Origin of the sequence: Salinisphaera sp. S4-8, from assembly GCF_040361235.1 — a bacterium.
In the GTDB taxonomy this organism is placed as follows: Bacteria; Pseudomonadota; Gammaproteobacteria; order Nevskiales; family Salinisphaeraceae; genus Salinisphaera.
In genome coordinates this window covers 1-57,494 of the sequence record NZ_APNF01000012.1, presented here as the reverse complement: position 1 = coordinate 57,494, position 57,494 = coordinate 1, and the positions used below count along the sequence as shown (strand labels likewise).

Genomic DNA, 57,494 nt, shown 5'->3' with positions numbered 1-57,494 from the left:
TTGAGGATCTCGGCGGCGGTCTGAACACCGCCCATCTTGCTGCGCTTGAGATTCTGCCCGTCGAGCAGCCCGGACAGCACTTCCGTGAGTTCCTGCAGCGCAGCGGGCTGTACGCCGGAAAACGTCGAAACGCGCAGCACCACGTCGTTGCGCAGATGTTCGTCGAAGTGCATGAGCACTTCCGCGGCCTGGCCGCGTTCCAGATGCACCATGATGGTGGCGATGATCTGCGGGTGTTCGTCGCGGATCATTTCCGCGACCACGGTCGGCTCCATCATGTTCAGCGCGTCGATACCCGTGCCTTCCTGGGCGTCGAAGATGTCCTCGAGCAGACTCGCTGCGCGCTCGGCGCCCATGGCCTTGGTCAGAACCGAACGGATGTGTTCGCTGGAGTTCATGCTCACCGCGCTGACCTGCTCGAATTCCTCGTGGAATTCGTTGAGCACTTCGGTGATCTGCTCGTTCGAGATGTTGCGCAGACCGGCCATGCGCGCGCCCAGTTCCTGGGCGTCGCGCGTGGACAGGTGCTTGAACACATCAGCGGCAGTGTCTTCGTCGAGCGTCATCATGAGGATGGCGCCGCGCTCGCTACCGGCTTCGTTGAACATCTGTCTAGGCATTGCTATGCATCCAGCTCTTGATGATGGCGGCGACCAGCTTGGGGTCGTTCTTGGCGGCTTCGCGCGTCGTGTTGAGCAAGGCGTCCTGTTGCCGGCGCTTGCCGCGGCCGGCTTCGATGGCCGCACGCAACTCGCCGGTGTCGTCGTCTTCGTCCGTATCGCGGGCCATTTCACCGGCCTCGGCATCGGCCAGACGTACCGGCGGACGCGGCACCTGGTCAAGTAGCGGTTTGACCAGTCGGCGCCACACGATCCAGGCCACGATCGCCAGCAGTAGATACTTGACCGCGCTTTCGACCATGGAAATGAGCTGGCGATCCTGCCACCAGGGCATGCTGGGTTCGACGACGGTGTCGGGCTGGTCGGTGAACGGCATGTTGATCACTTCCAGCGAGTCGCCCCGTTCGGCCGAAAAGCCCATCGCTTCGCGCACCAGACTCTTGATCTGGGCCATCTGCTCCGCGCTCAGGGGCATGGGCTGCATTTCGCCTTCGGCATTGGCCTGCATCGGATAGTTGACCACCACGGCGGCCGACAGGCGCTGGACCTGACCGCTTTGTTCGCGCGTGTGGCGAATGGTGCGGTTGACCTCATAGTTGATGGTGGCGTTGCTCACCGTCGAGCCTTTGGCGCCGTCCTTGCCGCCGGTCTGGGCGGTCGTGGTCTTGTTCTGGTTGTTGATCGGCGAATCGATTTCCGGGCTGGGCTGGTTGCTCAGCGCACCGGGCACACCGCCGGTCGCCGGCCCGCCGTTGGTGCGCGTGGAACTGCGCTGTTCGCTACGAATTGCGGCCTGGGACGGATCGCCGTTGGGGGTATAGAGTTCCTGGGTCTGCTCGTTGGACGAGAAATCCACGTCGGCGACCACGCGCGCACGAATATTGTCGCGGCCGACGATCGGCGCGAGGATCGATTCGATACGATCGCGATAGCTGTGCTCGATACGATCGACATATTCCAGCTGAGCGCCGTCGACCGCATTGTCGGCACTCGCGGCATTGTTCGACAACAGCTTGCCGGCACCGTCGACCACGGTCACGCCGTCGACCGGCATATTGGTCACACTGCTGGCTACCAGATTGACGATGGCGGTGACCTGACCGTCGCTGATTGCGCGGCCACGATAGAGATCCAGCACGATCGAGGCCGTCGGTTTCTCGCGTTCGCGCACGAATACCGAGGATTCCGGAATGGCCAGATGTACGCGCGCCTTGGCGACGGCGTCCATGCTCTCGATGGAGCGCGCCAGCTCGCCTTCGAGCGCGCGCTTGTAGTTGACGTGTTCGGCGAACTGGCTGATGCCGAAGGACTGATTGTCCATCAACTCGAAGCCGACGCCGCCGCCGTTGGGCAGGCCTTCGCCGGCGAGCTGCAGGCGCGTACGGTCGATCATGTCGGTCGGGACCATGATCGTATTGCCGTTGCCCGCGAACTTGTAGGGCACCTGCCTCTGCTCGAGTTCAGCGATGATTTCGCCGCCGTCGCGATCGCTCAAGTTCGAGAACAGCACGCCGTAACTAGGACCCATGGTCCACAACGCCATGGCCACCAATAGGGTCACGGCAATCGCGACACCCACGATTAACGGCAGACGCGGATTCGCGCGTAGCTGCTCCAGCACGCCGGGCTTGGCCTCGGCTGCTGCGACTGCCGTATCCGCTGTCGCCATGCTCTTTCCTCGTTGCTTGATGTGCGATTGCCGCGGCTTGTCGTAGTCGAGCCCGGCCCCTGCCACCTGCCGATGATGCCGCACACGTGCGCCGCAGCCCCAGCAGGACGAAGGCCATTATTCAGCACTGAGAAAAAATCAAAGGAGGAATAAGCCCACTTTTTGGGCGGCAATTGAGCGGATTAGATCGCTTGCGTCTGCGCTACTCTGCAATTCGTCAAATGGGGTGCCGTGCCAATTCGGCCGACGTGCCCCGGTCGCATTTCACGAGGGTAGGGCTTAATGAGTATCTCCGCAGTCAATCTCAACAGCGTGTTGCAACAGCTTCAGTCCACTGCGAATCAGGCCGGCCCGGGCGGCGTGCAGCCGGGCGTGCAGGCCGGTCCCCAGGCGGTGGCGAAGAGCGGCGAAAAGGCCGAAGCCGTGGACTTTTCCAACGCGCTGGTCGCTGCAATCGACCGTATCGACGGCATGAAACAGGCCGCACACGCGCAAGGGCATGCCTTCGAGCGTGGCGTGCCGGGGGTGGGCATCAACGATGTGATGGTCGATATGCAGAAGGCCAGTCTCGGATTCGAAATGGGCGTGCAAGTGCGAAACCGTGTCGTAAGCGCGTATCGCGAGATCATGAACATGCAGGTGTAGCGTTGCCGTGCGTTCATCGCGGATGAGAAAAGGGCGCCTTCGGGCGCTCTTTTTATTGGCATCGCTCGAAGCAACTGCCTGACCCGTACATAAAAGGTCGCGGCGCTCGAATGCGGGACACGCGCTTTGTGCAGGTTGGGCCTTTCCGTTTTCGCGCTGTATCGGGTAGAACCATACAAGCAAAAGGTAGATCGCTTCGTTAAATGAATCTAACCCTTTCTCCTAAGCCAGAAGCCTTTTCGGTGCATCCATGTCCTCGTGCAGCACACGAACAACTAGCACTTCCGGTTCGAGCACTTGATAGAAAACCGCGTGATGCTCGACCTGTAATCTGCAATACCCGGGCAGCACGTGGGTGTAGTTCGCGCCGAGCAAGGGGTAGCTAATCGGCTGTTTCATGCCAGTCTCGAGCTGATCCAGGTAGATATCCGCCTGATCGGCACCCCATTCATCGCAGGTGTAAACCCATATCCCGACGAGGTCTGATTCCGCCTTCGGCGTGATGCTCAGCTTGAGCACTACTTACCCGCGTCCAGCCGCCTTGATAGCCGACATATCGAGGCGCTTAGGCGTCCCGCTTGACTCACCCTCGGCGAGGGCCTGCCTTAGCGTCGCAAGACGTTCTTGGGCTCGCTGATCTTCCCGGATTAGATGGCGGATATACTCGCTATCACTACCGAAATGACCGCTTTCAATCTGGCTTTTCACCCAGCCGTCTTGTTGTTCAGTCAGGGTGATGGTTTTCCGGTGCATGCTCATAGCAGGCGCTCGTAAAGCAGTTGCAGTATGACAAAATCATACCATCCGCTTCTGCCAAATCGATAGCCACGCCCTGGTGCCCAACGCCTGCGCTGGTCGCCGTCGAACTGTTCGACATGGCGGTGGCGTAGTCGGCATCGGTGATGCGCGAACGGGCCGGGAAGATATTGTTGATCGCCGAGTCCAGACGGTTCTGGACCGCACCGAGATCGCTGCGCAGATCGGCGATTTTCTGAGTGGGTTTGGCCCCGTTAGATACTTTGGATAGGCTCGCACGATGCGAACACTGATGCGCATATTTCATGCGCGTAAGACATGTAGGTGCCTGCTCAGTAGAAAAGTGGGGAACCGCCCATGACTGAATCGATAAAGCACGCGAGAAGACCGACGAACTTATCTTTGGATAGCGCCTTGCTTGAAGAGGCTAGGGCGCTGGGGGTAAATATGTCGCGATCTGCTGAGGCCGGTATTGCTGAAGCGGTGAGACGGTCGAAACAGCAACGGTGGCTTCAGGCCAATCAAGCAGCATTGGATAGCTCCAACGAATATGTTGCATTGAATGGGCTGCCGCTCTACCGACATCGCCAGTTCTAAGGGGCTGCTGAAAAACCCGCCGGATTTACGCGACACTATCGTGACTCGAAGCCACAAGGAAGCCGCCTGATGCGTAGCCCGGATGCCGAACAGCCGTGCCTGTTTTCGTATTCCCAGACTGCCGATTTCGTGCCTGCGGATCACCCGTTACGCCGGATCCGATCACTCGTCGATGCGGCCCTGGATTCGATGCAAGGCACGCTCACGGTCGGTTACTCGCATACAGGCCGCCCCGGGATTGCGCCCGAGCGCCTGATCCGGGCGTTGTTGCTGCAGGTGTTGTACTCGATCCGCTCCGAGCGCCAGCTCGTTGAGCAGATGCGCTACAACATGCGCTATCGCTGGTTCGTCGGTTTGTCGCTGGACGACGCGATCTGGGATGCCACCACGTTTACCAAGAACCGTCAGCGCTTCATCGATAGCGACATGACCGCTCGTTTGCTCGAAGCCGTGGTCGATCAGGCACGCCAGCGTCGACTGCTATCCGATCAGCATTTCTGCGTGGATGGCACCTTGATCGATGCCTGGGCTTCGATGGGCAGCTATCGACGCAAGGACGATGACGACGAACCGCCCACAGGGCCGCCGAACTTCAAGGGCGACAAGCGCCGCTCGCACACGCACGCATGCAAGACCGACCCCGATGCCCGGCTCTACAAGAAAGCCCCGGGCCAGGCGAGTCGTCTGTGCTATATCGGCCATGTGCTCACCGACAATCGGCATGCGCGGGTGGTCGATAGCCAAACCACGGTGGCCAGTGGCACCGCCGAAGTCGATGCCGCATTGACGATGCTTGATAAAAGGCCGGGTACACGCCGCCTGAGCGTAGCGGCCGACAAGAGCTACGATCAAAAGCGCTTTGTGGCGGGCGCGCGAGCGGCCAACGTCACGCCGCACGTGGCCCAACATACCCGCGGGCGACGCTCGGCGATCGATGCCCGGACCACGCGTCACGCGGGTTACGCCCAATCACGTAACGCACGCCACCGCGTGGAAACGCCATTCGGTTGGGGCAAATTCAATCGCCCGCTCAAACAAACGATGCTGCGCGGGCTGGCCAGGGTCGGCGCCCAGGCCACGCTGGTGTTCACCAGTTATAACCTCGTGCGCATCGCCGCATTGGAGGCTGCATGAGCTCTTGCTGTGGCACTGCTGTGTCTGAAAACCGCGATTCGAGCGGTTTAACCCACCAAACTGAACAAAAAATGACCAATCAAGAGCGGTCGATCTCTTCAGTCGCGACGACGCGAATAGATTTTGCGGCTATTTCAGCAGCCCCCTAATGGCACGGTTCGATGTGTGCCGAAACCAGGGTGGAAGCGGTTATCTGCTGGACGTTTAATCGGATCTTCTCAGCGGCCTGAATACGCGTATGGTTGTGCCCTTGTTGCCGAAAGCCGCGGCGCCGCGTCCTGCCGAAAGGTTGAATCCCGAGTTCGAAGTCAAACGAACCCAAGTGGTCATGGCCACGCAGTACATCGCAGCCGTGCCCGAGTCCGAGCTAGGCCCAACGGTATGCAGCCTTGCCGAACAACAGCATGCCATTTCAGTTGCGCTGGATATGTTGTTCCTGGGTTTCTGACGCAATGAATCCAGCGCCGAAACAGTTGGCGTTATGAGCTGTTTGCAACGACTTTTTTGACCGGTTCCGCTGCACGAATCGGTTCGCCGACGCGCGCTGTCAACCCGGATAAATCGTCTATGCACGCCAGGGTAATAAACAGGCCAATAAAAAGGGCGCCCGAAGGCGCCCTTTGTGTTTCGCGTGAGCGAATCGGTATAGCCGAGGCTTACCGGAGCAGGGAAAGTACGCCCTGCGTGGTCTGATTGGCCTGGGCCAGCACGGAGGTGCCGGCCTGCTGCAGGATCTGGGCCTTGGACATGTTGGACACTTCCGTGGCGTAGTCTGCATCGGTGATACGCGAACGGGCTGAGGAGATGTTGAGCGACGTTGTATCGATATTGTTGATAGCCGAATCCAGGCGGTTTTGCGCGGCGCCCAGCCCACTACGCTGTTCATCTACAGACTTCAGCGCGGCGTCAAGCGTGCTCAGGGCGTTGCTATCGCCCGGTACCGTGATGGTAGCGCCGTCAGCCACAGCGGCGGAACCATCCGTCGCAATATCGTTGGCCAGCGCAGTGTTGCCGGCCGAGAGCTCTGCACCCAGCGTTGCGTTTCCATCTACATCAAAGGTTACGGCATAGGCATCCCCATTGCCGGTCGATTCACGCAGCGCATAGGCGGTCTTGCCGGACGTATCCGTATATTCGACAACCTCGGCAGAGGTTAGCTGAAGGCCGTTGGCGCCTTCATTGCCCGCCGTGATCGCACTAAGGCCTGCGGCAGTGGCCGATCCTGCCGCTGCCGACAACACGTCGAAACCTTCGGCGTCAACCGAGCGTGCTTCGCCGTTGACCAAACCAAGTGAGCCAGCGCCGGTGGTGCCATTCGCGGCCAAGTTCCAACCGGCCGAGTCGTTCATCGTGATGCTGATGGTTTGATCGTCCTGCGCCCCGACCTGGATGCTGAAGCTCTTGCCACTGCCTTCAAGTACAGAGATACCGTTGAATTCAGTCTGCTCGGTCACGCGCGTGATTTCGGCCAGACGCTCGTTGACTTCCTGCTGAATGGAGTCGATGTCGCTAGCAGAATTAGTACCGTTCTGGGCCTGTACGGTCAGTTCGCGAACGCGCTGCAGATTGTCGTTAATCTGATTGAGCGCGCCTTCTGCGGTCTGAGCCAGCGAGATGCCATCGTTAGCATTCGACGAGGCCTGCTGCAGACCGTTGATCTGCGAGGTCATCCGATTAGAGATGGCCTGGCCGGCTGCATCGTCCTTGGCAGAGTTGATCTTGCTGCCCGAAGACAGGCGCTCAATGGCGCTGTTGAGGGTCTTCTGGGACTGGTTGAGGTTCTGCTGGGCGGTCAGAGAAAGGGTGTTCGTGTTGATGACGAATGACATGGCGATGTTTCCTGTGTTTGTAGTCTTGTTGACTGCCGGATAGGTCCGGTGGCTGATGCGACGTCGAATATCGCGCCGCTGGTGTCATATCGCCCCACTGGTTTTTTTCTTTAGCGCGGTCCTGAAAAATTATTTTTAATTCTCGCGTACGGCGTTTGAACTGGCCCCCATAATTCGGACAGAGCGCTAAGTGATGATCTGCTCCCTAATGGCCGCACCCGGCCAAGGAGCAACTATGCGACGCAAACGCCGTAATCATTCACCGGCCTTCAAGGCGAAGGTGGCACTCGCCGCCGTGCAAGGCGATCGAACGCTCGCCGAACTGGCTCAGCAGTTCGACGTGCATGCGAACCAGATCATGCAATGGAAACGCCAGCTGGTCGAAGGCGCGACCGAGACGTTCGACAAGGGACCATCGACGTCGGATAACCAAGCCCAGATCGACTCGCTGCATGCCAAGATCGGTGAGCCATGATCGATCCCGGCCACACATTGCCGATCACACGCCAATGCCGTGTCCTCGATGTCGCCCGATCGACGGTCTACTATCGGCACAAGCCGGTATCGGATGCCGATCACAGGCTTATGCAGCGTATCGACGTGCTGCACCTCGAGCGGCCGTTTCTCGGCAGCCGACGCATTGCCGATGCACTGGCTGATGAAGACGGCCTGGTGATCAATCGCAAGCGCATACAGCGTTTGATGCGTATCATGGGGATCACCGCCTTGTATCCGAAGCCGCGCTTGTCACGACCGGCAGCGGGCATCGGATCTATCCGTATCGCCTGCGGGGTCTGAAGATCGATCGACCCAACCAGGTCTGGGCCAGCGATATCACGTACTTGCCCATGGCGCGCGGTTTTTTATACCTGGTCGCCGTCATGGACTGGTGGTCGCGCAAGGTCCTGGCCTGGCAGATTTCGAACACGCTCGACGACGCGTTCTGCGTCGATGCCCTGCAGCGCGCGGTCGCACGCTACGGAGCGCCCGACATCTTCAACACGGATCAGGGCAGCCAATTCACGGGTAACGCCTTCACCGGTCGGGCGCTGGATGGATAACGTCTTCATCGAACGGCTCTGGCGCAGCGTGAAGTATGAGGAGGTGTATTTGAAAGCCTATGACAGTGGGCGCGACGCCAAAGCGGGCTTGGCTGATTACTTCGCCTTCTACAACGCCAAGCGCCATCATCAGGGCCTTGATCGAGCCACGCCCGATCAGGTCTACTTCAACGCCCAGCCGCTACCGCAGGCGGCTTAACCTAGCCGGTCATCACTTAAAAATCGCTGCGGACTGTCCAATGGATGGGGGCCAGCTCAGAATGAAGAAGCGTTGCTTGCCGCTAATTTAGTTAGGGTGGCCCGGTATGCAAGTGCTATTCGTCGAGAAGGGGCCGAAACCTGCGCTTAATTCGCCAATCGCCGGCTATTGCCAGCGCCTAAGATTGCCTGCATCGGAAAACCAACCGCGTTGGACGTGCCATGCGTAGCCAGCGGTTGACCATTCAGGCGCATCACCTATGTATACGGCTCAAGGCAAGATCGATCGGTCCCAGGCAGTGGAACAGTATCTGCCGTTGGTCAGACGGCATGCGCTGTCGCTGCAGGTGCGCCTGCCGGCCAGTGTCGAGCTGGATGACCTGATCCAGGCGGGCATGGTGGGGCTGCTGGATGCCTTCAACCGCTTCGATGCTTCCCAGGGGGCCTCATTCGCGACCTATGCGTCCCAGCGTGTGAAAGGCACGATGATCGACGAGTTGCGAAGCCGCGACTGGTTGCCACGTAGCGTGCGTCGTGCCAGTCGTGACGTCGATCGCGCAATCCAGCGTCTCGAACACCGTTATGGCCGCCAGGCTACCGATCGGGAAATTGCCGAAGAACTCGATATGCCGATCGACGAATATCATCGTCTACTGCACGATGTGAACAACGGCTTCATCGAGGCCTTCGAGGAAAGCGGTACCGAAGAGACAGCGGCCTCCGTGGTCTCGGCGGACGTCGATACCTCGACCAACCCGCTCGATGCGCTTCTGGCGTTTGGCGATCGCGAGCAATTAGCCGAAGCGATCGACGAACTGCCTGAGCGCGAAAAACTGCTGCTGGGTCTTTACTACCAGGAAGATCTCAACCTCAAGGAAATCGGCGTGGTGCTGGGCGTGAGCGAGTCTCGCGTATGTCAGCTACACAGCCAAGCCGTATCGCGTCTGCGCGCAATGCTTACCGAGCACTAGGATCGGGAGATACTTTTCTACGCTGCCGCTTTGATCGTGTCCGCGAAGCGCTTGATGACCATGCGTCGCCGACACGATTGTGCACAAGACGAGTCGCATGATTGTTCCCGAGCAACGAGCCGGGCGCTTGCCTCGGCGGCGCTTACGATCGCTCCTGTGACCCCCTGCTTTTCGACTCGATAACCGTTATCGGTCGCTAGCGGTTTGCGTGCCGGCGTCATTCGCGCGCCGAGCTCCACAGTACTCGCCGCTGCAGGCAAGGCATGCCGGCGCGGCTGTTTGATTTTGCCTGCGAACGTGCTCGATCGCGCGCTAGCGCAAGCCGCTCAAGCAATACGGCGCTACGCCGATAGGTACCGGGTGCTAAAGCTGCCATCTGCGCGATGTTCGAACGTCATCCGCGTGGCCAGCATTCCAATAATCGTAATAACAACCCCCGCCGAAGGCGTATCGAACCTGTGTTCGCGCTGGCCGAAACCGCGGGAATACGGGTACTGAACAGGCAGGTTCGCAATGATGAAAAGTGTGAAGGGGAAGCTAGGGTTGGGCTTCGGTGTGATTACCATTCTGGTACTAGCGCTCGGCGCGTTTTCGCTTTATAGCAACAGCCAGGTGGCTTCCGTCACCGATCGGATCTATTCGAAAAACCTGAAAGGCGTTATCGAGGTCAACGTCCTCATCGATACGTTCAATACGATACGCCGCGACGTTCAGACCGCCCTCATGTTTAACGACGACGGCACCGAACTGGCGCAATCCATCGACAACAATATCGCGAAGATCACGCGCGTCTGGAGCGACTACTATCCGGCGTTGCTGACCGGCCCCGAAGAGCGGGCCAAGGCCGACCAGGCGGCAGCGAAGTTCAAGGAATTCATGCCGGTGCTCAAGACGATCGTCGAGCCGATGCAATCCGGCGAAACCTATCAGGCGCAGGCCCTCTACGCGGTCGATGTGGCGCCCGCCTTCGAGACGCTGGTCGGTTACATGGATGAATTGGCCACCTTTCAGACCGAGCGCGCCGGTGCGTTCTTTGCGCAAGGGCAGGCTACGGTCGCGACCAGCCGCAACATCATCGTTGCGACACTTGTCGTGGTGGCGCTCTTCACTCTCGGCATCATGGTCGTGATCACGCGCATGATTACCCGGCCGCTCGATCAAGCGCGTCGACTGGTCGGCTCGATCGCTGACGGTCACCTCGAGAACGACGTCCATAATCCATATAAGGATGAGTTCGGCGGCATGCTCGAGAGCCTGAAAAACATGCAGGCCAAGCTGTCCGAGATTGTCGCCAACGTGCGCCAAGGCTCCGAGTCGGTCAGCGTCGGCGCCGGCCAGATCGCCTCGGGGAACGACGAACTCAGCAGCCGTACCCAGGAACAGGCGGCCAATCTTGAAGAAACCGCGGCCTCGATGGAGCAGATGACCTCTACGGTCAAGCAGAATGCCGACAATGCCGCCCAGGCCAATCAGCTGGCGCACGGTGTGCGGGCGCAGGCCAGTGAAGGTGGCGAGGTGGTATCGCGCGCGGTCGCCGCCATGCAGGAGATCGATGCATCGAGCCGCAAGATCAGCGAGATCGTCGGTCTGATCGACGATATTGCTTTCCAGACCAATCTTCTGGCCTTGAATGCCTCTGTGGAAGCCGCCCGTGCGGGTGAACAGGGGCGCGGGTTTGCCGTGGTCGCTTCGGAAGTTCGCAATCTGGCCAGCCGGAGTGCGGCGGCAGCCAAGGACATCAAGTCGCTGGTGGAAGACAGTGCGGCGAAGGTGGCCGATGGCTCACAGCAGGTGGCGTTATCGGGCAAGACGCTCGACGGCATCGTCGAGAGCGTGCATAAGGTCGGCGATATTATTGCCGAGATCGCTGCTGCGAGCAGCGAGCAGTCCAGCGGTATCGAACAGGTCAATCTGGCCGTATCGCAAATGGACAGCATGACCCAGCAAAACGCCTCGTTGGTCGAGGAATCCGCCGCCGCAAGCCGGTCGCTCGAAGAACAGGCCGAGGCGCTCAAGCGTCAGGTCGCATTCTTCAAGCTGCGTGGCGATATCAATGTGGTCGAGTCTGCGCCCGTTGCAAACGAACAGCCGGTGGCAGCGTCTGTTTCACCGAGCGTATCGGCTGCGCCGTCAGCGCCGTCAGCGCGGCCGACGCCGGCTGCGGCGCCGGTCAAAAGCGATATCGATATTGATGATGGTGATTGGGCGACGTTCTAGGCGCGGTTTGAAGCGAAAATCTGCCGTTTGATACAAGCCCCGTTTCGACGGGGCTTGTTTTTTGGCGCTGGCGCAGCTGACGCGCTCAGCTGTTTCAACGCCGTGGCATATCAAGCGCAGATCGTTTCAAGTCCTGCCGAGGGGCGGTCAGGCTGCGCCTGACCACGATCTACTTAGCCGGCATGCACGCATCAACAAGGAGTTGAGCAATCTGGTTTTTTGCGGGATTAATACTCGGGGTCGGTCCGCGTCGTCCAGGCAAGCGGTAATACGGCTGTGTTGAATGCCAGGAATACGGCGACGACCGCATACGGCGAGCCCAATGCGTCGGCGGCTGCGCCGGCGGCGATCGGTGCGGCAAAGCCGAGGATATAGCCGACCGCGAGCATGCCGGCGGCAAGTCGCCCGGCGGAGTCGGCGTCGCGCAGTAGCGGTGGTAGGGCGGTGAGTACGATCAGCTGGAGTGCCGCAGTCAGGCTCAGCAGCACGGCAGCTGGGTAGAGTAGCGCCAGCCCGTCCGCAAGCAGGAAGCCTAGAAGGCCGATGATATGGGCGAGACATGTCAGTGCCAGCAGCCGTGGCAGGCGCAACACATGGCGAACGGCGAACACCAGCACGATTGATGTCACGAGCTGGGTCAGGTTGAACGCAAACAGCATCGTGGCGAGATCATCGCCCAATGCCTTGCGCTCGAGTAGGACGCCCATATAGGCATTCATGCCGAAAAAAGTCGCTGCGGTCGCACCGAGCAGCAGCCCGAAACGCCAGAGCAGACGATCGTCGAATGCAGGCAGACCACGCGTGCGCTGGGTAGGCCGCTTGCCGTGCAGTCGTGGCCCCAGCAATAACGGACTCAACGCAATAGCCGGCAGCGAAAACCAGGCCAGGGCGCTGCGCCAGTCGCCGCCTACTGCGGGTAACAGTAATGGAAGCGTCAGACCGGCCCCGACGAACTCGCCGAGCATCATGCCGTTGATATAAATTGCTGCACCCAGCGCCACGAACGAAGGGCACCAACGCCCGACCAGAGCCGGCAGCGCCGGTTGCATGGCGGCGATACCCAGGCCCATCGCGGCGGTTAAACCCAGCAGTACGGCGATGTCTGGCGCCAACGCGCGCAGCATCGATGCCACGCCGGTAAGAAGAACTGACGCGACCAATGTGTTGCGCGCCCCGTACCGGCCGATCAACCAGGCGGCAGGCAGCGCGCCGAGGCCGAGCATGAACACCGGTAGCGTGGTGAGCGCACCCAACGCCGTTTGACCAAACCCCAGATCGTCGCGAATACGCTCGCCCAAGGGGGCCGCGATCAGAATCGGCGCGCGCATATAGATGCCGGCCACCCACAGTAGTAGCAGAATTCCGGCTCGGCGCAGCACTTCCGTTGGCGACAGCATGAGCAGCGTTGGCGTGAATGGGCGCACGAGTCTAGTTCGCAAGAGAAGTGGTTGCGAACCGTTTATGCAATGCACCCGTCCAGGCGCATCGGCAGGCTTGGGTACAGGTTAAAACCATGATTGTCCTGTCTTGTCATCCCGCCAACACAGGCGCTGTGCTAGCGTTTGCAGCATGAAACGAAAAACCAAGATTGTTGCGACCCTCGGCCCGGCCTCGGATTCACCCGAGGTGCTCTCCAAACTGCTCTCGGCCGGGGTGAATGTCGTACGAATCAATTTCTCGCATGGCGAAGCCGACGACCATCGCGAACGTGTACGCCGCGTCCGTGAGGCTGCAGCCGAACTTCAGCTGCCCGTTGCCGTGCTGGCCGACCTCCAGGGGCCGAAGATTCGGATCGAGTCCTTCATGGACGGTGCGGTCGAACTCGAAACCGGTCAGCCATTCACGCTCGATACGCAGATGGCCGCCGATGCGGGCACGCGCGATGCAGTGGCCATTCATTACGAGCCGCTGCTGGCCGACGTCAAGGCCGGCAGTCAGCTGCTGATTAACGATGGCGCGATTTCGCTGGCTGTCGATGCAGTCGACGATCACCGTATCCAGTGCACGGTCGAGGTCGGCGGCAAGCTGTCGGGTCGCAAGGGCGTGAATCTGCGCGGTGGCGGATTGTCGGCCGGCGGGCTCACGGAAAAGGACTTCGACGATATCCAGGTCGCCGCCGAAATGGACGTGGACTATCTGGCCGTGTCCTTCGTGCGTAGTGCGGCCGATCTGCACGAAGCGCGCGAGCGCCTCGAAGCCGCGGGCGGTCAGGCGCGACTATGCGCCAAGATCGAACGCGCCGAAGCGATCGCCGCCCTCGACGAAATCATCCAGGCCAGTGACGCGGTGATGGTCGCGCGCGGCGATCTGGGCGTGGAAATCGGCGATCCGGAACTGCCCGGCGTGCAGAAACGCATTATCGCCACCGCCCGCGAAATGAACCGGCTGGTGATTACGGCCACCCAGATGATGGAGTCGATGATCGAAAACCCGATCCCGACTCGGGCCGAGGTGTTGGACGTGGCCAATGCCACCCTCGACGGTACCGATGCGGTCATGCTCTCGGCCGAAACCGCGGTCGGGCGTTATCCGGTGCAGACGGTCGCGGCCATGGCCAAGATCTGTGTCGGTGCCGAACGCGAAGCCACCGCCGACCGGCCGGCCAGCGGGCTGGCTGCGCATTTCAAACGCACCGACGAGGCCATCGCCATGGCCACGATGTATACGGCGCGGCATATGCATGCCGATGCCATCATCGCGCTGACCGAGTCCGGCACCACGGCGCTTTTGATGTCGCGTCAGGATACGCATATCCCGATTTTCGCGTTGACTCAGTACCCGGCGTCGGAGCGCTATCTGGCGCTGTGCCGCAACGTGTTTCCGGTGGCCTTCTCGCCCTCCGAGCTCAACGGCGTGGTGCCGGTCGATGAAGCCGTGGCCTGCCTGCGTGCGCGGGGCGATCTGGAAAGCGGCGACCGCGTGCTGGTCACCAAGGGCGATTTCACCGGCCCCGGTGGCACCAACGCTTTGAAGATCATCACGGTCGACTAAAGCGCGGGTTGGCGTAAGATCACGCCGGCCGTCGGCATCGGGCCGCGTATATGCGCCGCACCCGCTAGGGAATTTCTGCACAGCCTCTCGCGGTTCGCGTTCGAGACCGGACCCCGTCGAGGCCCACGGCTTTGTGCGCGCCTGGTCGGCGTCGAGGCAGGCGCACCGTGCAACCAGCACGCTGCGCTGCGCCTTTGTCTGCCAGCCATGTGCAAAGCACGCCGGCGCGACCACGACAGGTTGTGCACAGATTCCTTAGAATGCGCCCAGCGAACGAGGGCGAGACCGATGGATTTCAATGACGTACTGACCCTGCGTGCAGGCCATGGCGCGCGCGCCGTGCTGGAAAACAACGGCCTGAGGCCCGGCGATGTCGGGGCGATGGCCGGCGCCGCCGGCGGACCCAAGTGGCTGATTCTGTCGGCGCTGGATCGTTATCTGTTTTCCGACTGGCTGCATCGCGACGGCGCCAGCCAGCCGATCGATCTGGTGGGGTCATCGATCGGCGCCTGGCGCTTCGCGGCCGCCTGTGAACGAAATGACCCCGCGAGCGCAATCGACAGGCTGGAAAAAGCCTATCTGGATCAGTTCTATAGCGCCAAGCCGGATCGCGACGAGATCAGCGGTACGGTCCGTGCGATTCTGGATACGTTTCTCACCGACGCGGTACGCGACGGCATCCTTGGCCATCCACGTTTTCGTCTGCACGTGCTGACGGTTCGCTCGCGTGCGCTGACCCGCACCGAGGCGCGCGGCCCGCTCATGCTCGGCTCCGGCCTGGGGGCGCTGGGCAATGCCGTATCGCGCGACAGCCTGCGCTGGTTTTTCGAGCGCGTGGTGTTCTCCCGTGGGCGCAACGGCTTGCGTTGGGCCGATACCCATCTGGGCGAACGAACCGTGCAACTCACCGAGGCCAACGTACGCGATGCGGTCTATGCCAGCGGCAACGTGCCGCTGGTGATGCGCGGTGTGGTCGACCCGGATGGCGCGCCGGCCGGTGTCTATCGCGACGGCGGCATCGTCGACTATCACATCGATCAGCCACTGCTCGCGCCCGATACCCAGGCTCCGCTGGTGCTCATGCCGCATTACGACGAACGCCTGGTGCCGGGCTGGTTCGACAAACGCCTGCCCTGGCGGCGCCCGCGTCATGCCGCCAATACGTTGCTGATCGGCCCGGGGCCCGCGCTGCGCGATCGTCTGGTCGACCGGCGCGTGCCGGACCGCAAGGATTTCTATCGCTATGCGCAGCGCGACGACGCACGCCTGGCGGCCTGGCAACAGGCCATCGATGCAGGCCGGCTCATGCGCGATGCTTTCATCGAATTCGCATCCTGTGCCGACCCGGCTGACCACGTGAAACCATTATGAGCCGCCGCCTGATTCTGGCCTCCGCTTCACCGCAGCGCGCCAAACTGCTCGATCAGCTCGGCGTGGCCCATAGCGCACAGGCGGCCGATATCGACGAAACCCCGCAGCCGGGCGAAAGCGCCGAAGCGCTGGCCGAGCGCCTGGCCCGTGGCAAGGCCCAGGCGCTGGCTACAGACCATGCCGGCGAGGCGGTGCTCGGCTCGGATACGGTCGTGGCCCTGGGCGATACGCTCTACGGCAAACCGGGCGACGACGGCGAGGCCGATACGATGCTGGCCTCGCTGTCCGGTACCACCCACCGCGTGGTCAGCGGGGTGGCGCTATGTGTGGCCGGGCGCTGCACATCCCGCATATCAGTCAGCGAAGTCACCATGCGCGAGATCACCTGCGCCGAGCAGGCCGCTTATATCGCCAGCGGCGAGCCGATCGGCAAGGCCGGCGGTTATGCGATCCAGGGCCGCGGCGCGATTTTCATCGCGCGGCTCGACGGCAGCTATTCCAGCGTCATGGGGCTGCCGCTCTACGAAACAGCGGCGTTACTCGTCGAGGCCGGCTTCGATGTGCTCGGTTCGCGGTCATGAACGCGCCATCGCCTGCCCGTATCGCCATCGTGTTTCCGTTGCTTGCCGGCGCGCTGGCGCTGGTCGCCTATGCCGCGCCTTGGCTTTTCGTGCCGGGTAAGCCGGCGATCGTGCCGCTACTGGTGGTGATCATGTTCGGCATGGGCCTGACGCTCATGCCGACGGATTTCTCCCGTGCGATCGCGCGTTGGCCGGTGGTCTTGCTGGGGCTCGTGCTGCAGTTCGGGCTGATGCCCTTCGCGGCCTGGGCCATCGCGCACGTGCTGGGTCTGGACGCGCCGCTGGCGCTGGGCCTGATTCTGGTGGGTAGCGTCGCCGGCGGAACCGCCTCCAACGTGATCTGTTTTCTGGCCGGTGGCGATGTCGCGCTGTCGATCACGCTCACGAGTATCGCCACGCTCGTATCGGTCGTGGCAACGCCGGTGCTGACCTGGCTTTATGCCGATTCGCAGCTGGCCGTGCCGGTGGCATCGATGCTTTTCAGTATCGCCGGGATCGTGATCGTGCCGGTGGTGGCTGGCATGGCACTCAATCTCTGGATTGGCAATCGCTGGCCTGCGCGCGAGGGCTGGTGCGCGCTGGGGTCATCGATCGCGATTGCGGTGGTGATCGCCATTATTGTTGCCCTCAACGCGGACGCGATCGCCACGATGGGGGCTGTCGTACTCGCGGCTGTGGTAATGCACAACCTGATCGGGCTGGGCGCAGGCTATGGCGCGGCGCGCCTGGTGACGGGCGATCGGCGTATCGCGCGTACGCTGGCTATCGAAGTGGGCATGCAGAATTCGGGGCTGGCGGTCGCGCTCGCACAGCAGTATTTTTCGGCCGCAGCCGCGCTGCCGGGCGCTTTGTTTTCGGTGTGGCATAACGTCAGCGGGGCGCTGTTCGCGGCGGCCTGTGCACGTACAACGGCGGCGGCGTCGGCGCAATCGCTGCATCACGAGGTCTAGTCGGAACGCTGGGCCAGCCAGTCGGCGGCGATACGCCAGGTATGTGCCGGTGCCTCGCTGCCCGCGAACACGCCGGCATGGCCACCGGGTGCGAGTTCGAAGCGGCGATCTTCGCTGGTCACCAGGGCCATGATCCGGCGCGCGCTCGCCACGCCCACCAACTGGTCGGATTCGCCGGCGATGGCCAACAGCGGGCAATCGATACTGGCCAGATCCGATTCGACTTCGCCCAGGCGCACGGTGCCACTGGCCAGGGCGTTGTCGATCCATAGCGTGACCAGGAAATCCTGGACCAGCACGCCCGGGTAATCGAGCATGTCGCCCATCCAACGGCCAAAGGTGGCATGGGTGGCCACGAAGTCGCGATCGTCGAGGCCGCGCAGCAAGGTCAGATAGGTGGTCAGGCTGCCGATCGGGTTGGTGAGCTTGAAGGCCAGGCCATTGAGCCAGCCGGGCACATGCATCAGACGCGGGTCGATCTGATGGATGCGCCAGGCCGTATACAGGCGAATCAGCCGGGCCGGGCCGTTGAGCGCACGTAGGGCACGCGCGGCGAGGGTGGCATCGTGCATATCGATCGGGCTGGCGATGGTCACGATATTGCGAATGCCGTAATCCCGACCCGTGCCGGCATAAAGCAACGAAAACAAACCACCCATGCAGTAGGCCACGAGCGACACGTCCGGACTGGCGCTGTGCGCACGTACGGCGGTCAGTGCATCGGGCAGCAGACGCAGGGCATAGTCGCGTACGCCCAGATGGGCGTCGGCGCGTTGCGGTTCGCCCCAGTCGACGAGATAAACGGCAAAGCCGCGGGCGCGCAGGTAGCGCACCAGGCTTCTCTGGGGTAGCAGATCGAAGATCAGTGTGCTGGCCGCCAGCGGTGGCACCAGTACGACGGGGGTAGCGTGTTCGTATTGGGCCACATCGGCGATCGTGTCGCCGACCGGGATCTGGTGTTCTGCCAGCGGCGGGTAATAGCGCACCGCCATCAACCCCAGTCGATGGATTACTTCATACGGCGTGCGCTCGGCCTGATAGAGCGTCGGGTCGTTGCGTAGCCAGTCACGGCCGTTGGTGAGCGCGTTGCGGGCGTGGTTACGTGCAGCCGCGGCGCGTCGGCGGAGTCGATCGAGCATGGCCGTATTGTGGCACGGCTAGTGGTGGCCGCCGGCCGCCGCGCCCCAGCGTTTTTCCAGTACTGCGTCGCGCCGGCAGGAACTGCGATAGAACTTGTAGCGCAGCGGATTCTTCTTGTAATAGTCCTGATGGTAGTCCTCGGCCGGGTAGAAGGTGGTAGCGGCCACGATCTTGGTCACGATGGGCGAGGGCGCATCGGGGTCGTCCTGCAGGGCCTGCTTGGACTGTTCGGCGGCTTTCTTCTGGGCGTCGTTCACATAGGAGATCTCGCTGCGATAGGAATCGCCGCGATCACAGAACTGCCCGCCGTCATCGGTGGGGTCGATGTTGTGCCAGAAGGTATCGAGCAGGGTCGCGTAATCCACCTCGTCGGTTTTGTAGACCACCTTCACGGCTTCGGCATGGCCGCTGGTTTCGGCGGTGACGTCGCGATAGCTGGGGTCGGCCAGGTGCCCGCCGGTATAGCCCGAGGTGGTCGACACTACGCCCTCGACCTGATCGAAGGCTTCTTCCACACACCAGAAACAGCCACCGGCGAAGATCGCGACCCCTTCGTCGGCGGCCACATCCGGCTTGAAGGGCGCCTCCGGCGCAGGCGCTTCATCGGCGCCGGCCGAAGCAGAAAAGAAAAGCGCGAGGCTGGCAAGAACCAGAAGATAAATCGGCAGGCGACGCATGGGCGACTCGATAGCGAATTCGATAGCCAGTTTACGTTGCCCTGTGCCGCGCCGATGCGTTCATTCGGTTTCCGGTAGACCGATCGCCAGTGCGGCACCCGCGAACGCCGGAATGCTCAAGGCCGCCACGGCCCAGGCCGCGCCCAGAAGGCCGACGAGTGCGACCAGCCCGCCGCCGGCCAGCAGGATGACACCGATACTGGTATTGGCCACGGCCGTGAGCTGTGCCCGATCCTCGCTGTTGCCCAGGTCGGTGAGATAGGTCTTGCGACCCAGTCGTACCCCGGCATGCAGGCCGGCGAGTACGAAATAGCCAATCGCAAATGGCCACACGCCGAAGCTTTCGCCCAGATGCGAAAATGCACAGAGCGCCACCAGCAGGTTGAGCACGCCTGCAGCCATGCCCGTGATCATCAGAACCTGGCGCGAGGAGCGGTCGGAGAAGCGGCCCCAGAACGGCGCCGACACCAGCGAGGCGAGACCGGACAGTGCAAGCAGAATCGCCAGATTGCCGATCGCTTCGCCGCCGCTGTCGCGGGCCAGCGTGGCGTAATAGGGCGCGGCCAGCGCGGTGGCGACAAGCAGCCCGCGTACGCCGATGAAACGCGCAAAGCCGGGCTTGCTGCGAATGATGCCCAGGCTCTGCCAGGCAGTCTTGAGCGCGTTGCCGCCGCCCTCGGTCGCGCCCGCGTATTCGCGCAGGCTGGAAAAGACGATGGCCGCGAACAGCCAGGCCGCGCCGGCGATTGCCAGCAACACCAGCAACGGGGTGAGCCTGGCGTTGCCGATGGGCGTAAGCCACAGCAACAGCCCGAGCGCCACCGCCACGCCGCCGGCCGCGCTCGCGGCATAGCCGGAGAGCGTGCCGCGCCGGGTCTTGGCAATGGTCTTGCCCTGAACGTCCTTGTACGACACCGAGCAGATACCGCGCCCGAGCGAGAACACCGCCAGCAGGGCGAGAATTGCCGCGCCGGCGGCAACGGCGGTGAGAGTGATCGCGACCGCGATCATGGCGACCACACTCGCGCCCTGAATGGCGGCGCCGGCCACCCAGAACCACTTGCGCCGTGGTTGGGTGCGCATCCAGCCGGCGACGGCGAGCTGGGGCAGCAAGGCCAGCGATTCGCGGATCGGCACCAGCAGTCCGGTCATCCACACCGGCACGCCGAGTGCGCCCATCAGCCAGGGCAGCACCAGCTTGGGGCTTGCGATCAGATCGCCGGTCTTGTTGGCGAGCAGCGCGACCAGATGGAGAAAGAAATTGGTCGGCTGCTCGCGACAGGCCGCGTCCGAGATGTCGCGGCATACGCGCGCATTCTCGTCGCCGGTGACCAGATCGTAGAGATCGCGTAGCGGCCCGCTTTCGGGCGTGTTGGCGTGCGAGTTGGGTTCGGATTGGCTCACGGTTAATTCATGCAGTTCGGTGGATCGTCAGGTGACGTGTTTTTCGCGCTCGCGCCGATGCTGGCACCAGTCGCCATCGTCGATGACCGGCCACGCCGGATCGCGCGCGGCGATCCATAGATAGATCCAGGCATCGCCGTAGTCGGTTGCAAGCTCGCGGCGCGTGTAGTGCACCGGATAGTCTTCCAGTCGGTCGAGCGCGGCGAATGTATCGTCGTCTACCGCGAACACATCGCCCACCAGGGCGGTCCGGCCTTCGTCGAGCGCGGCCGGATAGGGGCCGGTATCGAGCAGGGTGAAACACCCCGGCGTGGTATACGCGCCCAGATGCGTGGCGGTTGCCATGAAATGATGATTGCGCTCGCCGGGGCGCAGTGTGCCGTAGACAAATACCTGATGCATCGACATGCGAAAGCCGGAATGATGCAGGTATGCTAGCCGACATGGATTGCCTGACAACTGCCTCGCCGTGAATCGCGCCGTGAACGTGCGCGATGCCGCCACGACCGCGCTCTTGCGCGACGCGCCGGATACCGGCCTGGAGGTGCTTTTGTTGCGTCGCCATGCCAGCCATGTGTTCGGCGCCAATGCCTATGTCTTTCCCGGTGGGGCGCTCGACGCGGCCGACGACGATGCCGAGCTGCGCGTACGGTGTGCCGGCGGCGCCGAGGCGATCGCCGAAGCCGTCGGCGACCAGGGGTTTGCGCTGGCGATGGCTGCGATTCGCGAATGCTTCGAAGAAGCCGATCTGTTGATCGCTTGCACCGCGAACGCGCCGGTCAGCGCGCGTCGCCGCGAGGTATTGCGTGCCGCGCTCAATCAACAGACTGCGTGCTGGACCGATATCGTCACTGAAATGGATCTGCGCTTCGATCTCGACGCGTTGGCATTCTTTGCTCACTGGACCACACCCGCCGGCCCGCCCAAGCGCTATTCCACCCGTTTTTTCGCGGCGGCCGCGCCGGACGGCGAAGCGCGTTGCGACGGGCTGGAAACCACCCATGTCTGGTGGGCGCGCCCGCATGCGGCGGTGGCGGCCCATGACCGCGGCGAGATCGAGCTGATGACACCGACCCGGGCCACCCTGGAATCGCTGGCGCGTTATCCCGATGCTGCGACCGCGCTCGCCGAGCTGATGCAGGCGGCCACGGTGCGCGTACCATGAGTCGCCATACGCCACAGGCCGAACAGATCGCCGACGGGGTGCGACGCGTCATCGCCCCCAACCCGAGCCCGATGACCGGCGAGGGCACCAACAGCTATATCGTGGGTGAATCGCGCTGCGCGATCATCGACCCCGGTGTAGACGATACGGCCCATCTGGATGCGCTAGTCGCAGCCGCGCCAGGCGAGATCGTTGCGATTCTGGTTACCCATGCCCACCCCGATCATACCGGCGGCGCCCATCGGCTCGCCGAGCGCCTGGCCGTGCCCATCCATGCCTATCCGCTGGCGCTACAGGGCATACGCGACAAGGAGTTTTCCGCCCATCGGCCGCTTTATCACGGCGATGTGATCGCCTTGGATGATATACGTCTGGAAGCGATCCATACCCCCGGCCATGCGGCCGATCACCTGTGCTTTTTCTGGCGCGAAGCCGGCCTGCTGTTTGCCGGCGACACGGTGATGGCTGATGTCACGGTGGTGATTCTGCCGCCCGATGGCGACATGAGTGCCTATATGCAAAGCCTGGAACAGCTCCAGGCCCTGCCCATCGCGCGTATCGCGCCCGGCCACGGCCGGCTGCTCGAGGATGCGCCGGCGGTACTCGCGCATATCGTGGATCATCGGCGCGAACGCGAAGCCCAGGTTCTGGATGCGTTGACCGCGGATGAACCGGTCACGCCCGAGCAGATCGCGCTGCGGCTGTATCCCGATCTCGATGTGCGCCTGCAGCCCATGGCCGCGGCCCAGGTCGAAGCCCATTTCATCCGGCTGGTCGAACTGGGCGAGGCACTGCAGTCCGGCACGGGCTGGCTGAAGACGACGGCCTGACAGGTCGTTGTCCGGACCACACGGGCCGGTGCGCCAGCACGGCCCGGCTGAGCCCCTGCGCTAAAGAAGCGGTGTTTTCTGCATCAGTAAAACGGATTCAAAAGCGCGAATAAATATATTTTAACGAATACCGGGTGGCCTCTAAGCTTTTCCCAAAGGCGATCATCCCGCGCCGCTTCGCGTTTACATCGATGTCATACCGCATTCGATGGTGCCGACGCGGGTATAGCGGCCGTCGTCGCCGGCGGCGTGGGTTTAGCAAGGACACTCGAATGGAATCAGCACGAGAAACCGTCGATACGGTGGTCATTGGCGCCGGCCAGGCGGGCGTTGCCATGAGCGAGCATTTGACGGCGCTGGGAGTGCCGCATCTCGTGCTGGAGCGCGATCGCATCGCCGAACGCTGGCGCACCCAGCGTTGGGATTCGCTGGTGGCCAACGGCCCGGCCTGGCACGACCGTTTTCCGAATATGGAATTTACTGAGGTCGGTCCCGACGAATTTCCCACCAAGCAACAGGTCGCCGATTATTTCGTGGCGTACGCGGCCCGCTTCGATGCGCCGATTCGTACCGGCGTCGAGGTCACCCGGGTCGCGCGCAACAACGGCGCGCCCGGTTTCGTGGTGGAAACCAGCGATACAACGATCGAAGCACGCCGGGTGGTGGCCGCGACCGGGCCGTTCCAGCGGCCTGCGATTCCGGCGATCGCGCCCCCGCAAGACCAGCTTTTCCAGATTCATTCCAGCGAATACCGCAATCCCGAACAATTGCCGGCAGGCGGGGTGCTCGTGGTGGGCGCGGGTTCGTCCGGTGTCCAGATCGCCGATGAATTGCAGCGCGCCGGCAAGGCGGTGTATCTGTCGGTTGGGCCGCATGATCGTCCGCCGCGTTCCTATCGTGGCCGTGATTTTGTCTGGTGGCTGGGCGTACTCGGCAAGTGGGATGCCGAAACCCAGCCGCTGGGTAACGAACATGTCACCATTGCCGTGAGCGGTGCCCATGGCGGACGTACGATCGACTTTCGTGCATTGGCCGATCAGGGCGTCACGCTCGTGGGCCGTACCCAGGCGTTCGATGCCGATACGGTGCGCTTCGAAGCAGATCTCGCGGCCAATCTGGCGCGCGGCGACGAGAACTACTTCTCGCTGCTCGATGAAGCCGATGCCTATGTCGTCGAACATGGCCTGGATTTGCCCGAAGAACCGGAGGCGCGTCGGGTTTTACCGGATCCGGACTGCGTGACCGATCCGATTCTGAGCCTGGATATGAATACCGCCGGGATTACATCGATTGTCTGGGCCACCGGCTTTGCGACCGATTACAGCTGGCTCGAAGTGGATGCCTTCGATGCCGACGGCAAGCCACAGCACCAGCGCGGAATTTCCTCGCAGCCGGGCATTTATTTCGTCGGCTTGCCCTGGCTTTCGCGCCGCGGCTCGAGCTTCATCTGGGGCGTTTGGCACGACGCCAAGCATATTGCCGATCATATCGCCACGCGCCGCCGGTACCAGGCCTATCATGAGGCCGCCCGCGCTTCGCATGAGGCGTCCGGCGGCGGGTCCGGCCGCGGCGGCGAGTCCACAGGCGCTGACGTACGCCGAGCAGGAGCGAACTGATGCCAACGCATACGCGAATCCGCATGTTCAACACCAAGGACACCTATCCGAACCAGGCGCTGGATAACGATCTCTGTCAGGCCGTTCGGGCCGGCAACACGGTGTATGTGCGTGGCCAGGTGGGGACCGATTTCGAGGGCAATCTGGTGGGGCTGGGCGATCCGGCCGCCCAGACGCGCCAGGCGATGCAGAACGTCGAGCAGTTGCTGTCCGAGGCTGGCTCCGATCTGAGCCATATCGTGAAGACCACGACCTATATCACCGATCCGCGATTTCGGGAGCCGGTTTATCGCGAGGTCGGCCGGTATCTCAAAGGCGTGTTTCCGATTTCGACCGGGTTGGTGGTCGCCGGGCTGGCCCAGCCCGAATGGCTGATGGAGATCGACGTAATCGCCGTTATCCCCGACGAAGAGGACAGCAAATGACGTTTTCCATTGCCGGTTTCTGTCGCCAGTCAGGCCAGTTCGGCGCGGCCGTGAGCTCGTCGAGCATTTGTGTGGCCAGCCGCTGTCTGTTCACTGCCCCCGGCCACGGCGCGATATTGACCCAGAACGTCACCAACCCCGCGCTCGGCCAGCGCGGCGTGAAGTTGCTTTCAGAGGGGCTGTCCGCCGAGCAAGTGCTCACGACGCTGTGTGAACAGGAGCGCTACCCGGAATGGCGGCAATTGCTGGTGCTCGATGGCGCGGGCGAGAGTGCGGCCCATAGCGGGCACGAAACACTGGGGATTCATGCGGTTCACCGCGGCCCGGATTATGTCGTCGGTGGCAATATGCTGGCCGACGCGGCTGTGGTTCGTGCCATGGGCACGGCCTTCGAATCGGCCGAGGGTGAGCTGGCGCAACGTCTGCTTGCGGCCATGGACGCCGGCGCCAAGGCCGGCGGCGAGATGGGGCCGGTGCATTCGGCCGGTCTGCAGGTCACCGATCGGGTGAGCTGGCCGGTGGTCGATCTACGCGTGGATTGGCATGACGACCCGCTGGCACAGTTGCGCATGCTCTGGGAGAAATACCTGCCGCAACGCGACGATTATGTGTGCCGCGCCGCCGAGCCCGATCAGTCGCCCGGTTATGGTGTGCCGGGCGACGAACGCTGAACAAGGCGAGCGACTTGATGCGGTCATGACGACCGCCGGGTCGGCTCGCAACGCTGGAGGAGCAAACGCCGTGCCCGAGTTGTCGACTGTGGATCACCTGGCGCAGCTGATCGCCTTCGATACCACCAGCGCGCGTTCGAATCTGGCGCTGATCGACTATGTCGAACGCCATCTCGCGCGCCATGGCGTGGATTGTCGGCTCGTTGCCAACGCGCAGGGCGACAAGGCCAATCTCTACGCCACTATCGGCCCGGCGCAGCGGCGCGGCGTGATGCTGTCCGGGCATACCGATACGGTGCCCGTCGCCGGCCAGACCTGGCAGTACGACCCCTATGCATTAACCGCGTGCGGCGAGCGGCTTTATGGTCGTGGCACGGCCGATATGAAAGGCTTTCTCGCGTCCGTGCTGGCAGCGGTGCCGGCGATGGCCGAGGCCGATCTGTCGGTGCCGATCAATCTGGCCTTTTCCTACGACGAGGAAGTGGGCTGTCTGGGCGTACGTGGCCTGATCGCGGATATGGCGCAATACCCGCAACGCCCGGTGGCCTGTGTCGTGGGCGAGCCGACCTCCATGCGGGTCTGCTGTGCCCACAAGGGCAAGCTCGCTGCGCGTGTGCGCGTTCGTGGCAAAGCCTGCCATTCGGGTATGGCGCCGGAGGGCGTCAATGCCATTCATGCCGCGGCGCGCCTGATCGGCTGGATCGAGCAGGCCGCCGCTGGGCGCGCGAAAGCCGGCCCCTTCGATGAGCGGTTTGGCATCCCGCATACCACGCTGCAGGTGGGGACCGTGGAAGGCGGGGCGGCACTCAATATCGTGCCCGCGCATTGCCAGTTCGATTTCGAAATTCGCAATGTGCCGGCCGAGGACCCGCAACGCATTCTGCAGCAGTTCCTGGAGTTCGCCGCGGCGCTGGAAGCCGAGCTGCGGCAGGGCCATGCCGATGCGTGTATCGAGGTCGAACGCCTGAGCAGTTACCCGGGCCTATCCTCGAACCAGGACAGTGCATTGGTGGCGTTTGTCATGGCGTTGCTCGACGATGCCGCCATCGAACGCATTGGCTTCGGTACCGAGGGCGGGTTGTTTCAAGGCGAGCTGGGTATCCCGACGCTGGTCTGTGGGCCCGGCAGCATGGCCCAGGGTCACCAGCCGGACGAGTTCGTCACCGGCGAGCAGCTCGAGCGCTGCGATGCGTTTCTGCAACGCTTGATCGCCGGCCTCGAACAGCCTGGTGTCGGCGAGCGTCTGGCTGACGGCGGCGTGAGTTAGGCCTATCGCGACGCATGCCGCCACGGGCACTGCTATGCTCGATGAACGTGCGCCGCCTCGCTGTGGGCAGCGGTGGCGTTGTCAGGCAGCGGTCGGCGGGTGATGCGGCAATTCACACTCAAGCAATTACGCTATTTCGTTGTGGCGGGCGAACTGTCCAGCGTGACCGGTGCGGCCAAGAAGCTGCACGTGTCGCAGCCGTCGATTTCGGCAGCTATTCAACATATTGAGGAAACGACGGCCTTGCAGTTGTTCGTGCGCCATCACGCGCGTGGCTTGTCGTTGACGCCCAGCGGTCGGCAGCTGCTGCAGCGGGCACGCAACCTGTTGCGCGAGGCAGACGGACTGCAGCAATTCGCTGTTTCGCTGGGTGAGGAAGTCTCCGGTGAACTGCGGCTCGTGGCGTTTCCCACCTTCGCGCCGCTGTATCTGCCCCAACTGCTGCGCCGGTTCACCGATCTGCATCCGGCAGTCAGCCTCTACTGCGACGAAAAGACACAGCTGGGTATCGTGCGTGGGCTCTCGCGTGGCGAGTATGAGCTGGCTTTCACCTACGATCTGCAGATACCCGAAGATATGGATTTCTTCGGTCTCTACCGGCTTCCGCCCTATGCCGTGGTGGGTGCCGACCATCCGTTGAGTAATCGCGAAAGCATTACGCTCGAAGAACTCGTGCATTTTCCGATGGTGCTGCTCGATTGGGCATTGAGTCGCGAGTATTTTCTCTCGATCTTCACCCAGCGCGGGTTGTCGCCCCGGGTCGCGCATCGGGCCAAATCAATGGACATGGTGCGGGGTCTGGTCGGCAACGGCTTTGGCTTTTCGCTGTTCAATACGCCATTGAGCGCGTTCGGGCGGCTCACCCCGGGCCGACCGGGATTGAAAGCCATTGCGCTGCGCGATGAGGCCCGTGCCCTGTCTCTGGGTACTGCCTGTCCACCTGCGCTGCGGTTATCGCCGGCCGCCGAGGCCATGCGCACGCTGGCGATAAACGATGAAGGCCATGTCGCGGGTTTCGACCATCCCGACCGGCCGGCCAAATCGCAGCCAGAAGACTGACCGCATAGCGTTTTCGGCGTTTTTCCAATGTTCCCGGGCTCTGCGGCGGTGTTCGCCTGCAGCGGCCGGATGAGCGACACGCCGATGGGATCAGGAAAGCTGATCCTGATGCCCTGAAAATAATATTTTAGCTTATCCAGGCCGTCGACTAGGGTGAAATGACGCTTTGTGGCCGGATTGATGCCGCGCGCACATCGGTGCCGGGTTTTCGAAAACATCGAAACCGCGACCTGTAATCGCCGCTCGCGGCCCGCGCGTAGCGCGCCTGGGCTGCCTGCTCGGCGCCCGCCCACGAGCCTCATCGGCCGGATCGGCCATGTGCCGCCGCCACTTATCCAGCTCAGGAGTCGATATGGAATCTTGGACTTTTGTTGCCTTCGGCATCAGTTCCGCGGCGACGCTTGTATTCGCGATCGCCGCTCTGCTGCTCGATCGCGCGGCGATACGACCGTAAAAATCAAAAGGGGGAGGCATGCTTTTCAACTGGTTCTTACTCGCGCTGTCCGCAGCAATCCTGATCGCGCTATCGCTCTACTCCATGCGGGTCGCTGGCGATAACGACGAATCGGGATTTCTCGTTGCCAATAATTCGCTGGGTCCGTTCGTTGCCGCGGCCACGCTGGTGGCGACCGGCTATAGCGGCTTCGTGTTCATCGGTTCGCCCGGTGTGGCCTACGAATACGGCTCGCTGGAACTGTTTTCGAATACGTTCTATACGCCCGCGTTTCTGGTGGCGACACTTTTCTTCGCCAACTATCTGCGTCGAAAGGCCGCAAAGCTGGGCAGTCGCACGATTCCGGAATATATCGCGCAGACCCATTCCTCGGGCCCAGCCGGGCGTTGGCTGCGCGGAATCGTAGCCGTGATCATCATCCTGCTACTAAGCGTATTTCTCGTCTCCCAGATCAAGGCCATCGGTTTGCTCGTGGCCGGTTGGCTGGGGATATCGCCGACCACCGGTGCCTTGCTGATCACATTGCTGGTGATTGGCTACACGATGTTCGGCGGCCTGCGCGCAGTCGCCTGGACCGACGCGGCCATGGTGCTGGGCATGGTCTTTGGGTCCTGTGTCATTGCCTACGTGGTTTTCGTGCAGATTGGCGCCGGCGAATTAATCAGCCGTCTCGATGCGGTAGATCCGGAAATCGCGAATCCGACCACCGGCGCGCCCTATGGCGAAAGCTGGATGTCGGCGTTCCTGTTGTTGCCTTACGCCTTTCTCTGGGCGGCCGCCCTGCCGTTCATGTCGGTACGCTTTCTGGCGATCAAGCAGAGCGTGAGCATGGCCAGGGTCGGTATCTGGGTCGCCATTCTCGGCTTGCTGCTGAATTTCACCCCGCTGGCCGGACTCTATGCGAAAGCGTATTACCCGGATCTGGCCTCCGCCGACCTGGCGATGCCGACCTTCCTCGAGCATGGCGTCGGCCCGCTGATGTCGAGTTTCATCACGCTGTTCATTCTCTTCGCGATGAAATCCACGGCCAACTCGCTCATGCATACGGTATCCACCGCGCTTTCCTACGATCTGCGTTCGGCGCTCGGCCAGCACAGCGGGTTCACCACCTCGATGACCTTCAATCGCATGATGGTGTTGATCGTGGGGCTGTGCGGTTTCTTCGGCATGGCCTATATGCCGCCGGTGATGATTCTCTGGCTGGGCATTCTCGGCAATGGCACGCTCATGGCCTCGCTTTTCGGGGTCACGCTGTGTTCGACCTTCTGGCAGGGCAACAGCGCCGGCGCGCTGAGTTCGATCGCGGCCGGCTTCGGCGTGAGTGCCTATCTGTTACTCGCTACCGATATCGGCTGGGTTCAGGGGCCGTTGTATGGCTGCCTGGCATCGGCGGCGTGTTATTTCGCGGTGAGTCTGGCCACCCGGCGCGTCGCTGACCCGGTGACCACCTAAGCGGTTTTGACGATGTACAAAGTGCGGCTTCAAACAAGGAAGACAGTCCGCGAATGCACGCCAATAAACGCGAATGCTCAGCTGTTTGATTATGCAAACAGCTGAGCATGCGACGTGAGCATCAGCGCCGCTCGTCCTTCGAGCGGCCTGCCTGTCGTGTCATTCGCGTGTCTTCGCGTTCATTTGCGGACAATCTGCTTGCTTGAGAACAGCCGGCTGCGTTTCATCGCTAATCAAGAAGCCATTTAGCCGCAGATCGACGCAGATCACGCAGATCAAAGACAAAAAAGCGGCCGTTCGCTGTCGTTTGTAACCCGCTGTATTCATCTGTGTAATCCGCGAAATCTGCGGTTGCTCTTGATGAACGAAGCCATCACGCAATCAATTACCAAACCCTCATATATCCGTGCTGAGTCGGCGGGCGGCCTTTAGCATGTGGGGCGAACAGCAGACCAGCTGGCCTTCGAGCGCTCTGTCTTTCGTCTTATTCGCGTGTCCTCGCGTTCATTTGCGGACAATCTGCTTGCTTGAGAAAAGCCGGCTACATTTCACACTTAATCAAGAAGCCATTTAGCCGCAGATCGACGCAGATCACACAGATCAAAGACAATAAATCGCGGTCGTTTGGCGTATGTGCCGCGCTTTTCTTCATCTGTGTAATCTGCGAAATCTGTGGTTACGCTTGAAGAACGAAGTCATCACGTGCTCGATTACTGAAATCCGCAGACATCGTGCTGCGTCTGCGGATGGGTTTTAGCATGCGCGGGGTAGCAGCCCCCTGTCTTTGCACGTTCTGTCTTTCGCCTTATTCGCGTGTGTTCGCGTTCATTTGCGGACGATCTGCCTGGCCAGTGCAAGCAAGCGTTTGCGCGGCGTCGTGTGGGCCGGCTGGCGGCTTATGCCGGTTGGTTCTTGCCGGTGTGCGCTAATGCCCCGCGCCTTCGGGCACCTCGGCATTCTTCGAGCTGCCGATGAAAAACACCAACGGTATGAGGGTCGTGAGGATCACGCCGAGCAGCCAGAAGTCGTCGATGAACGCCAGCATCTGGGCCTGTTCGCCGACGAGTTTGTAAATCGAGGCCAGGGCCTGGCCGCGGGCGGCTTCGACGCTGGCGCCCAGCTGATGGAAGTGGGCGGTCAGCGATGTCATCAGGTCGTGATACTGATGGTCGTAGGGGGTGACGTTTTCCACCAGCACGTTCTGATGGTACTGGCTGCGTCGGGCCAGCCAGGTGGTGACCAGCGAAATCCCCACGCTGCCGCCGATATTACGGGCAAGGTTGATCAGCGACGATACTTGGTCGGTCTTGTCGGCCGGTACGCCGATATAGGCGACATTGGTGATCGGGATGAACAAAAACGCCAGGCCCACGGTCTGGAAGATACGGGCGACCACCAGCTCGTTGAAACTGACATCGAGATTGAAGCTGGCCAGATGAAACATCGAGGCCGCGACCACCACCAGCCCGAAGGCGATCAGCCAGCGCGCCTCGACCTTGTTGGAGAGAAAGCCCACCACCGGCATCATCAGCACGATGGCGAAACCGCCGGGCGAGATCACAAGCCCGGCCAGCGTCGAGGTATAGCCGAGCGCGGACTGGACGAACTGCGGAATCAGCAGCGTCGAGCCCAGCAGCACGAAGCCGAGCATGAACATCAGCACATTGGCGAAGGCGAAGTTGGAAAAGCGAAACAGCCGCAGATCCATGATCGGATGTTTCTGGAAAGGCTCCCAACAGATGAGCGCGCCCAGACACAGCGCCGCGATGATGCCGTTGACGAGGATGAACTGCGATTCGAACCAGTCGTTCTGCTGGCCCTTGTCGAGCATGATCTGTAGACAGCCCAACCCGAATGCCAGCAGGGCGAAGCCGATATAGTCGATACGAAAGCCATCGGTCAGCTTGGCGCGGCGGGCAGCCTCGTAGGCGGCCGAATCCTTCACCAGAGCGCCGGCGAGGATGAGCAGCACGACGCCGACCGGCACGTTGAGCAAAAAGATCCAGTGCCAGCTGGCATGATCGGTAATGTAGCCACCCATCGCCGGGCCGATGGCGGGCGCGAACACCACCGCCACGCCGTAGATGGCAAACGCCATGCCGCGCTGGCGCGGCGGAAACGAATCGGCAAGGATCGCCTGCGACACCGGCTGCAGACCGCCGCCGCCCAGGCCCTGCAATATACGAAACACGATCAGCCAGCTCAGCGACGGGGCGAGACCGCAGGCCAGCGAGGCGATCGAAAACACCACGATCGACACCAGAAAGAAGCGTTTGCGCCCGAGCACCTGCGAAAACCAGCCGGACACCGGCAGTACGATGGCATTGGCCACCAGATAGGAGGTGAGCACCCAGGTCGCTTCTTCCTGGCTCGCCGACAGGCTGCCCGCGATATGCGACAGCGACACGTTGGCGATGGAGATATCGAGTACCTCCATGAACGCCGCCAGGCCCACCACCGCCGCGATCAGCCAGCGATTGGCCGGATACTGAGCCGCCTCGGGCGGCGCGGCGGCGATTTCGCTCATTGCGCGGGTGTGGCGGTCGCGGTGGCCGGGCGATCCGTGTCGAGCGCTTTCGCGGGCGCGCCCACGTTCACGGTCGGTACCGCCGACATGCCCGGCGCCAGTTCCACGCCATCGAGCTGACCGTTACGCTCGAACACGATCTTGACCGGCACGCGTTGCACGATCTTCACGAAATTGCCGGTCGCGTTCTGCGGCGGCAGCAGCGAAAAGGTCGGGCCCGTGCCGGACTGGATCGATTGCAGGCGGCCTTCGAACTCGTGATCGGGAAAGGCATCCACTTCGATACGTACCGGCTGGCCGACCCGCATGCGACTAAGCTGGGTTTCCTTGAAGTTGGCGACGACCCACGGGTCGTCGGCTACCACCGCGAGTGCGGCCTGGCCGGCATTGACATGACTGCCGGCGAGAACCGATTTCTGGGCCACCTTGCCTGCCTGCGGCGCCCGGATTTCGGTATACGACAGATTCAACCGGGCCTGTTCCACCTGGGCGGCGGCTTCGGCGATACGCGCCTGCGCACTTTCGGCCCGGGACTGGCTGCGTGCGATCTGATCGGGCGCGGTTTGTGCCTGTTTGAGCTGGGCTTGCGCTTCGCGAACGCGGGCGGCCGCCGAGGTGGCCGTGGTGTTGGCCTGATCGAGTCGCTGACGCGAGACTTCGCGCTTGGCATAGAGCTTTCGGTAACGCTGGGCATCGGCGGCTGCGCGGCTGGCCTCGGCCCGGGCGGTTTCGAGGGCGGCTTCGGCGCTTTGCGTATCGGCGCCGCTGGTCTGACGTGTGACTTCCAGCTCCCGCTGGCTTGCCGCATAGGCCGCCTTGGCTGCCTGCAGGCTGGCCTCGGCGCTGGCCAGACGCACGCGAAAGTCGGCCGGGTCGAGCGTAAACAGGGCCTCGCCTTTTTCGACATGCTGATTGTCGCGTACATAGACTTCGGCCACGGTGCCGGTGACCCGCGGCGCGACCTGCACGATATCGGCCTGAACGAAGGCATCGTCGGTACTCACCAGGTCGCGGTTTAGCCACCACCAGATCCCGGCGCCAATCGCACAGAGCACAACGAGCGTGCAGGCAATCACGGCCACGCGTTTGCCCTTGCCGTTTTTGGTCGGCGGGTTATCGGCCTCGGGGGCGTGTTCAGTGGAATCGGTCATGGCGTGGCAGGCTCATAAAGACGAAAACGGCTCGCGCGCCCGAGCGCGGCCGCCAGATTGATACGGGCACGGGTGTAGTCGGCCAGGGCGGCCACTCGGCCATTGCGGGCATCGGCCAGCGCGGCCTGGGCATCGATGACCTCGACGTTGTCGCTGATGCCTTCGGCAAAGCGATCGCGCGATAGGCCCAGCTCGCGACTGGCGAGTTCGAAGGCAGATTCGGCCGCGCGCACCTGATCGGCGAGGGTATGCAGGGTGCGCCGCGCCACGCGCACGTCCTGTTCGATCTGGGTGCGGGTATCGCGATAGCGGATACGCTGCTGATCCAGCCGGCTGGCAGCACTGTCGATACGGGCACTAATCGCGCCGCCGTCGAAGATGGGCACCTCGATCTGGGCACCGATGGTGTAGGTGTCCTCGACGTTCTCGTGATAGGTATTACCGGATTCGCCATAGGTCGCGCTTGCCGACAGACTGGGCAGCCGCGCGCCGCGGGCACCGGCGAGTTGGGCGCGGCGCACAGCCAGCTGGCCCTGGGCCAGACGCAGCTCGGCACGACTGGCGTAGGCACTGTCCAGGTCGGTTTCGATATCGCCATCGACCACCGCGCTGTAGTGCAGGTCGTCGCTCAGGGCCAGCGGCGTATCCAGAGGCATTCCCACGGTACGTGCCAGCCGGATATCGGCGCGCGTGCGGTTTGTGCGTGCCTGGGCCAGGCGTGCCCGCGCCCGCGCCTGGCGGGTCTGGGCACGGGTGACATCCACCCCGGTCGCGATGCCGACGTTCTCCTGATCGACTGCCAGATCGGCCAGGCGATCGGCCAGTTCGAGATCGGCCCGGGCGGCATCCACCGATGCCCGCGCGGCGAGCGCGCCGACATAGTCGAGCGCGGCCTGGGAGGCGACCTGTTCGCGGGCCAGGGCGAGCTGATCGGCGGCGACCCGCTCGCCGAGCTTGGCGCTTTTGTACTGCTGCCAGGCGCTGTAGTCGAACAGGTTCTGACGCAGTTCGGCGCGTGCGTCGAAGCTGTTATAGGTCACGACGTCCGGCACGCTGATGTCCGCGTTCTGGGCAGCCGGGCCGAGCGAATCCAGCGCCGACTGAATATTAAGCCCCTGGGCGGCGAGATTGTTCTGTCGGCGTGCCTGGCTGACGTTGGCCGAGACATGCGGCAGAAACGCGGCACGCGCTTCGCGACGATCGCCAGCCACTTCGTCGCGTCGGGCATCGGCCAGCAGCGTCTGAACATTGGCTGCCATGGCCCGATCGACCGCATCGCGTAGTGACAAAGCCGCTGTGGCCGGTGTGCTGGTCGATGCGGCGGCCGGGGGCGGCGGCGCGGCCGGTGCCCCTGCCCAGGCCGTAGCGCCGGTGGCTATGACAAGACAGGCCGCCACGGCCTTGCGTGCGGTCATGGCGTTCATGGCACAAGCCGCGCGAGCAGGGCGCGCAACTGGGCCTGTTCGTCGTCGTTGAGTGGTGCCAGCAGTTCCTGCGTGGCCGCACGCGCCGCGGGGCGGACCTTCTCGAGCCCGGCCATGCCCGCAGCTGTCATACGCACGATATGGGCACGGCGGTCGGCTGGATCGCGCTGGCGTTCGATCCAGCCGCGTTGTTCGAGACTATCGACCAGATAGGTGACCGTCGTGCGATCCAGATCCAGCCATTCCGCGATATCACTCTGGCGCAGCCCGTCGTTGGCTTCCAGCAAGAGCAGGGTGGCGTACTGGCGGCCCGAGACCTGCATCTCGCGTGTATGGGCTTCGAAAAACCGGACCTGGCGCTGATGGCTCTTGGCCAACAGGTAACCCAGCCGGCAGCGAATCGAGTCCGGGAGTACGTGGGCCAAGCTACACCTCATATGCCGTTGGAAAGCGCGTCCGGCATTAAGTGTATAGCGAAGCAATATTATTGCAAGACTATTTTGTTGACAGATTATAGACGCGCAGTCGGATTGCCGCGCTTCGTTATTTACGCGCTGCGAACAGCGGTTTTCGACTAGTGAACGCGCGTATGCGAAGGCAGGCGCGCCAAAGCCCACGATCAAGACAGCGGACTTGGTCGGCTGTGGGTGCCGGGCGCTGCGAGACCAACACCCGGCCCGTATTCAGCCCTCGGCGAGGTCGACGCCGGCGCGCTCGATCAGGCTTGCGAAATCGATATCCGCATCGAGGGTGCCGTAGGCCATGCCGCGATTGCCGGCCAGCCGGGCCTCGCAGAACGCCTCGCCGACCCAGGCGGATTCGCCGGTGAGCAGAATCTTTGCCTGCAGGGCGCGGGCCACGGCCTCGGCGACCCGGCGGGCCTGCATGGGCTGGTCGGCCACGCGGGCGAGCATGCGTTCCAGATCCTTGCAGTGGGCGTCGTAGGCAGGATGCGTGCCTTGGGCGGCGCCGAGTTCGGCCTGTAGCGCATCCAGTGCGGCCGGGCTTTTCGCCATGGCGCGCAGCATGTCCAGACACTGGACATTGCCGGAGCCTTCCCAGATCGAGTTCAACGGCGACTGGCGAAACAGCCGCGGCAAAATCGATTCCTCGACATAGCCGGCGCCACCCACACATTCCTGGGCTTCGTTGACCAGCGGCGGGGCGGCTTTGCAGATCAGATACTTGCCGACCGGCGTGGCAATTCTGGCAAGCAGCTTTTCCTGCTCGTCGTCGGATTCGAAGGCCCGGGCCACACGCATGGAATAGGCGATGGCGGCCTCGGATTCCAGCGCCATATCGGCGAGCACGTGCTGCATGAGCGGTTGCTCGATCAGGCGCGCGCCGAAGGCCTCGCGATAGCGGCAATGATGAATCGCCTGCACCAGCGCCTGGCGCATGAGCCCGGCCGAACCGAGCATGCAGTCCAGGCGGGTCTGCGAGACCATTTCGATGATGGTGGGCACGCCGCGTCCGGCCTCACCCACGCGATAGGCTTCGGCGTCGAAAAACTCCACCTCCGACGAGGCATTGGAGTGATCGCCGAGCTTGTTCTTCAGGCGCTGAATTTCAATCGTGTTGCGCTCGCCCGCCGCCGTCCAGCGGGGCAACAGAAAACACGACAGGCCGGCTTCTTCCTGGGCCAGTACGAGAAAAGCATCGCACATGGGCGCCGAGAAGAACCACTTGTGGCCGGTCAGGCCGAAATGGCCATTGGCGCGCGGCGTGGCTCGGGTGGTATTGGCGCGTACGTCCGAGCCGCCCTGTTTTTCGGTCATGCCCATGCCGATGGTCAGCCCGTATTTTTCGCCGTGCGGGGCGAACGTCGGGTCATAACTGTTGGCGAGAATGCCGGGCAGCCACTGTTCGGCCAGTTCCGGGGCATGACGCAGCGCGGGCACGCTGGCGTGGGTCATGGTGATCGGACACATCGTGCCCGCTTCCATCTGGTTGTGCATGTACACCAGCGCCGAGCGCACCACCTGGGCGCCCTCGCGCTGGGCGGTCCAAGTCAGTCCATGCAGGCCATGTTCCTTGGCCAGGGTCATGCTGCGGTGATAGGCCGGATGGAAATGTACTTCATCGATGCGGTGGCCGTAGCGATCGAAGGTGACGAGTTCCGGGCGATGTTCGTTGGCCTCGAAGCCCACCTCGATGAGTTCCGTGCCGGCAATCGCACCATAGCTTTTGAGCCGGTCCTGGCCCCAGTCGCCGCCTTCGCGGTGTACGGCTTCCATGAGCGCGATATCCGAGCTGTAGGCGTTGTAATCCACCAGCGGCGGCGGCTGGTTGGTGACGTCGTGGGTACGCAGGTGCTGGCGCGGGTGCAGCGGGGTATCGGACATGAGCACGATCCGGTTCGAGTCAAGACCCTGGATTGTGCATCATCCGCTGCGTTGCGACAGATATTGCGGATTACCGTCGCTGCGCTTTTCCCGCGGGTGGGGCGGGCCGGGTAGGTTATCCGCAAATGAACGTAAGCTTGTGCGGTGTTTCTTAAAAACAACAAAACAGTCCGCCAATAAACGCGAATAAAAGGCATGCAATGCAACCGCTGAGCGTTCGGCGAGAACAGCATAGGGGTCGGCCTCCGACCGATCTGTCGTTCGCCTTATTCGCGTGTCTTCGCGTTCATTAGCGGACAATTTGCTTGCTCGATCGCCGCCTGAATCAGGGCAGGTGTCGGCGATCCGGCGCTACGCCGTCGGTCGCACACGCCGCGACATCGGCGGTTTTTTCGTCTTAAAAAAAGAAAAACAGTCCGCGAATGCACGCCAATAAACGCGAATGCAAGACAGCGATTGATGATGCAAACAGCTGGGCGGCGTGAATAGCGGATCAACGCGCCTTCGATCGATCTGTCCTTTGCCTTATTCGCGTGTCTTTGCGTTTACTTGCGGACAATCTGCTTGCTTGATTGCTCGCTGAATCAGCGCCGGTGTCGGCGATCCGGGACTACGCCGTCGGTCACACACGCCGCGACATCGGCGGTTTTTTCGTCTTAAAAAAAAGAAAAAAGTCCGCGAATGCACGCCAATGCAAGACAACGATGATGATGTAAACGGGTGAGCGGTCGGCGCGAAAGCACAGCGACAGCCTTCGCGTGTATTTGCGGACCGAAAAAGCGATATTCGTAAGACAAAAAAAAGGCCGACCCTCGGGCCGGCCCGCGTGGCACGGGGCATACCCCCGAAGCCACCCGATACTGGTTGTCGCCGCGATCAGCCGTGTTCGGCCTTGAGCGACTCGGCGGTCACCTGTTCGCGGTTTTTCCATTTCTCACGCATCGCCTCGAGCTCTTCGGGCGGCAGCGAAATCAGGCCCAGCGACTTGAGCGCGCCGCGATCGCTGGCCATCTGATCGGACAGGAACAGTTTGACGTAGTCGTCCATGCCGTCGATCCGCCCGACATGCGCGTTCTTGGCGTAGAAGAACAGCGAACGCGATACCGGATATTCGCCGGAAGAAATCAACTCGCGCTTGGGCTCGACGCCGTCGACCTTGGCGGCCTGAATCTTGCCGCGGTTCTCTTCCAGGAAGGAGTAGCCGAAGATGCCGACCGCATTGCCGTTCTGGGCGAGCTTTTGCACGATCAGATTATCGTTCTCGCCGGAGGGCACGAACTTGCCGTCCTGACGCACGGCGGGCTTGTTGCCGTCGTAGCCGTCGATGTTCTCGGCGCCGTGTTCCATCACCAGCTCCTCGAAGGCATCGCGCGTGCCCGAGGAGGTGGGCGGGCCGTAGATCAGAATTTCGTGGTCCGGCAGGCTCGGGTCGATATCGCTCCACTTGTTGTAGGGATTGTCGACCAGTTGGCCGTCCTGCGGCACTTTCGCGGCTACGGCCTTGGTGAGTTGTTCGCGCGACAGGTCGAGATCCGGCTCACCGGCTTTCTGGCCGATCACGATGCCGTCGTAACCGACCATGATCTGGGTGATATCGTCGACACCGTTGTCCTGGCACATCTTCAGCTCGGAGGCTTTCATCGGCCGTGAGGCATTGGTGAAGTCCGGCGTATCTTCGCTGGCGCCCTCGCAGAACAGCTTGAAACCGCCGCCCGAACCGGTGGATTCGACGACCGGCGTACGCAGGTCGGTGGTCGCACCGAGTTCCTCGGCCACATAGGACGAGAACGGATAGACCGTCGACGAGCCGACAATACGGATCTGGCTACGGTCGTATTTCTCGGCGCCCGCCTGAGCCTGCGAATCGCTGGCGCCTTGGCTGGCTTGATCGTCGTTGCTCTGCTCGCCCTGGCCGCAGGCAGTCAGCGCGAGCGCGGTAACCGCGATCGTCAAAAACGATTTGGGCGAGTTGGAAAATAGCGAGGTCCGCATTAAATGATCCTGGATTTGAGGGTCGATAGTCGACGCGTTTTGCGCAAGGCTGTCAGGCAATCATGACAGTTTTATGACGTCGCCGGCTGTGCGGCCGTGGCGCGTGCGTTCGCTGGCAGCCGGGTGACCGGAGCGAATTCCCCGACAAAGGAGATTTCCGGGGTCAGCCAGTAGCCGGTTTCGGCCTGTACGCAACGCTGCGCATGCATGATCAGCGCGCAGACATCGGCCGCGGTGGCGTGGCCGTGGTTGACAATGATGTTGGCGTGCCGCGGTGAAATCTGGGCATCGCCGCAGCGCAGCCCTTTGAGGCCGCATTCGTCGATGAGCCGGCCTGCGCCGATGCCCTCGATCTTGCGAAAGATCGAGCCGGCCGAGGGTTCGCTATCCAGCGGTGGGTGGCGCTCGGCACGCCAGCGCAAATTCTCCTGCATGATGCGGGTGAGCGTGGCCGCCGGCGCGGGCTCGAGCTCGAAGGTGGCCGAGAGCACGATATCGTCGCGCGAATGCAGCACCGACTGGTCGTAGCCGAATTCGAAGTAATCGACATCCACACGCTGGCGTCGGTTGTCGGCGGTGAGAATCTCGGCGGATTCGAGCACTTCGCCGATGAACATGGTGCGTTCACGCGCCGGCGCGGGCGAAAGAAAATGCAGGTTCTGCCAGAGCGCGCCGCCCACGGTGGAGGGAATGCCGACATAGTGTTCGAGCCCCGACAGACCCTGGGCGACGGCGGCATCGATCAGGTCAGGATAGACCAGGGCGCCACTGGCCGCGGTTACGCAGGTGCCATACACGTCGATCGCGCGGGCCTGATTGGCAATCACCAGCCCCGGATAGCCACGATCGCCGACCAGAATGTTGGCGCCGCGCCCGAGCAGGAAATAGTCGATATCGAAGCGCCGCGCCACGCGTACCGCGGTGGCCAGCGCTTGCGGGGTTTTGGCTTCCACATAGAAAGCGGCCGGCCCGCCGATACGAAAGCTCGTGCGCGGCGCGAGCGCGACATTGCGCTTGAGCGCTGCACCCAGATGCTGGGCCAGGGCGCGCTGCTGCGCGGCGGTGGGCGTACGGGGTTTACGCATGGCGGTAAACGGTCAGCATAAAACGCCAATGTTCGATGCCCGAGAGCGCGAATACAAGCACGCGCGCGTCACGGGATGTCGACGCCGGTCGTGTTTGACGTAAGCTGGCAGCAAATCAAATCGATAAAACGAGAACGCCTTGTCTGAGTCGCAGCGCATCGTCGTATTCGACCTCGATGTCACGCTTACCCGCTACGACACGTTTCTGCCCTTCGTGATCGGTTATCTGCGTTACCAGCGCAAACGGCGCAGCGTCGGTGCGAGTTGGCGCCTGCCCTGGAACCTGCTGCGGTTCTGGCGCTGGGGCGATCGCACCTGGGTGAAGACCCAGGTGCTGCGCTCGTTCGTGGGCGGGCAGCCGCGCGAGCGCGTCGAGGCCTGGGCCGATCGGTTTGTCGACGAGTTGCTCGAAGACGCCATGCGCGAGCAGGGCGTCGCCCAGCTGCGCCAGCATCAGGACGAAGGTGCGCGCGTGATTCTGGCGTCCGCGAGTTTCGATATCTATGTTGCGCGCCTGGCCGAAAAGCTGCACATCAACGAAGTCCTGGCCACCCGCGTGGCCTGGAATGCCCGCGACCGGCTGGTGGGCATGGACGGCGAGAACTGTCGCGATGACGAGAAACTGCGTCGTCTCAAGGCGCTCGACGGCATTCCGGCAGACGGCCACGGGGTGACCGCCTATTCGGATTCGCATGCCGATCTGCCGCTGTTGTCCTGGGCTGAGAATGGCGTGGCAGTGTGTCCGTCCAAGCGCCTGTTCCATCAGGTCGGCGGGCTGGGGCTCGAAGTCGCGCGCTGGTGAGCGTTTCCCAGATCTTTCTGGTGCTCGCCGTGGGGCTGGCCAGCCTCGCCCAGATTCTGCTCAAGCACGGCATGATGCGCTGTGCAAACGACCGCGCCGGCCATGTGTGGCTGCGCCCGCTACGCGAACCGCTGGTGCTCGCCGGCATGAGCACCCAGGTCATCTTGACCTGCCTGTGGCTCGTGGTCCTGTCGCATATCGATGTCAGCCTGGCGTTTCCGGTACTCGCGCTGAGCTATGTCGTGGTGGTGGCTTATTCGGCGATTTCGATGGACGAAGTGGTCGGCAAGCGACGCTGGTGCGGTGTCGTGCTCATCGTGGCGGGCGTGGGCGTGCTGGCCTGGGCAGCCTGAATGCTGGGTGTCCGGCGCAAATCCTGGGTGAGTATCGGGCTGTTGCTGTTGTCGGTCTCGCTGATGGCCGCCGGGCAGCTATGCATGCGCCGCGGCATGCTCGACTTCGGGCCGATCGACTCGCCGACCGCGTTCGCGAATCTGGTGTGGGGCGGCATCGTCGCGCCGTCGAGCATCGGCTTTGTCTGGCTGGGCATGAGCGTCTATTCGATCGCGATTCTGGTCTGGCTGCAGGTGCTTTCGCGCATGGATCTGAGCATCGCTTTTCCGCTGATGAGCCTGAGCTATGTGCTGGTCTATCTGGGGGCGGCCCTGTGGCCGGCGCTCGAGGAGGCGATCACCATCGGCCGGCTGGCGGGCACGGCGTTGATCATGTGCGGCGTGGCGCTGGTGGCCGGTTCTCGTCGGCGTTAGCTGACCGGCGAAGCGCTAAAACCCGCAGTCCGTTGCCGAGGCACAGAACAGTACGGGCGTGCCCGGCTCCAGCTCGGTCAGGCTGAGCGAGGGCGCGGCCAGACTTACGCCCAGGCTATCGAGCAGCGGGTCGAGAATCGGCGCGAGGGTGGTGGCGGTGAGCACGGTCAGCGTATCGCCCAACCCGTCGATGGCCGTGGCAAGAACGGCGCGCGTCAATCCGGTGGCGATCTCGCCCAGCACGGGTGCTTCGGGGAGAATCACGTAGTCGAGCTGGATATTGTCGACCAGGGCTGCGATATCGGCACTGCGCAGGGTCGTATCGCCGTCGTGGGTCAGCGGTAGACGCGCGAGATCGTCGATATCGTCGAACACCACGCGCTGGTTCGTACGCGCCAGTAGCGTCGAGCGCTGGTTGGCTCGATTGAAGATTTCGGCCACCGTGATGCCCGCAATGCGTATCGCCGCGCGCTCGCCGGTGGCGATATCGCCGGCCGGCGTCGGCGAGCCGATGGCGGCTTCGGCCGCAGCGCTGTCGGCGCTGACCGTTACGGTATAGAACGGCTGTTGTGCACTCGCGCAGTCGATACGCTCGAGACGCGCCTCGCCGGAGGCCACGCGCAGCGATACCGGCAAAACGACTTCCGCCAGGGCCACGCCGCCCACATCGAGCGCCAGCCGCAGATCGAGCCCGAGTGCGACCTGGGCCGATTCGACCCGCGTGTAGTAGCGCCCGCTCGCGTTGGTACCGGCCGGGCCGATGACCGTGCGCGCCGGTTCGAGCAGCGCAAGCGACACCGCGACCCCGCCGAGATTCACCGGCAGTGTGGGCAGGGCGAGATCGAGCGCGATCGGCGTGTCGCGATCGGCGGCGATCAACTGGGCCACGGTATTGATCAGGTTGCCCAGGCTGATCGAGGCATCCCGGCCCACCGGCCCAGCCAGGCTCAGCACGGCCGACAGGGGTTGGTCGCCGAGCTGATCGAGTACCGCCGCGATCACCCCGCGTCCGAGCCCGTCCAGGCGCGCCGAGACATTGCCCAGCGCCGTGGCAATACGCACGTCGAGCAGATCCTCGGGTTCGATCACCCCGAGATCGATGCCCAGCAGATCGCCGAGATTCACCCGCGTTTCGGCCAGGTCGCCGGCGCTGGCGAGCTCGATGTCGGTGCCCAGCAGATCGCCCAGCAGGGCAGGATCGATACGCGCCAGCGTGGTGCCATAGCGCAGTGCCGCGCGTGGCTGGCTGCGCGCACCCGCCGCGGCCGTGAGCGTGATATCGCCGTTGTCGAATAGGCCGAACAGCGGCTCATAGCCGCGATCGACCACCTGCAGCCGTACGCCATCGGGCCGACCGGTGCCGCGCGTGCTCAAGGTATACAGACCGAGGTCGTCGTCGACGCCGACAAAGCCTTCGTCGTAGCGCGTGACTACGGGGATGTCCTCGCCCGCGCGTTGCGCATAGTTGGCCGCCAGGCTGGCGCGCGCGGCCGCCGCGCCGTCGCTGCTGCCCAGATCGCGGCGACAGCCACTGGCCTGACGGGCGGCTTCGATCGCGGCGAGGTTGGCACTGGCGGCAAGCTTGCGCTGGGCGGCATACAGGCGCCCGGTATCGACGGCGAAGGTCAATAACGCTACCGCGGCGACGATGAAAGCCGCCGTGAGAATCGCGATCGCGCCGCGCTGTCGCGAATGAAGGGCAGGCCGGCTCAAGCTGGAATGGTCTCCTGGGGGATACGCCCGCGACGATCGCTCGTCGCCCTGATCACGCTATCGGCGGCGCCCCCATCTGTGGTCTATTCATCGTAAAGGCCGTCGTACAGGCCATTGTATGGGCAGCAGCCCGGCGAGGGCGTACACTTGCGCGCCTTCGAATCGAAGACCCGACGCATGCCAACGCTGGATTACATCGTAACGCCGGTCGCAGCGGGTGCCCATCGCCTGCGGGTGGTGCTGGAGACCGCGGTCGAAGCCGGCGCGCCTGTCGAGCTGGTGCTGCCCAGCTGGATTCCGGGCAGTTATGTCATTCGCGATTTCGCCCGGCATCTGTTGTCGATCGCGGCCGAAAGCGATGGCGAGCCCATCGACGTGGTATCGCTCGATCGCCAGCGCTGGGGCTGTACGCCCGGCGGCGAACGCTTGCGTGTGGTCTGCGAGTTCTATGCCCGCGACGAATCGGTACGCGCGGCCTTCCTCGACGATACCCGGGCGTTTTTCAACTTCACCTCGCTTGCGCTGCGCCCAGCGGGACGCGAGCGCGATGGTTGTCGTGTCACCCTCGAAGCGCCGGTCGGTATCGACGACTGGCAGGTGGTCACCACGCTGGCCGGCGAAGACATCGACAGCCGTGGCTTCGGCGTCTATACGGCCGACGATTACTGGGCGCTGATCGATCAGCCCGTGGCCATGGGCACGGCGGTGGAATATGTGCGCTTCGCGGTACGCGGGGTGCCCCATGCCTTCGTGCTGCTGGGCAGCCATGATGCCGACACTCAGCGCCTGGCCGCCGATCTGGGCCAGGTCTGCGAGGCCCAGGCCGCGGTGTTCGATGAATTGCCCGCGCGCGAGTATCTGTTCTTCGCCCAGATCACGGCCAACGGCTTCGGCGGGCTCGAGCATCGCGAGTCCAGCGTATTGCAGGTCGCACGCAATGCCCTGCCGGCGCGTATCGAGCCGCAGCCCGGCCAGGCCACGCGCAGCAGCGCCTATGAAACGTTGCTGGGGCTGTGCAGCCACGAATATTTTCATTTGTGGAACGTCAAACGTATTCGCCCGGCGGCGGTGGCTGCCAGCGATCTGCAATCGGAAGCCTATTTTCGCGACCTGTGGGCCTATGAAGGCGTGACCTCGTATTACGACGATCTGGGACTGGTGCGCGCGGGGCTTATTTCCGAGCAGGGCTATCTCGACCGGTTGGCGACGCTGGCCACGCGTATCGACCGCACGCCGGGGCGTTATCGCCAGAGTCTCGCCCAGTCCAGCTTCGATGCCTGGCTGAAGTTCTATCGCCCTGACGAGAACACGCCCAATGCGGTGGTCAGCTATTACGGCAAGGGCGCCCAGTTCGCGCTCGGCCTCGATCTGAAACTGCGGGTGGAAACCGACGGTGCGCTCGCGCTCGACGACGTGATGCGCGAACTCTGGCAACGCCATGGTCGCCACGACGCGCCGGTGCCCGAACACGGGCTGGCCACGCTGGCGGCCGAGCTGTCGGGGCTGGACCTGTCGGATTTTGTCGACGCCCATCTGGAAACCACGATCGATGCGCCCTGGGCCGACTGGCTGCGCTATTTCGGTATCGAGGCGCTGTTCGCGCCGGCCAGCGACGATGCCGCGCTCATCCAGGGTCGCCTGGGTCTGCGTGTGGGCAGCGAAGCCCAGCCGCGGGTGGCGCATGTCTTCGACGCCGGCGCGGCCCAGACCGCGGGGCTATCGCCCCAGGACCGGCTGGTCGCGCTCGATGGCGTGGAAGTCGTTGGCGCCACCCTGGCCGAACGTCTGCGCCGGTATCCGGCCGGGGCCGTGGTGCGTATGCATCTGCTGCGGGGCGACGAACTGTTGCTGCGCGAGGTCACGTTAGCCGCGGATGCGGCAGGAGAATGGAAGCTGCGTATCGATAGCCAAGCCGATCCGGACGCCCATGCGCGCCGTGCGAACTGGTTGCAAGGTGTCCACGCAGCGGCCTGAATCCTGGATCGGCGCCGCGGACGCAGACACGCTCTGCGATCTGTTCGCCGCCCGTGTCGCGCGTACGCCCGACGCGCTGGCCTATCGTTTCTACAGCCCCAAGCGGCATGAATGGATCAGCCTGACCTGGGCCCAGGCCTCGGCCCGGGTTCAGCGCTGGCAGGCGGTGTTGGCCGAGGCCGGCGTCAAGCCGGGCGACCGCGTGGCGATCATGCTGCGCAACAGCCCCGAATGGCTGTGTGTCGATCAGGCCGTCATGGCGCTCGGCGCCGTGACCGTGGGGCTGTTCTGTGCGGATACGCCGGCCAGCAATGCGCATCTGATCGAAGACAGCGGCGCGCGTGTGCTGGTCGCGGTCAAGGCACGCTGGGTCGAGCGTATTCTCGAAGCCGATGATTGCCCGCAGCTGGAAACGGCGCTGGTATTCAACGGCGACATCCAGCCTGGCACGCGTATTCGCGGTGCGGAAACGGCGCTGGCCAACGCCGCGGAAGCGCATCGTGCCGGCGTCGCGGTCGAGGCCGACGCGTTGGCGAGTCTGGTCTATACCTCGGGCTCGACCGGCCGTGCGCGCGGCGCGATGCTCACCCATGCCAATCTGGTGTTCAATGCCCAGGCCTGCGCGGATGCGCTGCCGGTGATCGAGCACGAGCATGCGTTGTCCTACGTGCCGTTGCCGCATTCCTACGAACGCGTGGTCAATGCCTATCGGGCAATGATTACCGGCGGCGTGATCACCTTCTGCCGGCATCCGCGTTTTCTCGGCCTGACCCTGGCACGCGCGCCGATCACCACGCTCATCGGCGTGCCGCGTGTCTACGAGCGTTTCTATATCGAGCTCAACCGCTGGCTGTCCCGGCGCCCGCAGTTCGTACGCCGCCTGGTGGCGTTCACCATCACCCTGGGCGAGTCGGTATTCGAGCGCGAACAAGGGCGCAGCCGTCGCCGGGCCCGGCATCTGCTCTGGCCATTGCTGCGCTATTTCGTGGCCCGGCGCTGTCTGCGTCTGTTCGGCGCCGACATGCAATATGCCGTCTCCGGCGCCGCTGCCTTGCCATACCCGGTTGCACGTACGCTCGTGGGGCTGGGCGTGCCGGTGCTGCAGGGCTACGGCCTGACCGAGGCCGGGCCGGTGGTCAGCGTCAACCGGCTGCACGACAACGCCATCGACAGCGTGGGCATCGTGCTCGACGGCGTGGAAACCAAGGTCGGGCCCGACAACGAACTTTTGGTGCGCGGCGCGGGCGTGATGCGCGGCTACTGGCAGGACGACGAGGCCACGGCACGCACCATCTCGGCCGGCGGCTGGCTGCATACCGGCGACAAGGTCAGCCGGCTCGACAAGAACCGGCTTTATCTGACCGGGCGCATGAAAGAGGTGATCGTCATGACCACGGGCGAGAAAGCCTCGCCCGAGCCGCTGGAAGAAGCGCTGCGCCTGGACGAACTGGTCGAGCGGGCCGTGGTTGTCGGCGAAGCGCGTCCGGTACTCGCGGCGATCGTGAGCTGCCCGGCGGATACCTTGGTGCCGGTCATGCGTCGCCTGGGGCTGGATTCGAATATCCCGGCCAGTTTGAGCAGTGCGCGTCTGGAGAATTTCTTCATCGCACGTTTTGCCCGGCTACTGGCGGGCTATCCGGCCCATGCCCAGATCCGGCGGGTGGCGATCACCACCGATCGCTGGAGCCAGGCCAACGATCTGGTGACGGCCACCGACAAGACCCGCCGTCGGCGTGTGGCACGCTGCTATGCTCGCGATATCGCGCGTCTGTATGGCCGGCGGGCACCGGGCGAAAAAGCGGACGTGTCGCAGAACACGAACCTGGGGTAACGATGAGTTTGAGCACCGTTTTGATCGGCGTCGTGGCACTGGCGCTGGCGTATCTGATCGGCTCGCTATCGGGCAGCCTGTTGCTCGCGCGCGCCTTCGGCCGGCCCGATCCGCGCACCAGCGGCAGCGGCAATGCCGGGGCGACCAACGCCCTGCGTACCGGCGGGCGCGGCTACGGCGCCGCCGTGCTGGTGTTCGATCTGGTCAAGGGCGTGATTGCGGCGCTGGCGGTGCCGGCGATCTGTGGTCTGGGGTTCGCCATGGCGCTGGCCTGCGGTGCGGCCGCGGTGATCGGGCATGTCTATCCCGTGTTCTTCGGTTTTCGCGGCGGCAAGGGCGCGGCCACGCTTATCGGCGTGCTGCTGGCGTTGCTGCCCGGCGCGTTGTTGCTGGGTCTGGCGGTCTGGATCGCTACGCTCGTGGCCAGCGGCTATGTGGGCCTGGCCACGCTGCTGGGCATGGTGGGTGTCGCGCTCGCCACGCTGTTTGCCCCCAGTGCGGGGCTGGCCGCCAAGGTATTCGTCATCGCCATGACCGTGCTGATTTTCTATACCCACCGCGAGAACATTCAGCGTCTGCGTGAAGGGCGCGAGAACCGCTTCGAGCGGGTGATGTGGCGCCGGCGTTGAGCAGCGCCACGCTCATCGAACGGCTGGCCGACGGTGCCTGGCATCGCGGCCCGGCGCTGGCCGAGGCCCTGGGCGTATCGCGGGCCGCGATCTCGGCGCGGGTGGCCGAACTGCGCGAATTGGGTCTGGTCGTGCATTCGGTGGCCGGGCGCGGCTATCGGCTGGCCGAGCCCATCGAGCTGCTGGCTGAAGACGCCGTGCGTGATGCGCTCGGCGAGGCGGCCGCGCGCCTGGATGGGCTGAGTATTCACGAGCGTATCGATTCCACCAATGCCGAACTCGCCCGCCGCGGTGGGCCAGGCATGCAGGCTTGTCTGGCCGAATATCAATCGCAGGGTCGTGGCCGGGCCAGCCGGCCCTGGGCCTCGCCGTTCGGGGCCAATCTTTACGTGTCGCTGGCGGCCGATGTCGCCAGTACGCGCGCGCCGCTGGGCGCGCTGAGTCTGGCCGTTGGCGTGTGCGTGGTCGAGGCGTTACGCGATCTGGGCGCACAGGATCTGGCCTTGAAGTGGCCCAACGATATCTGGGCGGGGGGCGACAAGCTCGGCGGCATTCTCATCGAGCATCGCGGCGAGCTGGGCGCGCGGGCGCGTCTGATTGTGGGGCTGGGGCTGAATGTCGCCATGAATCGGACCCAAGCAGAAAGCATTGATCAGCCCTGGACTCGGCTGGCCGATCACATGCCGAGCCTGCCATCGCGCAATCGTCTGGCTGCGGCCATGCTCGCGGCGTTGATTCGGGCGCTCGACGGCTTCGAAGCGCAGGGCTTCGAGATGTTTCGGGCGCGCTGGCAGGCTTTCGACGGCGTGCGCGACAAGCCGGTACGCGTGATCGAAAGCCAGGGCGAGCGTGTGGGTATCGCCCGCGGTATCGCCGTCGACGGCGCGCTGCAGGTCGAATTCGAAAACGGTATACAGCCGGTCTATTCCGGCGATGTGAGCCTGCGGCTGGCGCCATGATCCTGGTCGTGGATATCGGCAATACGCGTTGCAAGTGGGCCTTGGCGCAGGGCACCGCGCTTGCCCAGACCGGCGTGGTCGCGCGTGCCGATCACGCTGACTGGATCGAGCTGCTGCCGGCCGCCCCGGTTGAGGCCGTGCATGTATCGAGTGTCGCCCAGCCCGAGGCACTGGCTCGGCTGCGTGCCTTTGCCGACGCGCGCGGCATCGCTGTGCATGTGGCCGTAAGTACAACCCAGGCGCACGATCTGACCAATGCCTATGACGAACCGCAACGCCTGGGGGTGGATCGCTGGATGGCCTGTATCGCGGCCCGCGCCAGCGGCGACGGTTCCGTACTGATCGCCGATGCCGGCACCGCGCTCACCCTGGATTTCGTCGATGCCGAGGGCGCACATCGTGGCGGTCTGATCGCGCCGGGCGTGGCCACGATGCGCGGCGCGCTACGTCGTCAGACCCAGCTGCGCCCGGCCAGTGAAGACGCCGCGCCGGTATGGCTGGCCCGCGATACCGATACCGCCATCGCAGCCGGCACGCTGCGCAGCGCGATCAGTCTGCTCGACAATGCGGCTGCGGAACTGGCCCCCGACCGGCTGCTGCTGACCGGCGGCGGCGCCGCGCAACTCGCCGAGCACCTGGCGCAACGATGGTGCCAGCGCCCGCACCTCGTGCTCGAAGGCCTGGCGATACAGGCGCATCGTTCGCAACCCTAGCCAGCAGGCCGCGTACACGGCAGAATGAGCGCCAGCGCGGCCCGGCTGGCTGCGCTGTCTGCCCCAGGCCGGCGTAGCTCAGTTGGCAGAGCAGCTGTTTTGTAAACAGCAGGTCATCGGTTCGAACCCGGTCGCCGGCTCCATCTTCCTGTTTCGATTATTGCCCATTGCGGCTGCGCGTTACGCGCGGGCTGGCGTACGGCTGTGCGGGGCCTTTCGACTTTTGTCGTATAACGCCGATTCACCATCCGCCGTGCTCGGCCCCTGCGCCGATTGCCGCGGTGCGCGGTTGCGGCGGTTCATCCCTTGGCTGGCTTGTGTTGCCGTGGCGCGCCCCGTGCGGGGCGTATACGTGTTGCCTTGCACCATAGTTGGCATCGATTAAGCCATCGAGCGCGCCGATTTGACAGCGATTCGGGCAGGTGTATTGCTAATCGTCAAAGCGTTGCCAAGCAGCGCAAAAGAAAAGCAAAGCACCGAGAAAAGGTTGAGGCGATGACGAGGAGTAACGGCAAGGCCGACCCGGCGGTGGTCGCGATCTGTGCGCGTCACCAGGCCAGCGATGGGCCGCTGCTGCCGATTCTGCACGACGTGCAGGCGCAGTATGGGTATGTCAGCGACGAGGCGATCGCCCAGATTGCCGATGTGCTGAATCTCTCCCGCGCCGAGGTGTTCGGCGTGGTCACCTTCTATCACGATTTTCATCGCGAGCCGCAGCGTCGCCATACCCTGAAAGTCTGCCGGGCCGAGGCCTGTCAGTCGGTAGGCGGGCGCGATGTATGGGCCGCCGCCAGCGCGGCTGCCGAAACCGAGCCCGCGGATGTGCAGCTTGAGGCGGTGTATTGCCTGGGTAACTGTGCCTGTGCGCCGTCGGTGCAGTTCGACGGGCGCACGATCGGGCGTATGAACGCAGAGCGGGTGGGCGCGCTGTTCGCACCGGCCGACGTGCAGGTGTCGTCATGAAGCTCTTTATTCCGGCCGATAGTGCGGCGGTTTCCATCGGCGCCAACGAAACCGCGGCAGCATTCGAACACGCGCTGGCCGATGCCCAGATCATTCGCACCGGTTCACGTGGGCTGTACTGGCTGGAACCGTTGGTCGAGATCGAGCACGCCGGCCGGCGGATCGGTTTCGGGCCCATCGAGGCGAGCGACGTGCCCGTGCTCGCCGAACAGTTGGCCCGCGGCGATTACGAATCGCATCCGGCCTATGTCGGTGATATCGACCATCTGCTACATGAGCAGGGCCAGCGGCGGTTCACCTTTGCGCGTTGCGGGGTGATCGAGCCGGCCGACTGGCCGGCGTTCGTGGCCCACGGCGGCAGTGCGGGTCTGCGCGCGGCACTGGATAACAGCGGTCAGGCGATCGTCGATGCGGTCAAGCAATCCGGCCTGCGCGGGCGCGGTGGGGCCGGTTTCCCAACCGGTATCAAATGGCAGACCGTGCACGATACGGCGGCCGCGACGAAATATGTGGTCTGCAATGCCGATGAAGGCGACTCCGGTACCTATGCCGATCGCATGCTCATGGAAGGCGACCCGTTCACGCTGTTCGAAGGCATGGCGATCGCCGGCGTGGCCGTGGGCGCCGAACACGGCCTGATCTATCTGCGCTCCGAATATCCGGACGCGGCGCGCGTGCTTCGACAAGCACTCGAGGTCGCGCGTGCCCAAGGCATGCTCGGCGACGATGTGCTGGGCTCGGGCAAGGCGTTCGATATCGACCTGCGCATCGGCGCAGGCGCCTATATCTGCGGCGAGGAAACCTCGCTGCTCGAAAGTCTGGAAGGCAAGCGCGGGCTGGTGCGCTTCAAGCCGCCGCTACCGGCCGTACAGGGCTTCATGGGCAAGCCCACGATCATCAACAACGTGATTACGCTGGCGAGCATACCGGCGATCATGGCCCATGGCGCGGCCAACTACCACGATCTGGGCGTGAACAAATCACGCGGCACCCTCACCATTCAGCTGTGCGGCAATGTCGCCCGTCCCGGGCTCTACGAAATGCCGTTCGGGGTAACGCTCGATCACCTGATCAACGAACTGGGCGGCGGTTCGGCCAGCGGTCGGCCCGTGCGTACGGCCCAGGTGGGTGGCCCGCTCGGCGCCTACGTGCCGGCGGCGCATTTCGCCACGCCGCTGGGCTACGAGGAAATGGCCGAAAAGAAGGCGATGATCGGCCACGGCGGCGTGGTGGTCTTCGACGACAGCGTGGACATGGCCCAGCAGGCCCGTTTCGCGATGGAGTTCTGCGATCTGGAGTCCTGCGGCAAGTGCACGCCGTGTCGCGTGGGGTCGGTGCGTGCGCAGGAGGTCATCGATCGTATTCGCGCCGATGACGAACGCGAAGCCAATATCGCGCTGCTGCGCGAACTCTGCGACACGATGATCAACGGCTCGCTATGCGCCCATGGCGGCATGGCGCCGTTTCCGGTGCTCTCGGCCCTGAATCATTTTTCCGAGGATTTCGGCGTCCGCGAGGCCGCGGCCGTCGCCCGCTAGCGCATCACGCTGGCCAAAAATATAACGAGAGGAGGTTGCCATGGCATCTCTGAACCCCGTCGACTACGGCACGCCCAAGCGCACGTCCGATATCCAGGTTACGCTCGAGATCGACGGCCAGCCGGTGACCGTGCCGCAGGGCACATCCGTGATGCGTGCGGCGATCGAGTCCGGCATCGATGTGCCCAAGCTGTGTGCGTCGGACATGCTCGAACCGTTTGGTTCCTGTCGGCTGTGCCTGGTCGAAATCGAAGGGCGCAAGGGCTATCCGGCCTCGTGTACCACGGAAGTCGCGGAGGGCATGCAGGTCTCCACCCAGACCGACAAGCTCGATCAGATCCGGCGTGGCGTGGTCGAGCTGTATCTATCCGACCACCCCGGCGAGAGCCTGACCCCGGACGGTCACGGCGACGACGAGCTGCTCGAACTCGCCGACCGGCTGGGCGTGACCGAGGTGCGCTATGCCAAGGGGCGTAACCACCAGCTCACGACGGTGGATGAGTCCAACCCCTATTTCGACTTCGATGCCTCACGCTGCATCGTGTGTTCGCGCTGTGTACGGGCCTGCAACGAAGTCCAGGGCACGTTCGCGCTCACCGTGGATGGGCGCGGCTTTGCTTCCATGATCAGCGCGGGTACGGACGACGACAATTTCCTGTCGTCGGAATGCGTGTCCTGCGGGGCCTGTATCCAGGCCTGCCCGACCGAAGCCCTGATCGAACGGGACGTCATCGAAATGGGCATGCCCGAGCGCTCGGTCACCACGACCTGTGCCTATTGCGGCGTGGGTTGTTCGTTCAATGCCGAACTCAAGGGCGATGAGGTCGTACGCATGGTCCCGGCCAAACAGGGCAAGGCCAATCAGGGCCATTCCTGTGTGAAAGGGCGCTTTGCCTGGGGCTATACCAATCACCCCGATCGCATCACCAAGCCCATGGTGCGCGACAAGATCACCGACCCCTGGCGCGAGGTCAGTTGGGACGAGGCCATTGCCTTTTCGGTGGATCGGATCAACGCCATCCGCAACGAATACGGCAGCGGCGCACTGGGCGCGATCACCTCGTCGCGCTGTACCAACGAGGAAACCTTTCTCGTGCAGAAGCTCGCACGGGCCGTGTTCAACACCAATAACGTCGATACCTGTGCGCGGGTATGCCACTCGCCGACCGGCTACGGTCTGAACTCCACCTTCGGTACATCGGCCGGCACCCAGGACTTCGTTTCCATCGAGCAATGCGATGTGATTCTGGTGATCGGCGCCAATCCCACCGATGCCCATCCGGTGTTCGGCTCGCAGATGAAGCGGCGCCTGCGCCAGGGCGCGCGCCTGATCGTATGCGATCCACGGGCGATCGATCTGGTGCGCTCGCCGCATGTACAGGCGGACTATCACCTGCAGCTCAAACCCGGCACCAACGTCGCGTTGGTCAATGCGATGGCGCATACGATCTTGAGCGAGGGGCTGGAAAACCGCGTGTTCGTCGAGCAGCGCTGCGACATGGACGAATACGACGGTTGGCGTGAATTCATCCTGCGCGCGGAAAACAGCCCGGAAAACACCGAGCAGTACACGGGCGTGCCGGCAGCGATGGTGCGCGAGGCGGCACGGCTTTATGCCACCGGCGGCAACGGCGCGATCTATTACGGGCTCGGGGTGACCGAGCACAGCCAGGGCTCGACCATGGTCATGGGCATGGCCAATCTCGCCATGGCCACCGGCAATATCGGCCGGCCGGGTATGGGCGTGAACCCGCTACGCGGCCAGAACAATGTCCAGGGCTCCTGCGATATGGGCTCGTTCCCGCACGAGTTGCCGGGCTATCGCCATGTATCCGACGCCAACGTGCGCGCGATCTTCGAACAGGAATGGGGCGTCACCCTGGGCGCGGAGCCGGGCCTGCGTATCCCCAACATGATCGACGCGGCGACAGCCGGCACCTTCAAGGGGCTGTATATCCAGGGCGAGGATATTCTCCAGTCCGACCCCAACATCAAGCACATCGCCGCCGGTCTGGCGGCCATGGAATGCGTGATCATTCAGGACATCTTCCTGAACGAAACCGCCAGCTATGCGCATGTGTTTCTGCCCGGTTCGACATTTCTGGAGAAGGACGGCACTTTCACCAACGCCGAGCGGCGCATCAACCGCGTACGCAAGATCCAGACCGCGCCGGCCGGCTATGCCGACTGGGAAATCACCCAGATGCTGGCGCAGGCGCTGGGCTACCCGATGCATTACCGCCATCCGTCCGAGATCATGGACGAGATCGCGCGTACCACGCCCACCTTCAAGGGGGTGAGCTTCGACAAGATCGACGCGCTGGGCAGCGTGCAGTGGCCCTGCAACGACGAAAAGCCGGAAGGCACGCCGGTCATGCATGTCGACAACTTCGTGCGTGGCAAGGGCAAGTTCATGCTCACGCCCTTCGTGCCCACCGAGGAACGCGCGAACCGCCGGTTCCCCCTGCTGCTCACGACCGGCCGTATTCTGTCGCAGTACAACGTGGGCGCGCAGACGCGGCGCACCGCCAATCGACTATGGCATGCCGAGGACTGGCTGGAAGTCCATCCCTCGGATGCCGAGCTGCGCGGTATCGAGGACGGCACGCTCGTGGCCGTGGCCTCGCGCATGGGCGAAACCACCCTGCGTGCCAAGGTCAGCGAGCGCATGACCCCCGGCGTGGTCTATACCACCTTCCACTTTCCGGAAACGGCGGCGAACGTGGTGACCACCGAGTTCTCCGACTGGGCCACCGAATGCCCCGAGTACAAGGTGACGGCGGTGGAAGTGCGGCCCTGTAATACCCTGTCCGAATGGCAGCGCCGCTATATCGATATGCGCGAGCGACAGCAGCAGATCGACGGTGAGCAACCGGTACGTCATCCCGACTCCGTGGCAGCCGGCTTTGATGCGGGCGATACGGAATGGGAGCCGGCCGAGTAGCCGGCTGCACGCGCAACGAGGAGGCTTGCGATGAACAACGACAAGATGGTGCGCCAGGCCAATCAGATCGCCCAGTATTTCAGCGCGTATCCCCAGGCGCGGGCCGAGGAGGGCGTGCTCGGCCATATTCGCAAGTTCTGGGAGCCGCGGCTGCGCCGCCAGCTGGTCGCCTATGTCGCCGACGGCGGCAACGGCCTGCATGCGCTCGTGCACAGCGCGGTGAACGCACTGCGCGACGAAACCGTGAGCACGGCGGCCGCCGGCGAGCCGGCTGCGAGCCAGGAGATCGGGCGTCGCGCGACCTGAAGACGGGTTGGCTGATGAGGTCGCGGTTCAGAAAGCGTGTACGAAGCGCTGGCGTGCGCGCCTCGAGCGATCTGCCTGTTCGCCTTGTTTGCGTATCTTCGTGTTCATTGGCGCTCGATAGGGCGGCTTGAACGCAAGCGGTGGCGCTGCCGGCGTGATCAAGCCGTTGTCAGCCGCGATTGTCGGCCAACGGAAACAACGCGCCTTCGCGGCAGGTTTCGAACAGGGCCGCCACCATCGGTGAGAGTGGGTCGCGTTCCAGCGTAACCAGGCCCACCCGGTGGGTACTGTCGATATCATCGAGCGCGATCGAGCGGATCGACGTATCCGGGGCAAGCAGCTCGCTGAAATACTCCGGCAGAATCCCGCTCAGGCCCGCGAATTTGATATGCGCCCAGACATTGACGATCGAATCGGTCTCGACCGGCGCGACCGGCGTCTTGTGCGTGCGCGCAAAGATCTCGTCGATGATGCGCCGGTTCTGCATATTCGGCGTGAGCAGACACAGCGGCTCCTCCGCCGCTTCGCGCCAGGTCACGCTGCGCCGGTTCGTCCATGGGTGGTCTTGGGCCACGAACAACCGGTAGCGTTCGGCATAGAGGTCGAGCGTGGTCATATGCTCGACGGGTTCGTTGTCGAGATAGGTAATCCCGGCATCGAGGCGAAAGTCCTGGATATCGCGTAGCAGCTCGTCGGAGGTGCGCGAATAGATCGCGAAGGCCACTTTCGGGTAGCGGCGGCGCATGGACTGTGTCAGTGCGACCACCATTGGCAACGCCGAGGGCACCACACCCAGCGACAGCCGGCCCGCCAGGCCGCCCTTGAGCACGGTCAGCCCTTCATTCATGGCCGCACAGTCGCGCAGGATCGCCTGCGCCCACTGCAGCACGCGCCGGCCTTCCGGTGTCAGGTCGTGATAGCGCTGACCGCGCTCGACAATCGGCACGCCCAGTTCCTGTTCGAGTTGCCGGATGCGCCCGGACAGGGTGGGCTGGGTCACATGACAGCGTTCCGCCGCGCGCGTGAAGTGGCGTTCCTCGGCCAGCGCGACCAGATATTGCAGCTGTTTTATATCCATACGCCCGCTCTCGTCGCCTGTTGTGACTGCCGACTCGCGTATCATGATCATCATACGTGCTGAAATGCGGCAAACGATTGCTTTTTTGCGGTTGACAATCAGGTTTCGATTGCGAACAATGCGCGGCTCGTTTGTGGAGGGATACCCAAGCGGTCAAAGGGAACAGACTGTAAATCTGTCGGCTCAGCCTTCGGAGGTTCGAATCCTCCTCCCTCCACCACTTGAACAATAGAGGTAAGTGGCAATAACTGGTGGTCGCGGCGAACAAAAAGCCGGACCGAGGAAGGATTCGAACTGTTAGAGGTTCGACGAGGGCGCGAAGCGACCGAGAACGGTCGCGGCACGCGACCGGCCCGTAGGGTGAGCGCCGCAGGCGCGAATAATCCTCCTCCCTCCACCATGAAATCTGAAGCTCGCAAGATTCGGTCGGCTTGAAGGCGGTTAGAAGTACGCAAGAGTTGTAGGTGGTTTTCGAGCCGATAGCGGTTCGACGAGTGGCGGCACCGCCGAGAGCGGTCGCATAGCGCTGAATAGCCTGCCTCCCTGAAGCGTTCCTATGATCGACTATGGTTGTCCGGTTTTTGCGGGTACGTCGGCACCCCAGGCAGCGCCCTTGCAGGAAGCGCCGGGATTGGCGACAGTCGGGTGGTTGGCAGCGCGGGCGTAGTTCAATGGTAGAACCTCAGCCTTCCAAGCTGATGATGCCGGTTCGATCCCGGTCGCCCGCTCCAGTTTGAGATTCGCTTGGCGAATCGACAATTTGTGGCCCATGTAGCTCAGCGGTAGAGCACTTCCTTGGTAAGGAAGAGGTCACCGGTTCAAGTCCGGTCATGGGCTCCAGTATTGCCGGCGATGCAATGGCGTGGTCGGCGCGCGATGCGTTTTGGCGTCGCGGCTACGGCGAGTTGAACTCACGGCAACAACGACGAAAGGCGAGTAATGTCCAAATCAAAATTCGAGCGTAACAAGCCGCACGTAAACGTCGGCACGATTGGTCACGTGG

Annotated in this window: 48 protein-coding genes, 4 tRNA genes, 1 other RNA gene and 3 pseudogenes (1 of these 56 running past the window's edge); 36 read left to right on the top strand and 20 right to left on the bottom strand. The window is 63.3% G+C overall.

Features of this window, described 5'->3' with window-relative positions:
• Positions 1–608, bottom strand: the 5' portion of a protein-coding gene (fliG, locus tag S4A8_RS16060) for a flagellar motor switch protein FliG (RefSeq protein WP_353220940.1). 385 nt of this gene lie to the left of the window's left edge; the window shows 608 of its 993 coding nt (coding positions 1–608); the start codon lies at positions 606–608; the stop codon falls past the left edge of the window.
• Positions 609–612: 4 nt separating this feature from the next.
• Positions 613–2,289 carry a flagellar basal-body MS-ring/collar protein FliF gene (gene fliF, locus S4A8_RS16055; protein ID WP_353220915.1) on the bottom strand — a complete coding sequence of 559 codons (1,677 nt, stop codon included), beginning with the start codon at positions 2,287–2,289 and terminating at the stop codon, positions 613–615.
• 282 nt (positions 2,290–2,571) lie between these two features.
• Here fliF and fliE point away from each other — a divergent pair, with 282 nt between their 5' ends.
• Entirely contained in the window at positions 2,572–2,934 is a 363-nt protein-coding gene (fliE, locus tag S4A8_RS16050) for a flagellar hook-basal body complex protein FliE (RefSeq protein ID WP_353220914.1), read from the top strand.
• A gap of 222 nt (positions 2,935–3,156) precedes the next feature.
• Here the strand turns inward: fliE and S4A8_RS16045 are convergent, their stop codons facing one another.
• The 3 genes and pseudogenes from S4A8_RS16045 to S4A8_RS16035 all read right to left on the bottom strand — a co-directional run.
• Entirely contained in the window at positions 3,157–3,453 is a 297-nt protein-coding gene (locus S4A8_RS16045) for a type II toxin-antitoxin system RelE/ParE family toxin (protein WP_353220913.1), read from the bottom strand.
• Between the two features lie 3 nt (positions 3,454–3,456).
• Positions 3,457–3,687: a type II toxin-antitoxin system ParD family antitoxin gene (locus S4A8_RS16040; protein ID WP_502950753.1), complete on the bottom strand. Its 231-nt coding sequence runs from the start codon at positions 3,685–3,687 to the stop codon at positions 3,457–3,459.
• 103 nt (positions 3,688–3,790) lie between these two features.
• Positions 3,791–3,937 (bottom strand): annotated as a pseudogene (locus S4A8_RS16035) (flagellin); the annotation flags it as partial.
• Between the two features lie 110 nt (positions 3,938–4,047).
• On the opposite strand from S4A8_RS16035, the gene S4A8_RS16030 reads away from it, so the two are divergent.
• From S4A8_RS16030 to S4A8_RS16020, 3 genes and pseudogenes are all read left to right on the top strand, one after another.
• Positions 4,048–4,287: a type II toxin-antitoxin system CcdA family antitoxin gene (locus S4A8_RS16030; RefSeq protein ID WP_353220911.1), complete on the top strand. Its 240-nt coding sequence runs from the start codon at positions 4,048–4,050 to the stop codon at positions 4,285–4,287.
• Between the two features lie 69 nt (positions 4,288–4,356).
• Complete coding sequence (locus S4A8_RS16025) at positions 4,357–5,421, top strand: IS5 family transposase (RefSeq protein WP_353220910.1); 1,065 nt, start codon at positions 4,357–4,359, stop codon at positions 5,419–5,421.
• Between the two features lie 220 nt (positions 5,422–5,641).
• Positions 5,642–5,869: pseudogene (locus S4A8_RS16020) on the top strand (CcdB family protein); the annotation flags it as partial.
• 208 nt (positions 5,870–6,077) lie between these two features.
• Here the strand turns inward: S4A8_RS16020 and S4A8_RS16015 are convergent.
• Positions 6,078–7,250, bottom strand: coding sequence for a FliC/FljB family flagellin (locus tag S4A8_RS16015; protein ID WP_353220909.1), 1,173 nt, complete (start codon positions 7,248–7,250; stop codon positions 6,078–6,080).
• Between the two features lie 235 nt (positions 7,251–7,485).
• Between S4A8_RS16015 and S4A8_RS16010 the strand changes: the two are divergent.
• The 3 genes and pseudogenes from S4A8_RS16010 to S4A8_RS16000 all read left to right on the top strand — a co-directional run bounded on the left by S4A8_RS16010 (position 7,486) and on the right by S4A8_RS16000 (position 11,697).
• Positions 7,486–8,510, top strand: a pseudogene (locus S4A8_RS16010) (IS3 family transposase).
• 259 nt (positions 8,511–8,769) lie between these two features.
• Positions 8,770–9,480 carry an RNA polymerase sigma factor FliA gene (locus tag S4A8_RS16005; RefSeq protein WP_353220908.1) on the top strand — a complete coding sequence of 237 codons (711 nt, stop codon included), beginning with the start codon at positions 8,770–8,772 and terminating at the stop codon, positions 9,478–9,480.
• Between the two features lie 513 nt (positions 9,481–9,993).
• On the top strand, positions 9,994–11,697 hold the full coding sequence (locus S4A8_RS16000) for a methyl-accepting chemotaxis protein (protein WP_353220907.1): 1,704 nt from the start codon (positions 9,994–9,996) through the stop codon (positions 11,695–11,697).
• Between the two features lie 227 nt (positions 11,698–11,924).
• On the opposite strand, the gene S4A8_RS15995 is transcribed toward S4A8_RS16000, so the two are convergent.
• Positions 11,925–13,094 (bottom strand): MFS transporter, encoded by a 1,170-nt coding sequence (locus S4A8_RS15995; protein WP_353220906.1) that lies wholly within the window; start codon positions 13,092–13,094, stop codon positions 11,925–11,927.
• A 172-nt stretch (positions 13,095–13,266) separates the two neighbouring features.
• Here S4A8_RS15995 and pyk point away from each other — a divergent pair, with 172 nt between their 5' ends.
• The 4 genes from pyk to S4A8_RS15975 all read left to right on the top strand — a co-directional run bounded on the left by pyk (position 13,267) and on the right by S4A8_RS15975 (position 17,590).
• Entirely contained in the window at positions 13,267–14,688 is a 1,422-nt protein-coding gene (pyk, locus tag S4A8_RS15990) for a pyruvate kinase (RefSeq protein ID WP_353220905.1), read from the top strand.
• 288 nt (positions 14,689–14,976) lie between these two features.
• Positions 14,977–16,059, top strand: coding sequence for a patatin-like phospholipase family protein (locus tag S4A8_RS15985; RefSeq protein WP_353220904.1), 1,083 nt, complete (start codon positions 14,977–14,979; stop codon positions 16,057–16,059).
• On the top strand, positions 16,056–16,640 hold the full coding sequence (locus tag S4A8_RS15980) for a Maf family protein (RefSeq protein WP_353220903.1): 585 nt from the start codon (positions 16,056–16,058) through the stop codon (positions 16,638–16,640). The genes S4A8_RS15985 and S4A8_RS15980 overlap by 4 nt, the downstream gene beginning before the upstream one ends.
• Positions 16,637–17,590, top strand: coding sequence for a bile acid:sodium symporter family protein (locus tag S4A8_RS15975; RefSeq protein WP_353220902.1), 954 nt, complete (start codon positions 16,637–16,639; stop codon positions 17,588–17,590). The genes S4A8_RS15980 and S4A8_RS15975 overlap by 4 nt, the downstream gene beginning before the upstream one ends.
• On the opposite strand, the gene S4A8_RS15970 is transcribed toward S4A8_RS15975, so the two are convergent.
• From S4A8_RS15970 to S4A8_RS15955, 4 genes are read right to left on the bottom strand one after another with little or no spacing between them, the layout of a single operon-like run.
• On the bottom strand, positions 17,587–18,729 hold the full coding sequence (locus S4A8_RS15970) for an alpha/beta fold hydrolase (RefSeq protein WP_353220901.1): 1,143 nt from the start codon (positions 18,727–18,729) through the stop codon (positions 17,587–17,589). The two genes, S4A8_RS15975 and S4A8_RS15970, sit on opposite strands and share 4 nt — an antisense overlap.
• An 18-nt stretch (positions 18,730–18,747) precedes the next feature.
• A complete protein-coding gene (gene msrA / locus S4A8_RS15965; protein ID WP_353220900.1) occupies positions 18,748–19,407 on the bottom strand; it encodes a peptide-methionine (S)-S-oxide reductase MsrA in 660 nt (219 codons plus the stop codon).
• A gap of 60 nt (positions 19,408–19,467) precedes the next feature.
• A complete protein-coding gene (locus tag S4A8_RS15960; protein WP_353220899.1) occupies positions 19,468–20,811 on the bottom strand; it encodes an MFS transporter in 1,344 nt (447 codons plus the stop codon).
• 27 nt (positions 20,812–20,838) lie between these two features.
• Complete coding sequence (locus S4A8_RS15955) at positions 20,839–21,219, bottom strand: gamma-glutamylcyclotransferase family protein (protein ID WP_353220898.1); 381 nt, start codon at positions 21,217–21,219, stop codon at positions 20,839–20,841.
• 61 nt (positions 21,220–21,280) lie between these two features.
• On the opposite strand from S4A8_RS15955, the gene S4A8_RS15950 reads away from it, so the two are divergent.
• The 8 genes from S4A8_RS15950 to S4A8_RS15915 all read left to right on the top strand — a co-directional run bounded on the left by S4A8_RS15950 (position 21,281) and on the right by S4A8_RS15915 (position 29,750).
• Positions 21,281–21,976: an NUDIX hydrolase gene (locus S4A8_RS15950; RefSeq protein WP_353220897.1), complete on the top strand. Its 696-nt coding sequence runs from the start codon at positions 21,281–21,283 to the stop codon at positions 21,974–21,976.
• A complete protein-coding gene (locus tag S4A8_RS15945; RefSeq protein ID WP_353220896.1) occupies positions 21,973–22,806 on the top strand; it encodes an MBL fold metallo-hydrolase in 834 nt (277 codons plus the stop codon). Before S4A8_RS15950 ends, S4A8_RS15945 begins: the two co-directional genes overlap by 4 nt.
• A 272-nt stretch (positions 22,807–23,078) precedes the next feature.
• Positions 23,079–24,422 (top strand): flavin-containing monooxygenase, encoded by a 1,344-nt coding sequence (locus tag S4A8_RS15940; RefSeq protein WP_353220895.1) that lies wholly within the window; start codon positions 23,079–23,081, stop codon positions 24,420–24,422.
• Entirely contained in the window at positions 24,422–24,847 is a 426-nt protein-coding gene (locus S4A8_RS15935; RefSeq protein ID WP_353220894.1) for a RidA family protein, read from the top strand. Before S4A8_RS15940 ends, S4A8_RS15935 begins: the two co-directional genes overlap by 1 nt.
• Positions 24,844–25,518 (top strand): DUF1028 domain-containing protein, encoded by a 675-nt coding sequence (locus S4A8_RS15930; RefSeq protein WP_353220893.1) that lies wholly within the window; start codon positions 24,844–24,846, stop codon positions 25,516–25,518. The genes S4A8_RS15935 and S4A8_RS15930 overlap by 4 nt, the downstream gene beginning before the upstream one ends.
• A gap of 70 nt (positions 25,519–25,588) precedes the next feature.
• Positions 25,589–26,785, top strand: a complete 1,197-nt coding sequence (gene argE, locus S4A8_RS15925) for an acetylornithine deacetylase (protein WP_502950752.1) — start codon at positions 25,589–25,591, stop codon at positions 26,783–26,785.
• Between the two features lie 102 nt (positions 26,786–26,887).
• On the top strand, positions 26,888–27,844 hold the full coding sequence (locus S4A8_RS15920) for a LysR family transcriptional regulator (RefSeq protein ID WP_353220891.1): 957 nt from the start codon (positions 26,888–26,890) through the stop codon (positions 27,842–27,844).
• A gap of 472 nt (positions 27,845–28,316) precedes the next feature.
• On the top strand, positions 28,317–29,750 hold the full coding sequence (locus tag S4A8_RS15915) for a sodium:solute symporter family protein (protein WP_353220890.1): 1,434 nt from the start codon (positions 28,317–28,319) through the stop codon (positions 29,748–29,750).
• Positions 29,751–30,675: 925 nt separating this feature from the next.
• Here the strand turns inward: S4A8_RS15915 and S4A8_RS15910 are convergent.
• The 7 genes from S4A8_RS15910 to murB form a co-directional block, all read right to left on the bottom strand.
• Positions 30,676–32,277 carry a DHA2 family efflux MFS transporter permease subunit gene (locus S4A8_RS15910; protein ID WP_353220889.1) on the bottom strand — a complete coding sequence of 534 codons (1,602 nt, stop codon included), beginning with the start codon at positions 32,275–32,277 and terminating at the stop codon, positions 30,676–30,678.
• Entirely contained in the window at positions 32,274–33,428 is a 1,155-nt protein-coding gene (locus S4A8_RS15905) for an HlyD family secretion protein (RefSeq protein ID WP_353220888.1), read from the bottom strand. Before S4A8_RS15905 ends, S4A8_RS15910 begins: the two co-directional genes overlap by 4 nt.
• The gene (locus S4A8_RS15900) at positions 33,425–34,852 is read right to left on the bottom strand and encodes a TolC family protein (protein ID WP_353220887.1); all 1,428 of its coding nucleotides are present in this window, start codon (positions 34,850–34,852) and stop codon (positions 33,425–33,427) included. Before S4A8_RS15900 ends, S4A8_RS15905 begins: the two co-directional genes overlap by 4 nt.
• A complete protein-coding gene (locus tag S4A8_RS15895) occupies positions 34,849–35,277 on the bottom strand; it encodes a MarR family winged helix-turn-helix transcriptional regulator (protein WP_353220886.1) in 429 nt (142 codons plus the stop codon). Before S4A8_RS15895 ends, S4A8_RS15900 begins: the two co-directional genes overlap by 4 nt.
• A 258-nt stretch (positions 35,278–35,535) precedes the next feature.
• Positions 35,536–37,197, bottom strand: a complete 1,662-nt coding sequence (locus tag S4A8_RS15890) for an isovaleryl-CoA dehydrogenase (RefSeq protein WP_353220885.1) — start codon at positions 37,195–37,197, stop codon at positions 35,536–35,538.
• Positions 37,198–38,073: 876 nt separating this feature from the next.
• Positions 38,074–39,189 carry a PstS family phosphate ABC transporter substrate-binding protein gene (locus S4A8_RS15885; RefSeq protein WP_353220884.1) on the bottom strand — a complete coding sequence of 372 codons (1,116 nt, stop codon included), beginning with the start codon at positions 39,187–39,189 and terminating at the stop codon, positions 38,074–38,076.
• A 71-nt stretch (positions 39,190–39,260) separates the two neighbouring features.
• Positions 39,261–40,274 carry a UDP-N-acetylmuramate dehydrogenase gene (gene murB / locus S4A8_RS15880; protein WP_353220883.1) on the bottom strand — a complete coding sequence of 338 codons (1,014 nt, stop codon included), beginning with the start codon at positions 40,272–40,274 and terminating at the stop codon, positions 39,261–39,263.
• A 139-nt stretch (positions 40,275–40,413) separates the two neighbouring features.
• Here murB and S4A8_RS15875 point away from each other — a divergent pair, with 139 nt between their 5' ends.
• Genes S4A8_RS15875 through S4A8_RS15865 form a run of 3 tightly spaced genes read left to right on the top strand, consistent with a single transcriptional unit; the run spans position 40,414 to position 41,843 of the window.
• Positions 40,414–41,076, top strand: a complete 663-nt coding sequence (locus tag S4A8_RS15875) for an HAD-IB family hydrolase (protein WP_353220882.1) — start codon at positions 40,414–40,416, stop codon at positions 41,074–41,076.
• The gene (locus S4A8_RS15870; RefSeq protein WP_353220881.1) at positions 41,073–41,429 is read left to right on the top strand and encodes an EamA family transporter; all 357 of its coding nucleotides are present in this window, start codon (positions 41,073–41,075) and stop codon (positions 41,427–41,429) included. The genes S4A8_RS15875 and S4A8_RS15870 overlap by 4 nt, the downstream gene beginning before the upstream one ends.
• Positions 41,430–41,843: a DMT family transporter gene (locus tag S4A8_RS15865; protein ID WP_353220880.1), complete on the top strand. Its 414-nt coding sequence runs from the start codon at positions 41,430–41,432 to the stop codon at positions 41,841–41,843.
• A gap of 15 nt (positions 41,844–41,858) precedes the next feature.
• On the opposite strand, the gene S4A8_RS15860 is transcribed toward S4A8_RS15865, so the two are convergent.
• Entirely contained in the window at positions 41,859–43,556 is a 1,698-nt protein-coding gene (locus tag S4A8_RS15860) for a pilus assembly protein TadG-related protein (protein WP_353220879.1), read from the bottom strand.
• Between the two features lie 177 nt (positions 43,557–43,733).
• Between S4A8_RS15860 and S4A8_RS15855 the strand changes: the two genes are divergently transcribed.
• The 10 genes from S4A8_RS15855 (at position 43,734) to S4A8_RS15810 (ending at position 55,413) form a co-directional block, all read left to right on the top strand.
• Positions 43,734–45,530 carry a M61 family metallopeptidase gene (locus tag S4A8_RS15855; protein ID WP_353220878.1) on the top strand — a complete coding sequence of 599 codons (1,797 nt, stop codon included), beginning with the start codon at positions 43,734–43,736 and terminating at the stop codon, positions 45,528–45,530.
• The gene (locus tag S4A8_RS15850; protein WP_353220877.1) at positions 45,511–47,361 is read left to right on the top strand and encodes an AMP-dependent synthetase/ligase; all 1,851 of its coding nucleotides are present in this window, start codon (positions 45,511–45,513) and stop codon (positions 47,359–47,361) included. The genes S4A8_RS15855 and S4A8_RS15850 overlap by 20 nt, the downstream gene beginning before the upstream one ends.
• Positions 47,362–47,363: 2 nt before the next feature.
• A complete protein-coding gene (gene plsY / locus S4A8_RS15845; protein ID WP_353180086.1) occupies positions 47,364–47,990 on the top strand; it encodes a glycerol-3-phosphate 1-O-acyltransferase PlsY in 627 nt (208 codons plus the stop codon).
• Positions 47,975–48,949 (top strand): biotin--[acetyl-CoA-carboxylase] ligase, encoded by a 975-nt coding sequence (locus S4A8_RS15840; RefSeq protein ID WP_353220876.1) that lies wholly within the window; start codon positions 47,975–47,977, stop codon positions 48,947–48,949. Before plsY ends, S4A8_RS15840 begins: the two co-directional genes overlap by 16 nt.
• Positions 48,946–49,662 carry a type III pantothenate kinase gene (locus tag S4A8_RS15835; RefSeq protein ID WP_353220875.1) on the top strand — a complete coding sequence of 239 codons (717 nt, stop codon included), beginning with the start codon at positions 48,946–48,948 and terminating at the stop codon, positions 49,660–49,662. Before S4A8_RS15840 ends, S4A8_RS15835 begins: the two co-directional genes overlap by 4 nt.
• Before the next feature lie 67 nt (positions 49,663–49,729).
• Positions 49,730–49,805: transfer RNA gene (locus S4A8_RS15830), tRNA-Thr, on the top strand.
• A 352-nt stretch (positions 49,806–50,157) separates the two neighbouring features.
• Positions 50,158–50,625 (top strand): NAD(P)H-dependent oxidoreductase subunit E, encoded by a 468-nt coding sequence (locus S4A8_RS15825; protein ID WP_353180092.1) that lies wholly within the window; start codon positions 50,158–50,160, stop codon positions 50,623–50,625.
• On the top strand, positions 50,622–52,163 hold the full coding sequence (locus S4A8_RS15820) for an NADH-ubiquinone oxidoreductase-F iron-sulfur binding region domain-containing protein (protein ID WP_353220874.1): 1,542 nt from the start codon (positions 50,622–50,624) through the stop codon (positions 52,161–52,163). Before S4A8_RS15825 ends, S4A8_RS15820 begins: the two co-directional genes overlap by 4 nt.
• A gap of 40 nt (positions 52,164–52,203) precedes the next feature.
• Positions 52,204–55,107 carry a formate dehydrogenase subunit alpha gene (gene fdhF / locus S4A8_RS15815; RefSeq protein WP_353220873.1) on the top strand — a complete coding sequence of 968 codons (2,904 nt, stop codon included), beginning with the start codon at positions 52,204–52,206 and terminating at the stop codon, positions 55,105–55,107.
• A 30-nt stretch (positions 55,108–55,137) separates the two neighbouring features.
• On the top strand, positions 55,138–55,413 hold the full coding sequence (locus S4A8_RS15810) for a formate dehydrogenase subunit delta (protein ID WP_353180098.1): 276 nt from the start codon (positions 55,138–55,140) through the stop codon (positions 55,411–55,413).
• A 169-nt stretch (positions 55,414–55,582) separates the two neighbouring features.
• Here S4A8_RS15810 and S4A8_RS15805 read toward each other — a convergent pair whose 3' ends face one another.
• Positions 55,583–56,491, bottom strand: a complete 909-nt coding sequence (locus S4A8_RS15805; protein WP_353220872.1) for a LysR family transcriptional regulator — start codon at positions 56,489–56,491, stop codon at positions 55,583–55,585.
• 135 nt (positions 56,492–56,626) lie between these two features.
• Between S4A8_RS15805 and S4A8_RS15800 the strand changes: the two genes are divergently transcribed.
• The 4 genes from S4A8_RS15800 to S4A8_RS15785 all read left to right on the top strand — a co-directional run bounded on the left by S4A8_RS15800 (position 56,627) and on the right by S4A8_RS15785 (position 57,331).
• Positions 56,627–56,711: transfer RNA gene (locus S4A8_RS15800), tRNA-Tyr, on the top strand.
• Positions 56,712–56,756: 45 nt separating this feature from the next.
• Positions 56,757–56,891: non-coding RNA, RtT sRNA (locus tag S4A8_RS15795), on the top strand.
• Positions 56,892–57,148: 257 nt separating this feature from the next.
• Positions 57,149–57,222, top strand: a tRNA-Gly gene (locus tag S4A8_RS15790).
• A gap of 34 nt (positions 57,223–57,256) precedes the next feature.
• A tRNA-Thr gene (locus S4A8_RS15785) sits at positions 57,257–57,331 on the top strand.
• The last annotated feature ends 163 nt before the right edge of the window (positions 57,332–57,494 follow it).

Excerpts from the sequence above, each read along its gene's own strand:
- S4A8_RS15940 (WP_353220895.1), top strand. The coding sequence starts at position 23,079 with ATGGAATCAGCACGAGAAACCGTCGATACGGTGGTCATTGGCGCCGGC.
- S4A8_RS15970 (WP_353220901.1), bottom strand. The coding sequence starts at position 18,729 with ATGCTCGATCGACTCCGCCGACGCGCCGCGGCTGCACGTAACCACGCC.
- msrA (WP_353220900.1), bottom strand. The coding sequence starts at position 19,407 with ATGCGTCGCCTGCCGATTTATCTTCTGGTTCTTGCCAGCCTCGCGCTT.
- fliF (WP_353220915.1), bottom strand. The coding sequence starts at position 2,289 with ATGGCGACAGCGGATACGGCAGTCGCAGCAGCCGAGGCCAAGCCCGGC.
- S4A8_RS15930 (WP_353220893.1), top strand. The coding sequence starts at position 24,844 with ATGACGTTTTCCATTGCCGGTTTCTGTCGCCAGTCAGGCCAGTTCGGC.
- fdhF (WP_353220873.1), top strand. The coding sequence starts at position 52,204 with ATGGCATCTCTGAACCCCGTCGACTACGGCACGCCCAAGCGCACGTCC.
- murB (WP_353220883.1), bottom strand. The coding sequence starts at position 40,274 with ATGCGTAAACCCCGTACGCCCACCGCCGCGCAGCAGCGCGCCCTGGCC.
- S4A8_RS16030 (WP_353220911.1), top strand. The coding sequence starts at position 4,048 with ATGACTGAATCGATAAAGCACGCGAGAAGACCGACGAACTTATCTTTG.
- S4A8_RS15855 (WP_353220878.1), top strand. The coding sequence starts at position 43,734 with ATGCCAACGCTGGATTACATCGTAACGCCGGTCGCAGCGGGTGCCCAT.
- S4A8_RS15820 (WP_353220874.1), top strand. The coding sequence starts at position 50,622 with ATGAAGCTCTTTATTCCGGCCGATAGTGCGGCGGTTTCCATCGGCGCC.
- S4A8_RS16040 (WP_502950753.1), bottom strand. The coding sequence starts at position 3,687 with ATGCACCGGAAAACCATCACCCTGACTGAACAACAAGACGGCTGGGTG.
- S4A8_RS15915 (WP_353220890.1), top strand. The coding sequence starts at position 28,317 with ATGCTTTTCAACTGGTTCTTACTCGCGCTGTCCGCAGCAATCCTGATC.
- S4A8_RS15835 (WP_353220875.1), top strand. The coding sequence starts at position 48,946 with ATGATCCTGGTCGTGGATATCGGCAATACGCGTTGCAAGTGGGCCTTG.
- fliE (WP_353220914.1), top strand. The coding sequence starts at position 2,572 with ATGAGTATCTCCGCAGTCAATCTCAACAGCGTGTTGCAACAGCTTCAG.
- S4A8_RS15975 (WP_353220902.1), top strand. The coding sequence starts at position 16,637 with ATGAACGCGCCATCGCCTGCCCGTATCGCCATCGTGTTTCCGTTGCTT.
- S4A8_RS15825 (WP_353180092.1), top strand. The coding sequence starts at position 50,158 with ATGACGAGGAGTAACGGCAAGGCCGACCCGGCGGTGGTCGCGATCTGT.
- S4A8_RS15935 (WP_353220894.1), top strand. The coding sequence starts at position 24,422 with ATGCCAACGCATACGCGAATCCGCATGTTCAACACCAAGGACACCTAT.
- S4A8_RS15910 (WP_353220889.1), bottom strand. The coding sequence starts at position 32,277 with ATGAGCGAAATCGCCGCCGCGCCGCCCGAGGCGGCTCAGTATCCGGCC.
- S4A8_RS16000 (WP_353220907.1), top strand. The coding sequence starts at position 9,994 with ATGATGAAAAGTGTGAAGGGGAAGCTAGGGTTGGGCTTCGGTGTGATT.
- S4A8_RS15890 (WP_353220885.1), bottom strand. The coding sequence starts at position 37,197 with ATGTCCGATACCCCGCTGCACCCGCGCCAGCACCTGCGTACCCACGAC.
- S4A8_RS16015 (WP_353220909.1), bottom strand. The coding sequence starts at position 7,250 with ATGTCATTCGTCATCAACACGAACACCCTTTCTCTGACCGCCCAGCAG.
- S4A8_RS15995 (WP_353220906.1), bottom strand. The coding sequence starts at position 13,094 with ATGCTGTCGCCAACGGAAGTGCTGCGCCGAGCCGGAATTCTGCTACTA.
- S4A8_RS16025 (WP_353220910.1), top strand. The coding sequence starts at position 4,357 with ATGCGTAGCCCGGATGCCGAACAGCCGTGCCTGTTTTCGTATTCCCAG.
- pyk (WP_353220905.1), top strand. The coding sequence starts at position 13,267 with ATGAAACGAAAAACCAAGATTGTTGCGACCCTCGGCCCGGCCTCGGAT.
- S4A8_RS15985 (WP_353220904.1), top strand. The coding sequence starts at position 14,977 with ATGGATTTCAATGACGTACTGACCCTGCGTGCAGGCCATGGCGCGCGC.
- S4A8_RS15945 (WP_353220896.1), top strand. The coding sequence starts at position 21,973 with ATGAGTCGCCATACGCCACAGGCCGAACAGATCGCCGACGGGGTGCGA.
- S4A8_RS15955 (WP_353220898.1), bottom strand. The coding sequence starts at position 21,219 with ATGTCGATGCATCAGGTATTTGTCTACGGCACACTGCGCCCCGGCGAG.
- plsY (WP_353180086.1), top strand. The coding sequence starts at position 47,364 with ATGAGTTTGAGCACCGTTTTGATCGGCGTCGTGGCACTGGCGCTGGCG.
- S4A8_RS16005 (WP_353220908.1), top strand. The coding sequence starts at position 8,770 with ATGTATACGGCTCAAGGCAAGATCGATCGGTCCCAGGCAGTGGAACAG.
- S4A8_RS15885 (WP_353220884.1), bottom strand. The coding sequence starts at position 39,189 with ATGCGGACCTCGCTATTTTCCAACTCGCCCAAATCGTTTTTGACGATC.
- S4A8_RS15805 (WP_353220872.1), bottom strand. The coding sequence starts at position 56,491 with ATGGATATAAAACAGCTGCAATATCTGGTCGCGCTGGCCGAGGAACGC.
- S4A8_RS15905 (WP_353220888.1), bottom strand. The coding sequence starts at position 33,428 with ATGACCGATTCCACTGAACACGCCCCCGAGGCCGATAACCCGCCGACC.
- S4A8_RS15980 (WP_353220903.1), top strand. The coding sequence starts at position 16,056 with ATGAGCCGCCGCCTGATTCTGGCCTCCGCTTCACCGCAGCGCGCCAAA.
- S4A8_RS15920 (WP_353220891.1), top strand. The coding sequence starts at position 26,888 with ATGCGGCAATTCACACTCAAGCAATTACGCTATTTCGTTGTGGCGGGC.
- S4A8_RS15810 (WP_353180098.1), top strand. The coding sequence starts at position 55,138 with ATGAACAACGACAAGATGGTGCGCCAGGCCAATCAGATCGCCCAGTAT.
- S4A8_RS15865 (WP_353220880.1), top strand. The coding sequence starts at position 41,430 with ATGCTGGGTGTCCGGCGCAAATCCTGGGTGAGTATCGGGCTGTTGCTG.
- S4A8_RS15900 (WP_353220887.1), bottom strand. The coding sequence starts at position 34,852 with ATGAACGCCATGACCGCACGCAAGGCCGTGGCGGCCTGTCTTGTCATA.